At 69.8% G+C, this 57,671-nt stretch carries 47 protein-coding genes (1 of these 47 only partly in view); 28 read left to right on the forward strand and 19 right to left on the reverse strand.

Annotated features, from left to right (window positions below):
- The 5 genes from ASF57_RS18520 to ASF57_RS18540 all read left to right on the forward strand — a co-directional run.
- Positions 1-144, forward strand: the 3' end of a protein-coding gene (locus ASF57_RS18520; protein WP_056485758.1) for a MipA/OmpV family protein. Its footprint begins 711 nt before the window's first position; only the last 144 of its 855 coding nucleotides appear in the window; the start codon falls outside the window, past its left edge; the stop codon is at positions 142-144.
- A 563-nt stretch (positions 145-707) separates the two neighbouring features.
- Positions 708-1,991, forward strand: coding sequence for an efflux RND transporter periplasmic adaptor subunit (locus ASF57_RS18525; RefSeq protein ID WP_056486193.1), 1,284 nt, complete (start codon positions 708-710; stop codon positions 1,989-1,991).
- A gap of 63 nt (positions 1,992-2,054) precedes the next feature.
- Complete coding sequence (locus tag ASF57_RS18530) at positions 2,055-5,216, forward strand: CusA/CzcA family heavy metal efflux RND transporter (protein WP_056485761.1); 3,162 nt, start codon at positions 2,055-2,057, stop codon at positions 5,214-5,216.
- Between the two features lie 101 nt (positions 5,217-5,317).
- A complete protein-coding gene (locus ASF57_RS18535; protein ID WP_244476998.1) occupies positions 5,318-6,886 on the forward strand; it encodes an efflux transporter outer membrane subunit in 1,569 nt (522 codons plus the stop codon).
- 145 nt (positions 6,887-7,031) lie between these two features.
- Positions 7,032-7,904 (forward strand): type 1 glutamine amidotransferase, encoded by an 873-nt coding sequence (locus ASF57_RS18540; protein ID WP_200935888.1) that lies wholly within the window; start codon positions 7,032-7,034, stop codon positions 7,902-7,904.
- A 24-nt stretch (positions 7,905-7,928) separates the two neighbouring features.
- Here ASF57_RS18540 and ASF57_RS25955 read toward each other — a convergent pair whose 3' ends face one another.
- Entirely contained in the window at positions 7,929-8,177 is a 249-nt protein-coding gene (locus ASF57_RS25955; RefSeq protein ID WP_156376219.1) for a hypothetical protein, read from the reverse strand.
- 641 nt (positions 8,178-8,818) lie between these two features.
- Positions 8,819-12,232, reverse strand: coding sequence for an acyl-[ACP]--phospholipid O-acyltransferase (locus ASF57_RS18550; RefSeq protein ID WP_056485770.1), 3,414 nt, complete (start codon positions 12,230-12,232; stop codon positions 8,819-8,821).
- Between the two features lie 269 nt (positions 12,233-12,501).
- On the opposite strand from ASF57_RS18550, the gene ASF57_RS18555 reads away from it, so the two are divergent.
- Positions 12,502-13,137 (forward strand): TetR-like C-terminal domain-containing protein, encoded by a 636-nt coding sequence (locus ASF57_RS18555; RefSeq protein WP_056187771.1) that lies wholly within the window; start codon positions 12,502-12,504, stop codon positions 13,135-13,137.
- Positions 13,138-13,152: 15 nt separating this feature from the next.
- On the opposite strand, the gene ASF57_RS18560 is transcribed toward ASF57_RS18555, so the two are convergent.
- Positions 13,153-13,518 carry a hypothetical protein gene (locus ASF57_RS18560; RefSeq protein ID WP_056485773.1) on the reverse strand — a complete coding sequence of 122 codons (366 nt, stop codon included), beginning with the start codon at positions 13,516-13,518 and terminating at the stop codon, positions 13,153-13,155.
- Positions 13,519-13,881: 363 nt separating this feature from the next.
- On the opposite strand from ASF57_RS18560, the gene ASF57_RS18565 reads away from it, so the two are divergent.
- Positions 13,882-15,570: an MCP four helix bundle domain-containing protein gene (locus ASF57_RS18565; RefSeq protein ID WP_056486200.1), complete on the forward strand. Its 1,689-nt coding sequence runs from the start codon at positions 13,882-13,884 to the stop codon at positions 15,568-15,570.
- A gap of 98 nt (positions 15,571-15,668) precedes the next feature.
- Here ASF57_RS18565 and ASF57_RS18570 read toward each other — a convergent pair whose 3' ends face one another.
- Both ASF57_RS18570 and ASF57_RS18575 read right to left on the reverse strand, forming a co-directional pair.
- On the reverse strand, positions 15,669-15,941 hold the full coding sequence (locus ASF57_RS18570; RefSeq protein ID WP_082504165.1) for a hypothetical protein: 273 nt from the start codon (positions 15,939-15,941) through the stop codon (positions 15,669-15,671).
- A gap of 282 nt (positions 15,942-16,223) precedes the next feature.
- Complete coding sequence (locus ASF57_RS18575) at positions 16,224-17,243, reverse strand: gamma carbonic anhydrase family protein (protein ID WP_056486202.1); 1,020 nt, start codon at positions 17,241-17,243, stop codon at positions 16,224-16,226.
- Between the two features lie 212 nt (positions 17,244-17,455).
- Between ASF57_RS18575 and ASF57_RS18580 the strand changes: the two genes are divergently transcribed.
- A complete protein-coding gene (locus tag ASF57_RS18580; RefSeq protein ID WP_056485779.1) occupies positions 17,456-17,911 on the forward strand; it encodes a molybdenum cofactor biosynthesis protein MoaE in 456 nt (151 codons plus the stop codon).
- Between the two features lie 218 nt (positions 17,912-18,129).
- Positions 18,130-19,356, forward strand: coding sequence for an AI-2E family transporter (locus ASF57_RS18585; RefSeq protein ID WP_056187783.1), 1,227 nt, complete (start codon positions 18,130-18,132; stop codon positions 19,354-19,356).
- Between the two features lie 10 nt (positions 19,357-19,366).
- Here ASF57_RS18585 and ASF57_RS18590 read toward each other — a convergent pair whose 3' ends face one another.
- On the reverse strand, positions 19,367-20,242 hold the full coding sequence (locus tag ASF57_RS18590) for a site-specific tyrosine recombinase XerD (protein WP_274533565.1): 876 nt from the start codon (positions 20,240-20,242) through the stop codon (positions 19,367-19,369).
- Between the two features lie 77 nt (positions 20,243-20,319).
- Positions 20,320-20,472 (reverse strand): hypothetical protein, encoded by a 153-nt coding sequence (locus ASF57_RS18595; RefSeq protein ID WP_056187786.1) that lies wholly within the window; start codon positions 20,470-20,472, stop codon positions 20,320-20,322.
- A 268-nt stretch (positions 20,473-20,740) separates the two neighbouring features.
- Here ASF57_RS18595 and ASF57_RS18600 point away from each other — a divergent pair, with 268 nt between their 5' ends.
- The 5 genes from ASF57_RS18600 to ASF57_RS18620 all read left to right on the forward strand — a co-directional run bounded on the left by ASF57_RS18600 (position 20,741) and on the right by ASF57_RS18620 (position 28,301).
- Positions 20,741-21,397: a shikimate kinase gene (locus ASF57_RS18600; protein ID WP_244476999.1), complete on the forward strand. Its 657-nt coding sequence runs from the start codon at positions 20,741-20,743 to the stop codon at positions 21,395-21,397.
- Positions 21,394-22,512, forward strand: coding sequence for a 3-dehydroquinate synthase (aroB, locus tag ASF57_RS18605; RefSeq protein ID WP_056187789.1), 1,119 nt, complete (start codon positions 21,394-21,396; stop codon positions 22,510-22,512). The genes ASF57_RS18600 and aroB overlap by 4 nt, the downstream gene beginning before the upstream one ends.
- Entirely contained in the window at positions 22,509-25,457 is a 2,949-nt protein-coding gene (locus tag ASF57_RS18610; protein ID WP_056485782.1) for a PAS domain S-box protein, read from the forward strand. The genes aroB and ASF57_RS18610 overlap by 4 nt, the downstream gene beginning before the upstream one ends.
- 154 nt (positions 25,458-25,611) lie before the next feature.
- A complete protein-coding gene (locus tag ASF57_RS18615) occupies positions 25,612-26,907 on the forward strand; it encodes an HlyC/CorC family transporter (protein WP_056188090.1) in 1,296 nt (431 codons plus the stop codon).
- A 215-nt stretch (positions 26,908-27,122) separates the two neighbouring features.
- Positions 27,123-28,301: a GGDEF domain-containing protein gene (locus ASF57_RS18620; protein WP_056485785.1), complete on the forward strand. Its 1,179-nt coding sequence runs from the start codon at positions 27,123-27,125 to the stop codon at positions 28,299-28,301.
- 22 nt (positions 28,302-28,323) lie between these two features.
- On the opposite strand, the gene ASF57_RS18625 is transcribed toward ASF57_RS18620, so the two are convergent.
- Positions 28,324-29,256, reverse strand: coding sequence for a peptidylprolyl isomerase (locus ASF57_RS18625; RefSeq protein ID WP_082504125.1), 933 nt, complete (start codon positions 29,254-29,256; stop codon positions 28,324-28,326).
- A gap of 513 nt (positions 29,257-29,769) precedes the next feature.
- Between ASF57_RS18625 and secA the strand changes: the two genes are divergently transcribed.
- From secA to ASF57_RS18645, 4 genes are all read left to right on the forward strand, one after another.
- Positions 29,770-32,664, forward strand: coding sequence for a preprotein translocase subunit SecA (secA, locus tag ASF57_RS18630; RefSeq protein WP_056485788.1), 2,895 nt, complete (start codon positions 29,770-29,772; stop codon positions 32,662-32,664).
- A gap of 3 nt (positions 32,665-32,667) precedes the next feature.
- Positions 32,668-33,120 (forward strand): GNAT family N-acetyltransferase, encoded by a 453-nt coding sequence (locus tag ASF57_RS18635; protein ID WP_056485791.1) that lies wholly within the window; start codon positions 32,668-32,670, stop codon positions 33,118-33,120.
- Positions 33,121-33,211: 91 nt separating this feature from the next.
- Positions 33,212-34,234: a cell wall hydrolase gene (locus ASF57_RS18640; protein WP_056485794.1), complete on the forward strand. Its 1,023-nt coding sequence runs from the start codon at positions 33,212-33,214 to the stop codon at positions 34,232-34,234.
- Between the two features lie 166 nt (positions 34,235-34,400).
- Positions 34,401-34,688: a hypothetical protein gene (locus ASF57_RS18645; RefSeq protein WP_056485797.1), complete on the forward strand. Its 288-nt coding sequence runs from the start codon at positions 34,401-34,403 to the stop codon at positions 34,686-34,688.
- A gap of 136 nt (positions 34,689-34,824) precedes the next feature.
- Here the strand turns inward: ASF57_RS18645 and ASF57_RS18650 are convergent, their stop codons facing one another.
- Complete coding sequence (locus ASF57_RS18650) at positions 34,825-36,810, reverse strand: potassium transporter Kup (protein ID WP_056485800.1); 1,986 nt, start codon at positions 36,808-36,810, stop codon at positions 34,825-34,827.
- Positions 36,811-37,027: 217 nt separating this feature from the next.
- A complete protein-coding gene (gene ispG, locus ASF57_RS18655; RefSeq protein WP_056485803.1) occupies positions 37,028-38,335 on the reverse strand; it encodes a flavodoxin-dependent (E)-4-hydroxy-3-methylbut-2-enyl-diphosphate synthase in 1,308 nt (435 codons plus the stop codon).
- 346 nt (positions 38,336-38,681) lie between these two features.
- Here ispG and ASF57_RS18660 point away from each other — a divergent pair, with 346 nt between their 5' ends.
- The 4 genes from ASF57_RS18660 to ASF57_RS18675 all read left to right on the forward strand — a co-directional run bounded on the left by ASF57_RS18660 (position 38,682) and on the right by ASF57_RS18675 (position 42,726).
- On the forward strand, positions 38,682-39,794 hold the full coding sequence (locus ASF57_RS18660) for a patatin-like phospholipase family protein (RefSeq protein ID WP_056485806.1): 1,113 nt from the start codon (positions 38,682-38,684) through the stop codon (positions 39,792-39,794).
- A gap of 101 nt (positions 39,795-39,895) precedes the next feature.
- Positions 39,896-40,522, forward strand: a complete 627-nt coding sequence (locus tag ASF57_RS18665) for a sigma-70 family RNA polymerase sigma factor (RefSeq protein WP_056485809.1) — start codon at positions 39,896-39,898, stop codon at positions 40,520-40,522.
- 110 nt (positions 40,523-40,632) lie between these two features.
- The gene (locus ASF57_RS18670; protein WP_244477000.1) at positions 40,633-41,427 is read left to right on the forward strand and encodes an anti-sigma factor; all 795 of its coding nucleotides are present in this window, start codon (positions 40,633-40,635) and stop codon (positions 41,425-41,427) included.
- Between the two features lie 342 nt (positions 41,428-41,769).
- A complete protein-coding gene (locus ASF57_RS18675; protein WP_244477001.1) occupies positions 41,770-42,726 on the forward strand; it encodes a phosphatase PAP2 family protein in 957 nt (318 codons plus the stop codon).
- 197 nt (positions 42,727-42,923) lie between these two features.
- Here the strand turns inward: ASF57_RS18675 and ASF57_RS18680 are convergent, their stop codons facing one another.
- Positions 42,924-43,721 carry a TerC family protein gene (locus tag ASF57_RS18680; protein ID WP_056188099.1) on the reverse strand — a complete coding sequence of 266 codons (798 nt, stop codon included), beginning with the start codon at positions 43,719-43,721 and terminating at the stop codon, positions 42,924-42,926.
- A gap of 145 nt (positions 43,722-43,866) precedes the next feature.
- Entirely contained in the window at positions 43,867-44,790 is a 924-nt protein-coding gene (locus ASF57_RS18685; RefSeq protein WP_056485814.1) for a lipid kinase, read from the reverse strand.
- A 699-nt stretch (positions 44,791-45,489) separates the two neighbouring features.
- Between ASF57_RS18685 and ASF57_RS18695 the strand changes: the two genes are divergently transcribed.
- The 5 genes from ASF57_RS18695 (at position 45,490) to panD (ending at position 49,892) form a co-directional block, all read left to right on the forward strand.
- On the forward strand, positions 45,490-46,380 hold the full coding sequence (locus tag ASF57_RS18695; RefSeq protein ID WP_244477002.1) for a hypothetical protein: 891 nt from the start codon (positions 45,490-45,492) through the stop codon (positions 46,378-46,380).
- A 74-nt stretch (positions 46,381-46,454) separates the two neighbouring features.
- Positions 46,455-47,720: a hypothetical protein gene (locus ASF57_RS18700; RefSeq protein ID WP_056485822.1), complete on the forward strand. Its 1,266-nt coding sequence runs from the start codon at positions 46,455-46,457 to the stop codon at positions 47,718-47,720.
- A 118-nt stretch (positions 47,721-47,838) separates the two neighbouring features.
- Entirely contained in the window at positions 47,839-48,819 is a 981-nt protein-coding gene (locus ASF57_RS18705) for an SPFH domain-containing protein (RefSeq protein WP_056187830.1), read from the forward strand.
- Positions 48,816-49,262, forward strand: a complete 447-nt coding sequence (locus ASF57_RS18710; protein ID WP_056485824.1) for an NfeD family protein — start codon at positions 48,816-48,818, stop codon at positions 49,260-49,262. Before ASF57_RS18705 ends, ASF57_RS18710 begins: the two co-directional genes overlap by 4 nt.
- Before the next feature lie 168 nt (positions 49,263-49,430).
- Positions 49,431-49,892, forward strand: coding sequence for an aspartate 1-decarboxylase (gene panD / locus ASF57_RS18715; RefSeq protein WP_056485828.1), 462 nt, complete (start codon positions 49,431-49,433; stop codon positions 49,890-49,892).
- 33 nt (positions 49,893-49,925) lie between these two features.
- Here the strand turns inward: panD and rpoN are convergent, their stop codons facing one another.
- From rpoN to ASF57_RS18745, 6 genes are all read right to left on the reverse strand, one after another.
- The gene (rpoN, locus tag ASF57_RS18720) at positions 49,926-51,488 is read right to left on the reverse strand and encodes an RNA polymerase factor sigma-54 (protein ID WP_082504127.1); all 1,563 of its coding nucleotides are present in this window, start codon (positions 51,486-51,488) and stop codon (positions 49,926-49,928) included.
- Between the two features lie 381 nt (positions 51,489-51,869).
- Complete coding sequence (gene lptB / locus ASF57_RS18725; protein WP_244477003.1) at positions 51,870-52,670, reverse strand: LPS export ABC transporter ATP-binding protein; 801 nt, start codon at positions 52,668-52,670, stop codon at positions 51,870-51,872.
- 71 nt (positions 52,671-52,741) lie between these two features.
- On the reverse strand, positions 52,742-53,458 hold the full coding sequence (locus ASF57_RS18730) for an LptA/OstA family protein (protein WP_056486215.1): 717 nt from the start codon (positions 53,456-53,458) through the stop codon (positions 52,742-52,744).
- A gap of 71 nt (positions 53,459-53,529) precedes the next feature.
- Positions 53,530-54,303, reverse strand: a complete 774-nt coding sequence (locus ASF57_RS18735) for a hypothetical protein (RefSeq protein WP_056485834.1) — start codon at positions 54,301-54,303, stop codon at positions 53,530-53,532.
- A gap of 219 nt (positions 54,304-54,522) precedes the next feature.
- Positions 54,523-55,149, reverse strand: a complete 627-nt coding sequence (locus ASF57_RS18740) for a ribonuclease H-like domain-containing protein (RefSeq protein ID WP_056187846.1) — start codon at positions 55,147-55,149, stop codon at positions 54,523-54,525.
- A 189-nt stretch (positions 55,150-55,338) separates the two neighbouring features.
- Positions 55,339-55,710, reverse strand: a complete 372-nt coding sequence (locus tag ASF57_RS18745; protein WP_056485840.1) for a helix-hairpin-helix domain-containing protein — start codon at positions 55,708-55,710, stop codon at positions 55,339-55,341.
- A gap of 405 nt (positions 55,711-56,115) precedes the next feature.
- Between ASF57_RS18745 and rpmF the strand changes: the two genes are divergently transcribed.
- Positions 56,116-56,304: a 50S ribosomal protein L32 gene (gene rpmF / locus ASF57_RS18750; protein ID WP_056187853.1), complete on the forward strand. Its 189-nt coding sequence runs from the start codon at positions 56,116-56,118 to the stop codon at positions 56,302-56,304.
- Between the two features lie 555 nt (positions 56,305-56,859).
- Here rpmF and phaR read toward each other — a convergent pair.
- Positions 56,860-57,507 carry a polyhydroxyalkanoate synthesis repressor PhaR gene (gene phaR, locus ASF57_RS18760; RefSeq protein ID WP_056485845.1) on the reverse strand — a complete coding sequence of 216 codons (648 nt, stop codon included), beginning with the start codon at positions 57,505-57,507 and terminating at the stop codon, positions 56,860-56,862.
- Positions 57,508-57,671: the final 164 nt, after the last annotated feature.

A 57,671-nucleotide genomic window follows, 5' to 3' on the forward strand; every position in this document is an offset into this window, starting at 1 on the left:
GAGGCTTGGCAGACCCTGGTCTATGCCCGTTACGACCGGCTGCTGTTCGATGCCGCCCGCAGTCCGATCGTCCAGCGCTTCGGGTCGGTCGATCACGTCTCGGTCGGAGTCGGCGCGACCTATTCCTTCCGGGCAACGCCCTGAATCATGCGTGCCCCGCACCAACGGATTTCGAGCACGATTTCGAGAGTCGTGATGCAAAGATGCATCAGCGCATGTTAATCGCCCGAGAGGCGGTTTTTGCCGGGATTATTCCTGAACTTGTCTGGCAGATACCCTCCCGTCTGGGAGGCGTCACGTGAAACGCGCATGATTCGCCGGTGCGACCGGTCCGATCGACGGAGCCGGACTCCATCATGTCTCCGATCCCGGCTTCGACGACACGCGCCCCCTGGCAGCCATCCCGCTCGCGCACCGGCGACGGTCCTGCGGATGCCCGGATCGGTGGTGGGCGCCTCGAACCATGTCACGCAAATGGAGTGCGGACCCGCTATGGCGTCGCCCGGTGCGGCCGTGTCTCCGATTCCCGGTCCCATCTCGGACCTGGGGCTGGCCGGATTGCGGCTCCGCGCCGATCCGGGACGACGATCCGGGACGGTGACGCGCCCCCGACCTTCGCCTGACGCCTTCGTCCGGGGTGGCGTTCGCCTGATCCGCGATCGCTCCGGATGCCGCTCCACGACCAACCCGAAACGAAATTGCGCCTGATGACCAGGACACCGCGTGCGATCGCCAGGATCGTCATTCCCCTCGGGCTGCTGACCGGCGCCGTCGTGGCCGCCGGAATCTGGCCCGGCCCGACCCTGGGCTTCATCACTTGGGCCGGGGCCTCGATCCGGGCGCCCTTCGCCGCGCCGGATGCCCCGGCCGCGGATGTCGTCCGCACGCGGGCCGCGCCGGTGGCCCGCGTCTTCCGTCCCAGCCCGGCGCAGCGCGCCGCTCTCGGCATCGTGCCCGTGACGGTGCGGAGCTTCCGGCCCGAGGGCATGGCGGAGGGCCGCATCGCCCTCAACGACGACGAGAACGTGCCCGTCACCTCGCCGTATGCCGGACGGGTGACGAAGGTTCTGGTGCGGGCGGGCGACGAGGTGAAAGCGGGTGACGTCCTCCTCACCCTCGAGGCGACCGACATGCTCCAGGCCCAGAGCGACTACCAGGCCGCACTCAACACGATCGCCAAGGCGACTGCCCTGCTGAAGCTGGACCAGACCATCGCGGCCCGGCAGCAGGAACTGTTTCAGGCCAGGGCGGTGGCCCTGAAGGACTATCAGGCGGCCCAGAACGACGTGATCGGGGCCCAGAGCGACCTGCGGACCGCCGAGGCCAGCCTGGATGCGGTGAAGAACCGCCTGCGCCTGCTCGGCAAGACCGATGCGGAGATCGCCGCCTACGAAAAGAAAGGCACCCTGAGTTCCGAGACCCAGATCCGGGCGCCGATCGCCGGCACCATCGTCCAGCGCAAGGTCGGGCTCGGGCAGTACCTGTCGAGTTCCAGCGACCCGGTCTTCGTCATCGGCGACCTCTCGACGGTGTGGCTGGTGGCCAACGTGCGCGAGAGCGAGATCCCCCGGGTCCGGATCGGCCAGGAGGTCGCGGCGACGGTGGCGGGCTTCGGAGACCGGGTCTTCAAGGCGCGGGTCGACTACCTGGCGGCCAGCCTCGATCCGGCGACCCGCCGCCTCGCCGTGCGCAGCCAAGTCGAGAATCCGGACCAGGTCCTGAAGCCCGAGATGTTCGCCAGCTTCACCCTCTTCACCGGGCCGGAGCAGTCGGCACCGGCCGTGCCGACGGGCGCCATCGTCTACGAGGGCGCGCGCGCGCATGTCTGGGTCGCCCGGCCCGACGGCGCCATCGAGGCCCGCGACATCACCCTCGGCCTCACCGCCGGCGGCATGGCGCAGGTGACGGACGGGATCTCCGCCGGCGAGTCGATCGTCACCCGGGGTGCCGTGTTCATGGATCGGGCGACGAGCGGCGACAAGGCCTCCTGAGGGGCCGCACGCCCCTCCCACATGAACAGCCAGCCATGAACGGCCAGCCATGAACAATCCGCCATGAACAGCCTCATCGTCTTCGCCCTGCGCCAGCGCGTGCTGGTGTTCCTGCTGTTCGTGGCGATGCTGGCGCTCGGCTATGCCAGCTACACCCAGCTCAACATCGAGGCCTATCCCGATCCGGTGCCGCCGCTGGTCGACGTCATCACGCAGAATCCCGGGCAATCCGCCGACGAGATCGAGCGCTACATCACCATCCCGCTGGAGGTGCAGCTCGCCGGCATTCCCAACGCCACCGTGGTGCGCACCATCTCGCTGTTCGGCCTCTCCGACGTGAAGGTGCAGTTCACCTACGCCTTCACCTACCAGGAGGCCCTGCAGCGGGTGCTCAACCGGCTGGCGCAGCTGCCGCCCCTGCCCAACGGCGCTCAGCCGCAGATCTCGCCGACGAGCCCCGTGGGCGAGATCATGCGCTACAAGGTGACGGGTCCGAAGGGATACTCCTCCACCGACCTGAAGACCCTGCAGGACTGGGTGCTGCAGCGCCGGTTCAAGGCGATCCCCGGCGTGGTCGACGTGACGGCCTTCGGCGGCCGGACCAAGGAATACGAGATCGCGGTCGACCTCAACCGGCTCCAGGCCCAGGGCCTGACCCTGGTCCAGCTCGTCACGGCGCTGAACAATTCAAGCATCAATGTCGGCGGCCAGACCCTCAACGTGGGCGAGCAATCGGCCGTGGTCCGGGGCATCGGCCTCATCCGCGACATGGACGACATCCGCGACACGATGCTGACGCAGGTCAACGGCGTGCCGGTGCTGGTCCGCGACGTCGCCGAGGTCCGGGTCTCGCACGCGCCGCGCCTCGGCATCGTCGGCCATGACGGCGACAACGACATTGTCGAAGGTATCGTCCTGATGAGCCGGGACGGGCAGAGCCTGCCGACGCTGCGTCTGGTCAATGCCGAGATCGACAAGATCAACGCCAGCGGCATCCTGCCTCCCGACGTGCGAGTCGAGCGCATCTACGACCGCAGCGGCCTGATCCACACCACCACCCATACGGTGATGCACAACCTCGTCTCCGGCGTGGTGCTGGTCTTCGTCGTGCAGTGGCTGTTCCTGGGGAGCCTGCGCAGCGCGGTCATCGTGGCGGCGACCATCCCGTTCGCCCTCGGCTTCGCCATCCTGATCCTGGTCCTGCGCGGGGACTCGGCCAACCTCCTCTCCCTCGGCGCCATCGATTTCGGCCTCATCGTCGATGCCACCGTGATCATGGTCGAGAACGTGTTTCGGCATCTGGCCGAACCCGAGCATTCCGAGGATCAGCCTCCGCCGGGTGGCCTGACCGGGCGCCTCGGCACCATCGCGATCGCGGGGGCGGAGGTGAACCGGGCGATCTTCTTCTCGGCCACCATCATCATCGTCGGCTTCCTGCCGCTCTTCACCCTGACGGGCGTCGAGGGCCACATCTTCGGGCCGATGGCCAAGACCTACGCCTACGCCCTGATCGGCGGACTCCTGGCCACCTTCACGGTGTCGCCCGCGCTCTCGGCGCTGATCCTGCCGAAGCGCGTGGAGGAGCGCGACACACTGATCGTGCGCCTGCTACGCTTCGGCCACGTGCGGATCCTGCGCCTGGGCCTGCGCAACAAGGTGCTGTCGCTCCTCCTGCTGGCCGCCCTGCTCGGCGCCTCCGGCATCGCCGCCCGGACCCTCGGCCTCGAGTTCCTGCCGAAACTCGAGGAGGGCAATCTCTACATCCGCGGCACCATGCCGGCCTCGATCTCCCTCGAGGCGGGCAACGCCTCCGTCGAGCGCCTGCGCAAGATCATCGCCGAGGTGCCCGAGGTGGTGACGGTGCTGTCGCACCAGGGCCGCCCGGATGACGGCACCGACGCCACCGGCTTTTTCAACGTCGAAATCCTGGCGCCCCTGAAACCGTTCGACACCTGGCGCAAGGGCCTCGACAAGGAAGGGCTGGTCCGCGACCTCGCGGCCAAGCTGGACGAGGCCTTTCCCGGCATCGAGTTCAATTTTTCCCAGTACATCGAGGACAACGTCCAGGAGGCCGCTTCGGGCGTGAAGGGCGAGAACTCGGTCAAGATCTACGGCAACGACCTCAACGACCTGACGAAGACGGCGGAGGCGATCAAGGCCAGCCTGGCGAAGGTCCCCGGCATCACCGACCTCGCGGTGTTCGCCTCCCTGGGGCAGCCCACGGTGCGGATCGACATCGACCGGCGCAAGGCCGCGCGCTACGGCCTCTCGCCGGGAGACGTCAACACCACCGTGCAGGCGGCGATCGGCGGGCAGACGGCGGGCGACCTCTACGAATACGGCTCGGACCGTCACTTCCCGATGCGTATTCGCCTCGCCCCGCAATACCGGCGCAGCCTGGAGACCATCCGCAACATCACCGTCGGGGCGGCGAACCCGGCGGGCGGCGTGATCCAGGTGCCGCTGTCCGAGATCGCCACGGTCGAGCTCGTCTCGGGCGCCGCCTTCATCTACCGCGAGAACCAGGAGCGCTACATTCCGGTGAAGTTCTCCGTGCGCGGCCGCGATCTCGGCGGCGCGGTGCTGGAGGCCCAGGCCCGGATCGCCCAGGACGTGACCCTGCCGGCCGGGTTCCACCTCGAATGGGTCGGCCAGTTCACCAACCTGCAGGACGCCGTGCAGCGCCTGACCCTCGTGGTTCCGGTGACGATCGGGCTGATCGCCCTGCTGCTCTACGTCAACTTCAGCTCCGTCACCGACATGGCGCTGACGCTCAGCGTGATCCCGATGGCAATGATCGGCGGCATCTTCGCGCTGGTCCTCACGCTGACGCCGTTCTCGATCTCGGCGGCGATCGGCTTCATCGCGCTCTTCGGCATCTCGACCATGGAGGGCGTCATCCTGCTGTCCTATTACAACCAGCTCCTCGAGGACGGCTGGGGGCGGGCCGAGGCGGTGTGGCAGGCCGCCAACGTGCGCATGCGGCCGGTCATGATGACCTGCGTGGCCGCCTGCGTCGGCCTGCTGCCGGCGGCGATCTCCACCGGCATCGGTTCGCAGGTGCAGAAGCCTCTAGCCCTGGTGGTGGTCGGCGGCATCCTGCTCGCCCCGATCCTCATCCTGGTGGTGGTGCCGATCCTGATCGCGCTGTTCTCGCGCCGGGTCCCGGCCGCGACCCTGTCGCCGACGGCCGCCCGCGCGGCCGCCCGGGTCGAGCCCGCATGAGGACGCGATCACGCTTCTCCGGGCCGGCGAAGGCCCGCGTTGACTTCGGTGCCGGCCCGGCGCCTCTACCGCCGCGGACGGCGACAGGAATCTCCGACACCATGGCGGCATCCCCCGAGATCAAGCTCCGGCCAGGCCGGGCGCCGAGCCTGCGCCCGATGGTCCGCACCGGCCTCGCCGCCCTGGTCCTGAGTGCGGTCGGCGGCTGCGTCGTCGGGCCGGATTACCGGCCGCCCGCCGATCCGCCCGCCATCCGCTACACCCGCGAGCCGCTCGGCAACCCCACCGCCGCCGACGCCGTCCGCACCGTCCACGGCGGCTCGGCCGACCAGACCTTCGTGTCCGGCGCCGACGTGCCCGGGCAGTGGTGGACCCTGTTCCGTTCGCCCGCCCTCGACCGCCTCGTGGCCGAAGCCCTGGCCAACAACCCGAACCTCGACGCCGCGCAGGCGTCGCTCCGGATCGCCCAGGAGAACGTGGAGGCGCAGCGCGGCACGCTGTTCCCGGTGGTCGGTGCCAACGGCCTCGGCTCGCGCCAGAAGGCGCCCGGCGGCGCCCTGCAGGGGCCGCTCAACGACACGCGGCAGCTCTTCTACAGTCTCTACACGCCGCAGGTGACGGTCTCGTTCACCCCCGACGTGTTCGGCGGCAACCAGCGCCAGATCGAGTCGCTGGAGGCCCAGGCCGAGAACCAGCGCTTCCAGCTCGAGGCGACCTACCTCACCCTGACCACGAACGTGGTGCTGGCGGCGATCCAGGAGGCGTCGCTGCGGGCGCAGATCGACGCCACCCGCAAGGTGATCCAGGCCCAGACCGAAGTCCTCACCCTCTACAACAAGCAGCTCTCCCTCGGGCAGATCGCCGGGGCCGACGTGGTGGTGCAGCAGGCCGCCCTCTCGGTCTCGATGCAGCTGCTGCCGCCGCTGGAGAAGCAGCTCGCCCAGCAGCGCAACCTGCTCACCGCGCTGGTCGGGCGCCTGCCGAGCGAGGAGATCGCCGCCACCTTCACCCTGGCCTCCCTGCGCCTGCCGACCCGCCTGCCCGTCAGTCTGCCCTCGCGCCTCGTTCAGCAGCGTCCGGACGTGAAGGCGGCGGAGGCCAACGTCCAGCAGGCCAGCGCCGCAATCGGCGTCGCGGTGGCCAACCGCCTGCCGCAATTCAACATCACCGCCAATGGCGGGGCCAGCGCGGTGCGGATCGCCCAGCTCGCGGCCTCGACGGCCTCGTTCTACGGCATCGTCGGCACCGTGGCCCAGCCGATCTTCGATGCCGGAACCCTGTTCCGGCGCCAGCGCGCGGCGGAGGAAACGCTGGCTCAGGCCCAGGCCCAGTACCGCGCCGTGGTGATCGGCGCCTTCCAGAACGTCGCCGACACCCTGCGCGCGCTCCAGTCCGATGCCCAGGCGGTGGCTGCCGCCTCGGCCGCCGAGCGGGCGACGGGCCAGAGCCTGGGGCTGATCCGCAAGCAATACGCCGCCGGCGCCCTCAACAGCACGCAGGTGCTGATCGCGCAGCAATCCTACCTCTCGGCCCTGGTGACGTCGGCCGGCGCCCGGGCCAACCAGTATGCCGACACCGCCGCCCTGTTCCAGGCCCTCGGCGGCGGCTGGTGGAACCGGTCGGACGTGAAGCCGGCCCCGCCGAACCCCGATCCCGCCAAGTTCCTCTGAGACCGCGGAGGGGCGTCCGGTCCGGCCCGTCGGGGACCCGGGATTCTCCGGCCCTTCGCCCTGCGGCAGGTCCGCCCGCCCGGGAACACCGGTGGCGGTCACCGGTTCGGGTTTCCGGGGAATGTCTCCCCGGAGCATCCGTCCCTTGCCAGCATCGCCATCAGGGCTTCGCTTCCTCGTCGCCGAGAGCGAGCCGCCGGAGGCCCGCGAAGAGCGTCGCGACAGCGTCGGGCGCTCCTCCGGCGAGACCTATGTGGCGATGCTGAACCAGCTCGCCCCGGGGGCGACCTGCCACAGGATCAAGCCGGCCGATGCCGACGGCGCCCTGCCGTTCGGCGAGAGCCTGGCCGGCTACGATGCGGTCTTCCTGTCCGGCTCGCCGCTGCATCTCTACGAGGAGACGCCCGAGGTCCGACGGTCCCTGGCCTTCATGAGCGCGACCTTCGCGGCGGGAACACCCGCCTTCGGCTCCTGTGCCGGGCTGCAACTGGCGACGGTGGCGGCGGGGGGCACGGTCCGGCAGAACCGCAACGGCCCCGAGGCGGGGTTCGCGCGCCGCATCACGCCGACCGAGGCGGGACGGTCCCATCCGCTCCTCAAGGGGCGGCCCGCCGCCTACGATGCGCCCAGCATCCATACCGACGAGGTCGAGACGCTTCCGGACGGCGCCGTCCTGCTCGCGGTCAACCGCAGCACCGTGGTTCAGGCGGCCGAAATCCGGCACGATGGCGGGACGTTCTGGGGCGTGCAGTACCACCCCGAGATCGGTCTCGACGAGGTCGGCGGGGCCCTGCGCCGGCAGGCCGACGGGCTGGTCGAGGCCGGGCTGGCGCGCGACCGAAGCGCGATCGAGGCCCAGGCCGACCTGGTGGAGGCGCTGCATCGCGAACCCGACAGGCGGGATCTGGCCTGGAGGCTCGGCCTCGACGATCAGGTCACCGACGCCGCGCAGCGCCAAACCGAGCTGCGCAACGTCATCGAAGCATTGGTCCTTCCCACCCGCAGCCGGCGCCGCTGAGGGCCGGGGCGCGGGCTGCGGGTTTCAGGAGCCGGACCGTGCCGCGCCGGTGTCGTGATGCTGCAGGCGATTCGTCCGCTCCCGAGCCCGCCGGCGCTGGGCCGAGAAGCCGATCCAGCGGGTGACGAGCGGTCCGCGGCGACGGAGCGCCTGGGGTGCGTCCTCCCGCCCGGTGAACGTCGCGGACGCGTCGTCCCGGCCCGGGGCATCCGAGCGCGCATCGTCGGCGCTCGTCATGTCCATGTCGGGCTCGTCGATATCGGACTGGTCCATGTCGGACTGGTCCCTATCCGCACCATACGGACTCGACTCGTCGGAGGACATCTCAAGAGACCGGGTGTTCTGGGATAGGGAGTGGCGGGCGAATGCCTCGGGATGAGTCTGTTCCGTCACGATCGTAAGCCTTCTCCGAGCCTGCTGAAGGGTGCGAGACATGGCCGTGCCTGTGGGGGGCGTCGCGGGACGCAGTTGGGCGACGGCCCGATCCGACGCATGCGCCGCCGCTGGGGCCGCATCGGTGCCCGTCTTGCCGCCGCGCATCGGGATCGTGTGGATGTCCGCGCTCATGACGCCTTTTGCCATCTGCTTGAGACCCAGCGTGATGCGCCGCGCGCATCCATGATCTCGTCTTGCCGCGGTGACCCCGTTGCGGGACCGCCAGCCTCTGCAGCAACATAGACGATTGCGCGGCCAGGTTGAGTCGGCCGGCTGGTCTGGGAGTCCAAATCTGTTGTCTCGGCGTCCCAAACCGGTACCCGGACGTGCCGCGCGGAGGCCGGAGCGGAACCGGACCCGGCCGGGCGGGTCCGCCTCGGACGTCCCGCACGCTGGGAATCCGAGGCGGTGAATCCGAGACGGTGCATCGGGGTTCGGCGCCCGGCCGAATCCTCGCCCGGGCCGGACATCCCGCCGTCTCAGGCCGCGGCGGGCGCCTCGCCGGAGGCCCGCTCGTGGGCGAGCTTGACCACGCTGACCTGATCGACCTTGCCGGTGCCCAGCATGGGCACGCGATCGAGCACCACCACTTCGGCGGGGATCGCGATCTCAGGCGCGCCCTTGCCCTTGGCGAAAGTCTGATAGGCGGCGCGGGTGGCGTCCTTGCGCTCGGTGAACAGCACCAGCCGCTCGCCCTTGCGGGCATCCGGCACGGCGGCGACGGCGCTCGGAGTGTCGGGCCAGAGTTCGGCCGCGATGGCCTCGACGCCGGCCAGGGACACCATCTCGCCGGCGATCTTGGCGAAGCGCTTGGCGCGGCCCTTGATCGTCACGAAGCCCTGGGCGTCGATGGCGACGATGTCGCCGGTGTCGTGCCAGCCTCCGGGCGGTGCCTCGATGGTGCCGGGGCGCTCGGGCCGGAGATAGCCCAGCATGATGTTGGGGCCGCGCAGCGACAGGCGCCCGCCCTCCTCGATGCCCGGCACCGGCTCCAGGCGCCAGTCCTGGCCGGGCAGCAGGCGCCCGACCGTGCCGAAGCGGTTGAACATCGGGGTGTTGAGGGCGACCACCGGGCCGCACTCGGTGACGCCGTAGCCCTCCAGGATGCGCAGGCCGAACTTCTCGCCCCAGGTCTTGCGGGTGGAATCCTTCACGGCCTCGGCCCCGGCCACGACGTAGCGCAGCGAGCGCAGATCGTAGGAATGGGCGGTCTTGGCGTAGCCGGCCAGGAAGGTGTCGGTGCCGAACAGGACGGTGGCGTTCGAGCCGTAGATGAGTTCGGGCACGATCCGGTAATGCAGCGGCGAGGGGTAGAGGTAGACCGGAACCCCGGAGACCAGCGGCAGCACCAGTCCTGCCGTCAGCCCGAAGGCGTGGAAGACCGGGAGCACGTTGAACACCTTGTCGCTCGGTCCGAAATCGATCCGGGCCGCCACCTGCGCGGTGTTGGCCAGCATGTTGCGGTTGGCCAGCGCCACGCCCTTGGGCGCCCCCTCCGAGCCGGAGGTGAACAGGATCGCGGCCGGGTCGTCGCCGGCCCTCGCCACCAGGGGGGCGCGCTTGGCGAGGAAGCCCCGGAGCTTGTCGCCCGTGCTGATCCCGGCCCGGATCTCCTCCAGGTAGACGAGGGTGACGGCGCCCTTGATCGCCTCGACGAGGGGGCCGAGGCGGCCCTTCTCGATGAAGGCGCGCGAGGTCAGGATGGTGTCGACCTCCGCGGTCCGGCAGGCCGACAGGATGTTGGCGGCCCCCGCCGAGAAGTTGATCATGGCCGGCACCCGCCCGGCCGAGGCCAGGGCGAACAGCGTCACCGCCGCGCCGTTGGCGTTCGGCAGCATCACGCCCAGCGGCTTGCCCGGGGCGCCGAGGCCCTGGAGCTTTCGCCCCAGGATGTTGGCGCCCATCACCAGGCGCGAATAGCTCAGGCGCCCCATGGGGTCCTCCACGGCGATGCGGCGCCAGCCGTGGCGGTCGCCCGCGTCGATGAGGGCCTGCATCAGGCCGCGATCGATGTCGGCGGTGCGGAAGACGAGGTCGGACATGATTCCGTACAAGGCGGCGCCCGCCGCCTGCCGGCGGGCCTTGCCCTTGAGGGCCGGGTCCACACTCAGGGCCACCGGCGATAGGATCGTGACGGTGACCTTCGGCCACCAGCGCCGCTTCACCTGGTTCTTCGACAGGCGCGAGAAGATCGTCTTCTCCAGGCCTTCGATCTTCACCGGCACCACCATGGCGCCGGACTTGTCGGCGATCAGCCCGGCGCCGTCATAGACCTTCATCAGGCTCCCGGTGACGGTGAGGCGCCCCTCGGGGAAGATGATCAGCGTCTCGCCGTTCTTGACCGCGTTGATCAGCGTGCGGGTGGCGAGCGGCCGGGTCGGATCCAGCGGCATCGCCTTCGTCATCGCCAGGAACGGCTTCACCCACCAGCGCTGCGCGATGCCGTGATCGACGGCGAAGACGGGTTCCTGGTCAAGGAGCGAGAGCGCCAGCGGCGCGTCGAGGAAGGAGACGTGGTTGAGGGCGACGATGGCGTTGGGGCCGGCCTTCTCGACATTCTCCAGGCCGCGCACCTCCAGGCGGTAGAAGGCCCGGAACAGGATCGACAGGAAATCGCGGAAGGGGCTCGTCGGCAGCACGGCCAGGATGACCGCGCCCGCCACGAGGTTGAGCACTCCGAGCAGGGCCAGCAGCGTGGCCATCGACCAGCCGGCGCCCTGCAGGGCGGCGAGACCCAGCGCCCCCGCCACCATGAAGGCGGCGGTGAGCACGTTGACGGCGCCGATGACGCGGGCGCGCTTGTCCTTGTCGGTCCAGGCCTGCACGGCGGCGAAGGACGGCACGATGTAGAGCCCGCCCGCCACGGCCAGCCCGAACAGGTCGAGGGTGACGCGCAGGCCCGTGCCCGTGGTGAGGAAGTCCAAGGCCCCCAGGGGAGCGCCGGAGACCGGGGGCAGGTGCGCCACCGTCCAGGCGAGGTCGAGGCCGAACAGGCCCATGAACAGGGCGCCGATCGGGGTCGGCAGCAGCACGATGCGGCCGCTGGCGAGCCAGGAGGCGAGGCCCGACCCCACCGCGATGCCGATGGAGAAGACCGCCAGCAGGGTGGTCACCACGGTCTCCGAGCCGTTGAGGCTCTGGCGCACCAGGACGGGGAGCAGCGACAGGATCACGGCGCCCACGAGCCAGAACCAGCTCACGATCAGCGAGCCGCGCCACAGCCGCGTGTCGCCCCACAGGTCGCGCAGGAGACCGCCGGTGGAACGCGCGACATTGGGATCGATGCGCAGCGTCGGGGCGGCCTCGCCGGTGGAGGGGATCGCCCGGGCCGAGAGCCAGCACAGGATCGCGAACACCATGATCATGGTGCTGAAGGCCAGGGCTCCGCCGCCCATGGCGGTGGCGAGGCCCGCCACGATGGTGCCGAGCAGGATGGCCAGGAAGGTCGCGGCTTCCACCAGGGCGTTGCCGGCGGTGAGTTCGTCCCGGCGCAGATGGTCCGGCAGGATGCCATACTTGATCGGCCCGAACAGGGCCGCGATCGTCCCGAACAGGCCGAGGGCCACGAACAGCACCGGCACCGAGTGCATCCAGAAGCCGAGGGCGGCGGCGGCGGCGGCGAAGATCTCGGCGAACTTCAGCCGCTTGGCGATCAGCGCCTTGTCGTAGCGGTCGGCCATCTGGCCACCGAGACCCGACAGGATGAAGAACGGGCCGATGAACACGGCGCCCGCCAGGGTCACCAGCATCGGCGAACCGCCGCCGGCGCCGCCCACCTGGAACAGGATGAGGAACACGAGCGCGTTCTTGAGGAAGTTGTCGTTGAAGGCCGAGAAGAACTGGCACCAGAACAGCGGTGCGAACCGGCGCGTCGTCATCAAGGTACGAAACATGGAGGTCTCCTCGGACGACGCAACGTTGAGACGAGGCGCGAGCGACGCGGCGCTGATCGAAACGAGGCATGACTGCCTGCCCGGCGCCATACCGTCAAATGCTGAACCGGACATTCTTTGTACGGTGTTCAAAACATATCTCGGTCACGGCCGGCGTTCAATCTGCGGATTGCACACCGTGCAATGCTGCGCGATGGTCCGGTGCGGCGACGCACGTAGTCCGGGATCGGCAGGGATCGGCGCAGATTGGAAGAGGAGGGCGAGCCGCGATGGCACGCGCAGAGAAGCGGGGGACCGGCCCGCGCGGTGAGCACAACCGGGAGGAATTCCTGGGGCTCGTGACGAAGGCGGCGGAATCCCTCGTGCGGCACGAGGGCCTGCGCGGGCTCGGCATGCGGCGGCTCGCCGGCGCCATCGGCTACGCGCCGAATTCGATCTACAACGCGGTGGGCGACCTCGACACGGTGGTGATGCGGGTCAATGCCCGCACCCTGGCGCGTCTGCATGCGACCCTGGAGGCGGCCGTCGCGCCCGAGGCGCCGCCGCTCGACGCGGCCCTGGGCCTGGCCGACGCCTACCTGGCCTTCGTGGCCGCCGATCCGCAGGTCTGGAGCCTCGTCTTCGAGCACCAGCTGGCCCCCGACAGCCGCTTCCCGGACTGGTACGCCGAGGCCCTGGGGCAGACCACCGACCTCGTCGACCGCGTGCTCGCTCCGCTGATCACCGACCCCGTGGAACGGCGCCAGGCCGTGGCCACCTTGTGGGCTGCCTTGCACGGCCTCGCCTCGCTCTCGACCTCGCGCAAGCTCGCGGTGCTGACGCCCGAAGCCCCGCGCGACCTCGCCCGCCTCCTGGTCCGGCGCTTCCTGGCGGATTCGGCGGGCCCGAGCCCGCACGACGTCTGAACGAGACCCGCAGGATCAGCGGGAAGACCCGCTGCGTCGCACGTGCAGGCCCTTGAACAGGGCCGGATGGGGATCGTTCAGGCCGCGCGGCGGCGGAAGTCTCAGCAGGGCATCGTCCGGGGCGATGCGCGCGAAGGTCTCCCGCTCCGCGTGCACCACGACGCTGCGCCGCCCCTTGCGCGGACGGATCAGCGTCCGGCGCGGCTCGGCCTGATCCGGGCCGAGGGCGGAAAGCAGCGACAGTCCCCCGAAGGCCAGCAGGCAGGCGAGGCCGATGCCCACCGAATGCCAGCTCGGCTCGGGGGCGGCCATCATGGTGATCACCCCCCCGAGGGCGACGGCCGAGGCGAGGACGCGCGGCGTGAGGATGTCGATGGCCATGGCGCCGATCCTCGTCCGCAGGCCATCACGAAGGCGTGAAGGGGACCGTTCCAATTGTCGGGATCGGCGGCGCCCCTGCGATCCGGGACGTCTCGTTGCATCACCGCCGGATACAGGCCTCGACAACATTCATCAGACCCTTCGGCGCGGATGCGCCTCGCGGGCAGCGACATCGGTCGTCACCGGCCACGCTCCGAGCCGATGTAACCTGAGCGATGACTTGGTTTGATTTGTATTCTCCCAAAATGCAACCGATAGTAGAAAGTATCCATCTGCAAAAGCAATGTTTTAAGCTTTGCATGTCAGTTGTTCTCCGCCGCGCATGCAGATTCGAGCTGATCTGCCGTTGGGATGAGGTGGGTCGTGTCCTTCAAGAATATGTCCATTCGGGTCCGCCTGATCGCGGCGTTCTCCCTGCTGACGGTTTTCGTCGTCGGCGTGGGCGTCCTCGGACTTCTGGGAACCGAGCGCATGCGCGCGCGCGGCGTGGAGATCGAGACCAACTGGCTTCCGAGCATCCGGACGCTCGGCGAGATCGACACGCTGACGGCCCGGATCAGCGCCGTCATCCTGCGGCACGCGCAGGCCACCGAACCGCAGCTGGTCGCCTCGATCGAGGCGGATCTCGAGCGCTTCGACAAGAAGGTCGCCGAGAAGCGGGCCGCCTACGAGCCGATGATCAGCTCTCCGGAGGAGCGGGCGCTCTACGATGCGTATGTCCGCGCGTCGGCGAACTTCCTGGTGGTGCGTCAGGCCATCCTGGATCTCTCCCGCAAGGGGCAGAAGACCGAGGCCGTCACGTTATACGAGACCCAGGGCCTGCAGATCCGCCGGGCCGCCTCGAGCGCACTGGAGAAACTCACCACCCTGAACAATGACGGCGCCGATCAGGCCCAGGCCCGCAGCAAGGATGTCTTCGAGCAGACGCGGACGCTGGGCCTCGCCGCCGTCCTGCTCGCCGTCCTTCTGTCGGCTGTGTCCGCCTTCCTCATCATCCGCGGCGTGACGGGAGGCATCGGCTCCGTCGTCCAGCCGATGCAGGCGCTGGCGGCGGGCGACCTCGCCGTGACCATCCCGCATCAGGGGGCCCCGACCGAGATCGGCCGCATCGCCGACGCCGTGCAGGTGTTCAAGGACGGGCTGATCCGCATGCGGGTGTTAGAGGAGGAGACCGTCCTGGCCCGCGCCGGCGCCGAGGCCCAGCGCAAGGCCGCCATGCGGTCGATGGCCGACGGCTTCGAGGGCGCTGTCGGCGGCATCATCACCATGGTCACCAGCGCGGCCACCGAGCTGCAGGCGACGGCCCAGAGCATGGCCGGCACCGCGACCCAGACCGCCAACCAATCCACCAGCGTCGCGGCGGCTGCAGAGGAGGCGGCCTCCAACGTCAACACCGTGGCGGCGGCGGCCGAGGAACTCGGGTCGTCCGTGGAGGAGATCGGGCGTCAGGTCGGCAGTTCGGCGGCGATGGCCCAGACGGCCGTGGCGGAGGCGGCCCAGACGGCGGCCTTCGTGCAGAACCTGAATGCGGCCGTGGGCCGGATCGGCGACGTGGTCACGATGATCACCTCGATCGCCGGTCAGACCAACCTGCTGGCGCTCAACGCCACCATCGAGGCGGCGCGGGCGGGCGAGGCGGGCCGCGGCTTCGCCGTGGTGGCGGCGGAAGTGAAGGAGCTCGCCAACCAGACCGCCCGGGCCACCGAGGAGATCGGCGGCCACATCAGCCAGATCCAGGGCTCCACCGCCCAGGCGGTTCAGGCGATCAGCGGCATCGCGGCCCGCATCCAGGAAATCAGCGGCGTCGCGACCTCGATCTCGGCCTCGGTCGAACAGCAGGGGGCGGCCACCCAGGAGATCGTCCGCAACGTGGCCCAGGCGGCCATGGGCACCGGAGCCGTGACCTCTAATATCGCGGGTGTCGCCGGAGCCGCCGAGGAGACCGGAGCAGCCGCGAGCCAGGTCCTCGGGGCAGCCTCGGAGCTGTCGCGCCAGTCCGAACACCTCAACACCGAGGTGCACCGCTTCCTCGCCACCGTGCGGGCCGCCTAACAGGCGCCATCGTGCGAGCCGCCTGAAGGAAACTCCACGGGTGGCGGCAACAGCGATGCGAAGGCCCGGAGCGATCCGGGCCTTCGCATCGTATCGGCTCAGCGGTTGCCGCTGCCGGACTTCGTGCTGGCGGCGCCCGACGCCGAGGTCGCCCCCGTCTCGGACATGCCGGAGCGGCCTGTCGAACCGGTGGTCGTGCCCTTCTCCTGGCCCGGCGCGTAGCCGGAGGCTCCGGGGGAGCCGTACTGCGACCTGTTCTGCTGCATCTCCTGGCCGGGTGCATTGTTGGCGGAACCCGGACCGCTGCCGGCGGCGAGGGCGGCCGTGCTGAGGGCGATCGTGCTGGCGAGGGCGAGCGTGACGGCTTTCATGAAGAACTCCTTGCACCACTGCATGCAACGCCAGGATATCTGGTACCCAAAACCTCTCGTATCCGAGGTCTCTGGTATCCGAGACATCTGGCATCTCTGCTTTCAGGGCCGGAAAACGTCCGCCTGACCGGAAGCGTTCCCGAAAGAAGCGGGTTGCCGCGCCGCGTTCGTTGCTGTGCTGCAAACAGAAAAGGCGGTCTCCGGTCTTGCGGAGACGCCGCGTACAGCGTGGCAATACCTTCGGCGCAGGGGGGCGCGATCGCAGGACGTTATCGCAGGACGTTACGGCAGCGCGTCTTCCGCCTGGCGGTAGGCGACCCCGTGGGCGACATAGCCCTCGACCACGCGGGCCATCATCGTGCGCTTCTCGGCGTCGAGGGCACCGAGGATGCGGGCCGGCCGCCCGCCCCAGAGATGGCCGCCCTCGAGCAGCTGGCCCGGGTCGGTGGTGGCGCCGGCCGCCAGCAGCACGTCGTCCGCCACCACCGTGCCGGGGGCGACGACGCAGCCGATGCCGATGAGGCTGCGGGCGCCGATCCGGCAATCGGAGAGCCGGACGTTGTGCCCGATGGTGGTGTCGCGCCCGAGGACGACGCCCTCGCCCCGTGTCCGGATGACGGTGTTGTCCTGGATGTTGGTGTTGGCGCCGACCACGATGGGGCCGACCTCGGCATGGAGGTCGCAGGAGAACAGCACGCTGGACCCGGTCCCGAGGGCGATGCGGCCGCGCAGGCGTGCGGTGCGGGCGACGTAGACGCTGGGCTCCAGCTCGGCCGCGTCGGCGGGGAGCAGCACGGGCAGGTCGCCGGAGGCCTCGCGCAGGCGCTCGGCCTGCTCGGCGATCTCCGGCAGGGTGATCGGACGCACCGGCTTGGCGGGGCTGCCCGCATAGGCGAAGCCGGCGGCGAGATGCGCCCGGGGAAACACGGTGGCGCCCGCCTCGATCAGCACGCCGCTCTCAACGCTCGCCCCGTCGAGCACGATGACGTCGTCCTCGATCACCACGTCCGAGCCGACCGTGCAGGCATGCACCACCGCGTTGCGGCCCACCGTCACCCGGTCGCCGACAACGGTGGGGTAGGTGTTGGTGGCGATGTGCACGGTGGAGCGGTGGCCGAGCCAGAAGCGCTCGCCGATGGTGATGCGGTCGCCGTCCGCCCGGATGACGCTGTTGTCGCCGAGCCAGGCCTGGGCCCCAAGGGTGGCGTCGCCGATCACCGTGCTGGCCCGGCCGCACCAGACCGGACGGGCCGAGAAGGCCGGCAGGAGGCCGTCATGAGGCAGGATCAGCTCTGGCGTCACGGCGAAAATGTCCTTCGCATCCCGGTGGTGTCGCCGGGCATTCGGGGGCATAGAGCGCCCCTGCCCGTGAGGGCAGGTTCGTCGCCGTCCGTCAAGGGTTCCGTTTTCGCGCGCGGGTCCACCCGAACGACGGCCCGACGGGTCCGACGCCTGCGCGGAGGCGGGCGAACCGGTTTCGTCCCGCGGTCACGCGCGTTCAACGGGGAGGGTCCATGCCCGACGTCAGCATCCAGAGCGCGCCCTTCGATGCGAGCGCCGAGATCGCCCGCCTCACCCGCGACCTCGGGGGCCGGGCGGGCGCCATCGTCACCTTCACGGGCCTGTGCCGCGACGAGGGCGGACGCCTGACCGGGCTCGAACTCGAGCATTACCCCGGCATGGCCGAGGCCGAGATCGCCCGCGTGGTCGAGACGGCCCGGGCGCGCTGGCCGCTCCAGGGCGTGTGCGTGATCCACCGGCACGGCCTCGTCGCCCCCGGGGAGGGGATCGTCCTGGTGGTCACCGCATCGAGCCATCGGGTCGCGGCCTTCGAGGCGGCGAGCTTCCTGATGGATTACCTCAAGACGCGCGCCCCGTTCTGGAAGCGCGAGCACCTGGCCGACGGCACCACGGGCGGCTGGGTCGAGGCGACCGAGGCCGACGACGCGGCCGCCGCACGCTGGGTGTAGAAACGCCAGTCCGGCGATCGGCCGATGCGGCCGCCGGGCGAGACTCCCGCTGGGCGAGACTCCCTCTGGGCAAGACTCGGGCGATCGTCGAAAGCCGGCGCTCGCCCGATCCGGGAGCGGAACTCAAGCGTGGCTGGCGACATCCCCCCGCCTGGGGATCCTCCACGGGTCCTCCACGAACACGCGTGCCCCAGGCACCCCAGGAGCCCGACCCGCCCATGGCCATCCCCTTCCTGCGACCGGATTCCGCCGGTCCGCGTCCGCAATCCTGGTCGCCCGCCGTGTCCGGCATCGCCGTCGTGGCATTCGTCGCCGTGCTGGCCCTGGCCTGGATGGCGGCCTCGACCCTGCTCCTGGTCTTCGCCGGCATCCTCCTCGGGGTCTTTCTCGACGGCCTGACCCGTCTCCTCGGGCAGGTGCTGCCGGCCAGCCGGGGCTTGCGCCTCAGCCTCGTCAGCCTCGTGCTGGCGGGCCTGACCCTCGCCCTCATCGCCTTCGGCGGCGCCACGATCGTGCAGCAGGGCCGGGATCTCGGGCAGACGGTGGCGGCCCAGGCCGGCACGGTGCGGGATCGCCTCAAGGAATACGGCATCGACGTGCCCCAGATCGCACCCGGCAAGGGTAGTGGCGATGCCAAAGCCAGCGACGTCAAGGCTGGCGACCTGAAGGCCGATGGCGGCGACAAGGCGGCCGGCGACTCGGAGGCCCCGGAGGAGGCCGATGCCGGCGCGCCGGACCGGAAGCCCGGCGGCCTCGCCGGCCTTGCCTCGGGAGCGATGAAGAGCCCCGGTTCCCTGCTGTCGGATGCCGGCAGCGTGCTCGGACCGGCGGCCACCGTGGTGATCGGCCTGTTCAACGCGCTGGGCAACGCCCTGGTCATCGTCTTCCTGGGGCTCTCGGTGGCGGCCGATCCGGGCGCCTATCGCGACGGTCTCGTGCGCTTCGTGCCGCCGGCCCACCGGGAGCGGGCCACCGCTCTCCTCGACGGCATGGGCGAGACCCTGCGGCACTGGTTGTTCGGCCAGCTCATCACCATGGCGGTGATCTTCGTCTGCACCTGGGCCGGCCTCGCTTTTCTCGGCATCGGCGGTGCCCTCATCCTCGGCCTCCAGGCCGGTCTCCTGGCCTTCATCCCCACCATCGGCCCGCTGATCGCCGGCGTGGTGATCCTGCTCGCCTCGCTCGCTTCCGGCACCACGGCGCTCTTCGGAGCGCTCGGCGTCTATCTCGCGGTGCAGACCCTGGAGAGCTACGGCCTCACGCCCTTCATCCAGAAGCAGGCCCTCGACATCCCGCCGGCCACGATCTTCGCCGGCCAGCTCGTGCTCGGCGTGATCTTCGGCCTCTGGGGCATCGCGCTGGCCCTGCCGCTGATGGCGGTGGCGAAGGTGCTGCTGGCCCAGCTCTACATCGAGGATACCCTGCACGAGGAGGCGGAGGCCTGAGCGCCCGGCCTCACTCGTCCATCAGGGGGTGCAGGTCGCGGACCATGCTCTTCAGCCGCTCGTCGAGGACGTGGGTGTAGATCTGCGTCGTCGAGATGTCGGCGTGGCCGAGGAGTTCCTGGACGATGCGGAGATCCGCGCCGTTCTGGAGGAGGTGGCTGGCGAAGGCGTGGCGCAGCACGTGCGGGCTGATCCGGTCGGCCCGGAGGCCGGCGGCGCTCGCCACGGCCTTCAGGTCCCGGGCGAAGGATTGCCGCGTCAGGTGCCCGCTCTCGCTGTCGGCGGGAAACAGCCAGGGGCCGTCGCCGGCGAGGTGGGCGAGGTGGTCGCGCATGGCGCCGCGGGCGATCTCGGTGAGCGGCACCAGCCGCTCGCGGCCTCCCTTGCCCTTGACCACCAGGTAGCGCTCCTTCGTGGAAGCGGCCGCGCGGGGTAGGGCGATCAGCTCGGAGACGCGCAGGCCGGTCGCGTAGAGCAATTCGATCAGGCACAGCATGCGGGTGCCGCGCGCATCCCCGGCCGCGGCCTCGCGCGCCACGGAGAGCAGCCGGTCGACCTCCGCCACCGACAGCACCTTCGGCAGGGCCCGCACCCGGCGCGGCCCACCGATCGGTGTGCTCGGGTCGTCCTCGGCGAGGCCCTCGGCATAAAGGAAGCGGTGGAAGCCCCGGATGCAGGACAGGCGCCGCGCCGCGGAGGCCGCCGACAGGCCGCGCGTCTCCAGGTCGGCGAGATAGGCGCGGAGGGGGGCGGCCTCCATCGCGACGGGGTCGTGGCCGCCGCGCGCCAGGGCGGCGAGATAGTCCGAGAGGTCGCGCCGGTAGGCCGCGAGGGTGTTGGCGGCCGCCCCGCGCTCGGCGGCGAGCATGTCGAGGTAGTCGCGGATGAGGCGTTCGCCGGGATCGGGCGTCGTGTCGGGCGTCGTGTCGGGACTGGCCCCGGATTCGGACGGGATGGCCCGGGTCACCGGTTCGGCGGCTGAAGCTTCGAGGCGGGAATGGTCACGCTCATCTCGCGCGGGGTCGGCACCACGAAGGTCGCCAGCGCGAACATCGCCGCGAAGGCGAGCCCGCCCAGGATGGCGAGGATGGCGAGGAAGCGGAACAGGGTCGGCACTCGGACGAACCTCGATCGTGCGGCGCTGAAGACGAAGGGCGCGCCTCGGGGGGCAGGTGGCTTCTACTGGCTTCAGCGGCCGCATGCCCGTGCAGGCCATGGGCGGCTGACGACGTGCGGCGGACGGCCAGCTTGGGGTTGCATCACGCGCGGGCGCCGATGGCAATGACTTCGCGGCCACAGGCGGCGCGGCATTCCCGTGCGCGACCGGCGCCAGACGCTTCGCCCCCACCGGAAAACGCGCTAAGACCCGCCCAACGATGTGCAGATGTCCGTGATGACCGAAGTCCCTTCTCAGGGCGGCGACCCGCCCCCGGGCGACCCGCCGGATGCCGCAACCGGCGGCGAGCCGATCGAACTGCGCCTGCGCCGGGCCCTCGGTCACCGGTCGATCGTGCTCGTCGGTCTGATGGGCGCGGGCAAGAGCACCGTCGGCCGGCGCCTCGCCACGCGCCTCGGCCTGATGTTCAAGGATGCCGACAACGAGATCGAGACGGCGGCCAAGCTGACGATCCCCGATATCTTCGCGATCTACGGCGAGCCGAGCTTTCGCGATGGCGAGGAACGGGTCATCGCCCGGCTGATGCGCGAGGGACCGCTGGTGCTCGCCACCGGCGGGGGCGCCTTCATGCGCGAGACCACCCGCGCCCGCATCGCCGAGGGCGGCGTCTCGATCTGGCTCAAGGCCGAGCTCGACGTGCTGATGCGCCGGGTGCGCAAGCGCGGCGGGCGCCCGCTGCTCCAGACCGAGGACCCGGAGGAGACCCTGCGCCAGCTCATGGCCCAGCGCCATCCGGTCTACGCCACCGCCGACGTGGAGGTGATCTCCCGCGACGTCGCCCACGACCGGGTGGTTCAGGACGTCATGGAAGCCCTCGACGCCTATCTGACCCAACCCTCCCAGCCAGGAATCGCCGCCCAGTGACCGACCGCCTCACCGTCGGCGTGCCCCTCGACCAGGGGCGCGCCTACGACATTCTGATCGGGCGCGGCCTCCTCGACGAAGCTGGCCGCCACGTCGCGGCCCTCGGGGCCAGGGCGGCCGTGATCGTGTCCGACACCAATGTGGCCGCCCTCTACGGCGATAGGCTGCGGGGAAGTCTGGAGGCGGCGGGCCTGCGCTCCGGGCTCGTCACCGTGGCGCCGGGCGAGGCCTCGAAATGTTACGCCACCTACGCGGCGGTGTGCGACGGGCTCCTCGCCCATCGGGTCGAGCGCAACGATCTCGTGGTGGCGCTCGGCGGCGGGGTCGTGGGCGATCTCGCGGGGTTCGCGGCCGCCACGCTCCGGCGCGGCGTGCGCTTCGTCCAGGCGCCCACCTCCCTGCTCGCCCAGGTCGATTCCTCCGTGGGCGGCAAGACCGGCATCAATTCGCCCCACGGCAAGAACCTCATCGGCGCCTTCCACCAGCCCCGCCTGGTGCTGGCCGATACCGCCACCCTCGACACTCTGTCGGAGCGCGAGATGCGGGCCGGCTACGCCGAGGTGGCGAAGTACGGCCTCATCAACGACGCCGCCTTCTTCGATTGGTGCGAGGCGCACTGGGCCGGCATCTTCGCGGGCGGGCCGGAGCGCGACGAGGCGGTGGCGATCTGCTGCCGCTCCAAGGCCGGCGTGGTGGTGCGCGACGAGCGCGAGGACGGCGAGCGTGCCCTGCTCAATCTCGGCCACACCTTCGCGCACGCCCTGGAGCGCCTGACGCATTACGAATCCGCCCGCCTCGTCCACGGCGAGGCGGTGGCGATCGGGCTGGCGCTCGCCTTCCGCTTCTCCGCCCGCCTCGGCCTGTGCCCGGGCCAGGATGCCGGCCGCGTCGCCAACCACTTGGCGCTGGCCGGCCTGCCGACCCGGCTCCAGGCGGTACCGGGCGGCTGCGGCGATGCCGACGCTCTCGTCGAGGCCATGGCGCAGGACAAGAAGGTCCGCGATGGGGCGCTCACCTTCATTCTGGCCCGCGGCATCGGCCGGAGCTTCATCGCCCCCGGCATCGACGGCGCGGCGGTCCGCGCCTTCCTCGACGACGAATTGAGCGCCGCTTGAGCGCCGCCGACGTCGAGACCCTGCGCCGCCGCGTCGCGACGCTGGAGGCCGAGATCGGCCGGCTGCGCGAGCCGCCGCAGGCTCAAGGCAAGCCGCCGCAGGCACACGGCAAGCCGCCTCAGGCTCAAGGCAAGCCGCTGCAGGGACAGGGCGATCCCCCGCAGGGCCCCAGCGAACCAGAACTGCGCCTCATCACCGACGCGCTGCCGGTGCTCGTGGCCTCGATCGACCGTGCGTACGTCTACCGCTTCAACAATCGCCACTACGAGGCCTGGTTCGGGCGCGACCGCGCGGACCTGACCGGCCGCCACGTGCGCGACGTGCTCGGGCCGGAAGCCTTCGCGGAGCGGCGCCCGTTCATGGACCGGGCGCTCGCCGGCGAGGCGATCATCGTCGACGGATTCCTTCCGACCCGCGACGGCCGGCGCCGCGCCTGCACCATCCAGTACATTCCGCGCCGGACCGAGACCGGGATCGTGGAGGGGTTCTTCGTCCTCGCCATCGACATGGACGAGCGCCGGGCGGCGGAAGCCCGGCGGATCGCCGTGGCTGAACTCGGCGCTCGCCTGCGCGACCTCGACGACACCGCCGAGATCGCCTTCGCGGCCTCGGAGATCCTCGGCACCACCCTGGGGGTCAGCCGGGCCGGCTACGGCACCATCGATCCGGTGGCCGAGACCATCGTGATCGAGCGCGACTGGAACGCCCCCGGCATCCGGAGTCTGGCCGGAACCCTGCAGTTTCGCGATTACGGCTCGTATATCGAGGACCTTAAGCGCGGCGAGACCGTGATCTGCGTCGATGCCGATCACGACCCGCGTACCGCCGCCGGCGCCGAGGCCCTGAAGGCGATCAGCGCGCAGTCCTTCGTCAACATGCCGCTGACCGAGCACGGCGGCTTCGTGGCGCTCCTCTACCTCAATCACGCCACCGCCCGGTCGTGGTCGCCGGACGAACTCGCCTTCATACGCAACGTGGCCGAGCGCACCCGGGCCGCCACCGAGCGCAGCCGCGCCACCGCCGCGCGCCGGGCCAGCGACGCCCAGTTCCGCGCCTTCGCGCAGGCGGTGCCGATCCACGTCTGGGCCGCCTCGGCGGCGGGCGACCTCGACTGGTTCAACGCTCAAGTCTACGCCTATAGCGGCGTGGCGGAGGGGGGCCTCGACGGCGCCGCCTGGGCCGGGCTCGTCCATCCCGAGGACCGCGCGGCGGTGATCGCCACCTGGGGCGCGGCCCTGGCCGAAAGCCGGTCCTACGAGACCGAGTTCCGCATCCGGCGCAGCGACGGCGCCTATCGCTGGTTCCTGGTCCGGGCCGAGCCGATCCGGGCGCCGGATGGGACCATCCAGCGCTGGGTCGGCACCAACACCGACATCGAGGACCGCAAGGCCGCCGCGGCCGAACTCGCGCGCCTCAACACCAGCCTGGAGCGCCAAATCGAGCGCCGCACCCGCGAGCGCGACCGTATCTGGGACACCACCACCGACCTGATGGGGACCGCCGGGCTCGACGGCTACCTCAAGACCGTGAACCCGGCCTGGGAGCTCACCCTCGGCTGGAGCGAGGCGGAGCTGCTCAGCCGGCCCTTCGCCGTGTTGATCGATCCCGCCGACCATGCCGAGACGGCCGAGGTGGTCGGGCGCCTCGCCCGCGGCGAGACCGTGACGGGCTTCGTCGACCGCGTCTTCACCAAGGCGGGCGAGCGCCGCATCGTGATGTGGACGGCGGCCCCCGACGGCGAGATCTTCACCCTCATCGGGCGCGACATCACCGACCAGCGCCGCACCGAGGATGCCCTGCGCCAGGCGCAGAAGATGGAGGCCGTGGGCCAGCTCACCGGCGGCCTCGCCCATGATTTCAACAACCTGCTCACCGGCATCTCGGGCAGCCTGGAGCTGCTCCAGACCCGGATGGCGCAGGGGCGGGTCACCGACCTCGACCGCTACATCAACGCCGCGCAGGGCGCGGCCAAGCGGGCCGCCGCCCTGACCCATCGCCTGCTCGCCTTCTCGCGGCGCCAGACCCTCGATCCGAAGCCCACCAACGTGAACGGCCTCATCGCGGGCATGGAGGATCTGGTGCGCCGCACGGTCGGCCCCCAGGTGACCATCGAGGTGGTGGGAGCGGCCGGGCTGTGGACCGCCCTGGTCGATCCGAACCAGCTCGAGAACGCCCTGCTCAACCTCTGCATCAACGCCCGCGACGCGATGCCGGAGGGTGGGCGCATCACCATCGAGACGGCCAATAAGTGGCTCGATGCCCGGGCGGCCCGCGAGCGCGAGTTGGAGCCCGGCCAGTTCCTGTCCCTGTGCGTGACCGATACCGGCACCGGCATGACCCGCGAGGTGATCGGCCGGGCCTTCGATCCGTTCTTCACGACGAAGCCCCTCGGCGAGGGCACCGGCCTCGGCCTGTCGATGATCTACGGATTCGCCCGCCAGTCGGGCGGCCAAGTGCGGATCTACTCGGAAATCGGCCAGGGCACGACGGTCTGCCTCTACCTGCCCCGCCATTACGGGGTGGCCGAGACCCGGGACGGGGAGGCCGATCTCGCCCATGCACCCCGGGCCGAGCAGGGCCAGACCGTGCTCATCGTCGATGACGAGCCCACCGTGCGCATGCTGGTCACCGAGGTGCTGGAGGATCTCGGCTACACCGCCATCGAGGCGGCGGACGGGGCGGCCGGGCTCAAGGTGCTCGAATCCGACGTGCGCCTCGATCTCCTCGTCACCGATGTCGGCCTGCCGGGCGGCATGAACGGGCGCCAGATGGCCGATGCCGGCCGCGTCGTGCGCCCCGGCCTGAAGGTGCTGTTCATCACCGGCTACGCCGAGAACGCGGTGCTGGGCAACGGCTACCTCGATCCCGGCATGCAGGTGCTGACGAAGCCTTTCGTGATGGAGGCGCTGGCCGGGCGCATCCGGGAGCTGATCGCCGAGGGGTGAGGGCGCCGAACCGCCGGCCCGCGCCGTCGTCGCGGGCGGCTCCGGCGCCGGCGGTCATCGCCCCTCGTTGTCCCTGTTGTGGTCGTCGACGGTTCCGGTCATCGATTCTGGTCATCGGTTCTTCTGGCTCAAACATCCTCCGGCATCGGCGCGCATGGAACCCCATACCGACCTTTGGCTGGCCGCGAGCATCGTGGTCATCTCGCTCCTGCTCTCGGCCTTCTTCGCGGGCGCCGAGACCGCCTTCACGGCCGCGTCCCGGGCGCGGATGCTGGCCCTGGAGAATGCCGGCGACGTCCGCGCCCGCCTCGTCAACACCATCCTGGCGAGCCGCGAGCGCTTCATCGGCGCCATGCTGATCGGCTACAACATCGTGGCGATCGGCGCTTCCGCCTTCACCACCAGCGTGCTCACCACCCTGTTCGGCAAGAGCGGCGTGCTCTACGCCACCGGCGTGATGTCGGTCCTGGTCATCATCTTCGCCGAGGTGCTGCCCAAGACCCTCGCCATCAACAAGCCGGACAACGCCGCGCTGGTCATGGCCCGGCCGGTGGCCTTCGCGGTGGCGGTGCTGGGGCCGGCGGCCCTGGCCATCGAGGCGCTGGTGCGCGCCATGCTGCGGCCCTTTGGCATCCGGATCGGCGAGCGCCAGACCATCCTGTCGGCCACCGACGAGATCCGGGGCCAATTGGCCCTGCTCCACCGCGAGGGCGGCGTCGCCAAAGCCGAGCGCGACATGCTCGGCGGCCTGCTCGACCTGTCCGACCTCACGGTCTCGGAGGTGATGGTCCACCGCACCAAGATGCGGACCATCGATGCCGATCTGCCCTCGCAGGAGATCGTGCGCGCGGTCCTGGCCTCGCCCTACACGCGCATGCCCCTCTGGCGCGGCACGACGGAGAACATCGTCGGCGTGCTGCACGCCAAGGATCTGCTGCGTGCCCTGGATGCCGCCGGCGGCGACGCCTCCGGCCTGCAGGTCGAGGCCCTGGCGCTGGAGACCTGGTTCGTGCCGGACACCACCTCCCTGCGCGACCAGCTCAAGGCCTTCCTCACCAAGAAGACGCACTTCGCCCTGGTGGTCGACGAGTACGGCGAGGTGATGGGCCTCGTCACCCTCGAGGACATCCTCGAGGAGATCGTCGGCGACATCGCCGACGAGCACGACGTGACGGTGTCCGGCGTCCGGCCGCAGGGCGACGGCTCGGTCCATGCCGACGGCAGCGTGCCGATCCGCGACCTCAACCGGGCCATGGACTGGGACCTGCCCGACGACGAGGCCACCACCATCGCGGGCCTCGTCATCCATGAGGCGAGGGCGATTCCCGACACCGGGACCGCCTTCAACTTTCACGGATTCCGCTTCCAGGTGCTGCGCAAGGCCCGCAACCGGATCACCGCCCTGCGCATCACGCCGCTGGGACCCGCCCCGCGCAAGCCGGAGCCGTAAAGCCCGAATCCTGACGCCGGAAATTTGCAACATCCGAAAGGTTTCACGGTCGGGGACCAGGATATGGGCCGCCCGAAATCCAACGGACCGGGGCCGGCGTCTGGTCCTGCGGACCCTCCCGGATGTAAGGTGGAGCGCAACGGCCGGATTGTCGGCCCTATCGACGGCGCGATCGGCGCTCGTATCAGGAAACGGGCTGGGAACGAGACCGATCGATGCTGCTCGATGCCTCGACCCTGCTGCTGGTGACCGTGATCCTGACCTTCATGGTCGGGAGCCTGTTCCTGCTGTCGTGGAGCCAGGCACGCCACGTCCACGCCCTGGCGATCTGGGGCGTCGCCCACATCACCGGCGCGGTGGCGTCGGCCCTGCTCGCCCTGCGGGGAATCATTCCGGACGGGATCTCGATCGGCGTCGCCAACGGGGTGATGATCGGCGCCTACGGGCTGATCTGGAGCGGCACCCGCGCCTTCGAGGGACGGCGGGCGCGGCCGGTGCCGGTGGCGGTCGCGGTGGCGCTCTGGAGCGGCGCCTGCCTGATCCCGGCCTTCTACGCCTCGCTGCCCGCCCGGGTCATCCTGGCCTCCAGCCTCGCCGCCGGGTTCTGCTTCCTGGCGGCGCGGGAGCTGTGGCGGGCGAGGGCCGAACCGCTGGTGTCGCGCTATCCCGGCATCGGCCTGCTGCTGCTCTACGCCATCGCCTACGGGATCCGGGTGCCGCTCGCCCTGGTCGCCCCGCCGCAGGTGGGGCCGAATTCGCTGCAATCGCCCTGGCTGACGATCCTGTGCCTGATCGGCATGCTGTTCACCCTGGCGATCGCCTTCGTGTTCATGTCGCTGACCAAGGAGCGGGCGGAGCACCTCCAGCGGCAGGCGGCGGATACCGACGCCCTCACGGGCGTCCTGAGCCGGCGCGCCTTCGTGGCCCGGGCCGAGGCCGCCCTCATCGAGAGGGGGCCCGCCGTCACCCTGCTGCTGTTCGACCTCGATCACTTCAAGCGCATCAACGACCGGCACGGCCACGCGGTCGGGGACGGCGTCCTCGTCGGGTTCTGCCACGCAGTGACGGCCCTGCTGCCGGATTCCGCCCTGTTCGGCCGGATGGGCGGCGAGGAATTCGCCTGCCTCCTGCGCAACCTCACGCCGGAGGAGGCCCTGGCCAAGGCCGAGTTCCTGCGCCGCGCCACGGCCCGCATCGCCGTGCCGGAACTGCCGCAGCTCGCCATCAGCGTCAGCATCGGGCTGGCGACGGCGGAGGGGCCGTCCCCCCGCCGAAGCGCCGGGCGTCGGCTCGACGCCCTGCTCAGCCGGGCCGATGCGGCCCTCTACCGGGCCAAGCGAAACGGGCGGGGACGGACTGAGCCCGCCCCGCCCACCTTACGCCGGGTTGCCTGAGGCCCGGGGCCCGCGAGGACCCTTACGGAGCCTTCGGGGCGGGGGCCGGCGGCGCGGGCGCGACGGCTGGGGCGGCGGCGGTGCGCTCGATCTTGGCGCCCTCGCGCAGCTTCAGGATCAGGTCCTGCTGGGCCTTGCGGGTGAGATACTGGTCCACCTGCTCCTTCATCTCGTCGAAGGTCGGGACCGGCTTGGTGCGCTTCTCCTCGAGCTTGATCACGTGCCAGCCGAACTGGGTCTTGACCGGCTCGGACACCTGTCCGGGGCTCATCTTGAAGGCGGCCTCGGCGAAGGGCGCGACCATGCGCTCCTTGGTGAACCAGCCGAGATCGCCGCCCTCGGTCTTCGAGCCGGGGTCCTTCGACACCTCGGCCGCGACCTTGGCGAAGTCCTCGCCGCCCTTGATGCGCGCGGCGATCTTCTTGGCGTCGTCCTCGTTCTCCACGAGGATATGGCGGGCATGCACCTCCTCCTCGGGCTTCATCGCCTTCACGGTCTGGTCGTAGAGGGCCTTGGCCGCCTCCGGCGTCGCCGCCTTCTTGGCCTCGCGCTCCAGGTACTCGTCGAGCAGGAGCTTGTCCTTGAAGTAGGCGAGCTTGCGCTGGAAGTCCGGCGAATCGCCCACCTTGGCGGCGCTCGCCGCCTGGGCGCCGACCTTGAGGTCGATCATGTAGTCGACCAGGAGGTTCTTCTTCTGGGCGTCGTCCACGCCCGGCAGCGACAGGGCCGGGTCCTCGGACGCGATGGCGAGATCGCCCGCCGTGATCGGCGCCCCGTTGACCTTCGCCACCACCGTCTCGGGGGCCACGGGAGCGGCCGGCGCCGCTGACGGCGTCGCTGCGGGCGTCTGTGCTTGTGCCTGGGCCTGGGCGGAGGCCAGGGGCAGGCCGAGGGCGAGGGCCACGGCCCCCGTGCGCAGGAGGCCGGAACGCGAGAGGAACTTGGTCATCGTCATGGAGGCGTCCTTGGGAGCGCCGCCCGCGTCCCGGCAGGCCGGAGGTCGTCGCAGAGGCGGTCGGAGAAAGTCGGTCGCGAAGGTGTCGCGATGGTGAAGTGCGGCGGCAGGCCGCCGCGGTTCTGCCGCGACATCAGGTGGCGCGCGATCCCCGCGATGGCAAGCGCGGTCGTCGCGATGGGAAATCGCGGGCCCGGGGCCGGCCTGACGAATCCGGACGCTCCGGCCCGTCGATCGTCAGGGCACCACGTGGCCCAAGATTCTTGCCATCAGGGCGGCCCGGACCGGCCATCACGATGCCGGGAGATCGCCGCACCGGTGACCCGCGCGGATCGAACGGGCCGGTTGCGGCGTTGGGGGCCTCTGCCGGTGGCCGAGCGGCGCCGTGGGTGACGGACGGCGCGGGCGGGTCTGCACACGGCCTGGCTCTTTCGGATGCGCCGGTCCGTATTTACCTCTATAAGCCCGGCCAACATTCGCCTTCAGACTTATTCGATCGACCGTAGGTTCACGATGCTCGGTGCCCTCGCCAAGAAGATTTTCGGCTCGTCCAACGACCGGCGCGTGAAGGGCTATCGTCCCCGTGTGGCCGAGATCAACGCCCTGGAGCCGCAGGTCGCGGCGCTCTCGGACGACCAGCTCCGCGCCCGCACCGACATGCTGAAGGCCGAACTCGCCGCCGGCAAGAGCCTCGACGACATCCTCGTGCCCGCCTTCGCCACCGTGCGCGAGGCGGCCAAGCGCGTGCTCGGCCAGCGCCACTTCGACGTGCAGCTCATCGGCGGCATGGTGCTGCACGAGAGCGGCATCGCCGAGATGCGGACCGGCGAGGGCAAGACCCTGGTGGCGACCCTGCCGGTCTACCTCAACGCCCTGTCGGGGCTCGGCGTCCACGTGGTCACGGTGAACGACTATCTCGCCGCCCGCGACGCGGAGTGGATGGGCCGGGTCTACCGCTTCCTCGGTCTCACCGTCGGCACCATCGTGCACGGGCTCGACGACGGCCAGCGGAAGGAGGCCTACGCGGCCGATATCACCTACGGCACCAACAACGAGTTCGGGTTCGACTACCTGCGCGACAACATGAAGTACGAGCTCAGCCAGCTCTCGCAGCGCGGGCACAGCTTCGCGATCGTCGACGAGGTCGATTCGATCCTGATCGACGAGGCCCGCACCCCGCTCATCATCTCCGGCCCGGTCGACGACCGCTCCGAACTCTACGTCTCGGTCGACGCGCTGATGCCCCACCTGGAGCGCGAGCATTACGACCTCGACGAGAAGCAGCGCACCGTCTCGCTGACCGAGAGCGGCAACGAATTCGTCGAGGACCTCCTGCGCGGGGCCGACCTGCTCAAGGAGGGCGACCTCTACGACGCGCACAACGTCAGCCTCGTCCACCACGTGAACCTGGCGCTTCGCGCCCACACCCTGTTCACCCTGGACAAGGACTACATCGTCAAGAACGACGAGGTGGTGATCATCGACGAGTTCACCGGCCGCATGATGCAGGGCCGGCGCTACTCGGAAGGCCTGCACCAGGCCCTCGAGGCCAAGGAGCGGGTGACGATCCAGCCCGAGAACCAGACGCTGGCCTCGATCACGTTCCAGAACTACTTCCGGCTCTATTCGAAGCTTGCCGGCATGACCGGTACGGCCTCGACCGAGGCCGACGAGTTCGCCGAGATCTACAAGCTCGAAGTGGTCGACATCCCGACCAACAAGGAGGTCGAGCGCGTCGACGAGGACGACGAGGTCTACCGGACCGTCGATGAGAAGTACCAGGGCATCATCGCCGAGATCGGCAAGGCGCATGAGCGCCATCAGCCGATCCTGGTCGGCACCGGGTCGATCGAGAAATCGCAGCACCTCGCCGAGATGCTGGTCAAGGCCGGTTTCCGCCAGCTCGACTACTCGGACCCCAACGCCCTGACGGACGTCTACGCCGCCGCCCGCGAAGGCCGGGTGACCAAGCGCTTCGCCGTGCTCAACGCCCGCTTCCACGAGCAGGAGGCCTATATCGTCGCCGAGGCCGGCGTGCCCGGCGCCATCACCATCGCCACCAACATGGCCGGGCGCGGCACCGACATCAAGCTCGGCGGCAACGTCGAGATGCGGGTCGAGAAGGAGCTGGCGGGCCTGCCCGAGGGTCCTGAGCGCGACGCGAAGATCGAGGCGATCAACGCCGAGATCGCCGAGAACCGCGCCAAGGTGCTGGCCTCCGGCGAGGCGGCCGACCCGGCCGCCAACCGTAAGACCGCCCTGCCGGGCGGCCTCTACATCATCGGCACCGAGCGCCACGAATCCCGCCGCATCGACAACCAGCTGCGCGGCCGCTCCGGCCGCCAGGGCGATCCGGGCCGCTCGAAGTTCTACCTGTCGCTCCAGGACGACCTGATGCGGATCTTCGGGTCCGACCGCATGGACGGCATGCTGACCCGCCTGGGGCTCGAGCAGGGCGAGGCGATCATTCACCCCTGGATCAACAAGGCGATCGAGAAGGCGCAGCAAAAGGTCGAGGCGCGCAACTTCGACATGCGCAAGAACGTGCTCAAGTACGACAACGTCATGAACGACCAGCGCAAGGTCGTGTTCGAGCAGCGCCGCGACTTCATGGGCCAGGACAGCGTGCGCGACACCGTGGACGAGATGCGCCACGGCGTCGTCGACGACCTCGTGGCCGTGCACGTGCCCGAGAACGCCTATGCCGAGCAGTGGGACATCGAGGGCCTGCGCGAGCGGGTGCAGTCCCTGCTCAACCTCGACGTGCCGGTCGAGGACTGGGCCAAGGAGGAGGGCATCGCCGACGAGGAGATGCGCGACCGCCTGCGCCAAGCCGCCGACGAGGCCTATGCCCTGCGCACCGAGAAGAACACGCCCGAGGTGATGACCTATGTCGAGAAGCAGGTGCTCCTGCAGACCCTCGACCATCTCTGGCGCGAGCACCTCGTCACCCTCGACCACCTGCGCCAGGTGGTGGGCTGGCGCGGCGTCGCCCAGCGCGATCCCCTCAACGAGTACAAGTCCGAGGCCTTCGAGCTGTTCAACGGCCTGGTCGCCGCCCTGCGCGAGCAGGTCACCCAGCAGCTCTCGCGCATCGAGATCATGTACGAGGGCGCGGAGGGTGGCGCGGCGGAGGATCCCTTCGCCCAGCCCGCCCTGCCGCCGATGTTCGGCCAGCATCTCGATCCGGTCACCGGCGAGAACGAGATGGCCTCGTACGGCACCGGCAGCGACGGCGGTGCGGGACCGGCCTACGGCTACGCCGCCCGCGAGCTGTCCGCCGAGGGCGCCGTGCTGGAGCGGGACCCGCAGGATGCCTCCACCTGGGGGCGCGTCGGCCGCAACGAGCCGTGCCCCTGCGGCTCGGGCAAGAAGTACAAGCACTGCCACGGCACGCTGTCGGCCTGAACCATGTCTGACGCCGACACGTCTCAGGGCGACCCGTCCCAGCGCGACCCCGCCGGCGTCGTCTACGGCATCGAACCGAACCTCGACGCGGCGGAATTCCGCCGCGTCCTCGTCGAGTCGGGCCTCGCGCCCCGGCGCCCGTCCGACGACCTGCCGCGCCTCGCCCTGATGCTGGAGCGGGCCGATCTCGTGGTCACCGCCCGGCGCGACGGCGCACTGGTGGGGATCGCGCGCACGCTCACGGATTTCGAGTTCTGCGCCTACCTGTCGGACCTAGCGGTGAGCCGCTCGGTGCAGGGGCTCAAGATCGGCCAGGGCCTCATCGCTGCCACCCGTGCGGCCGTCGGCCCGCGGGCGTCGCTGCTGCTGACGGCGGCCCCGGACGCCATCACCTTCTACGATCACATCGGCATGCCGCGCGTGGCCGACGCCTTCCGCTACGACCGCGAGGCCTGAACCCCCGCCGCTCCGTTCTCCGCTTGCCCGAAAACGAACCCATTTGGCAGCCAAGCCACATGGACAAGCTTGAGGGAGCGAACGGACCGGCATGCAGGGATTCCAATCGGCGAAGACGTTGCCTGTTCTTGGGCTCATCCTGGCGGTCCCGGGTCTCGGCGGGTGTAATACCTACGGGCCGACTTCCGGAGGGACGGGTACGACCCTCGCCGCCAAGCCGGTTGCCGTCACCGACGAGGAGCGCGACTGCCTCGGCCGCGCCATGTACTTCGAGTCGAACCGCAGCGATTCCGAGGGCCTGCTCGCGGTCGGAACGGTGGTGATGAACCGGCTCGAGGCGGCGGCCTTCCCGAATGGCGGCATCTGCTCGGTGGTCGGCCAGCCCCGGCAGTTCGCTCCCGGCGTGCTGACGAAGAAGATGGACGAGCGGAGCCTGCAGAAGGTCGCCGAGGTGACCGACGCGGTGCTGGACGGCAAGCGCCACCCCAAGGTCGGCCGGGCGATGTACTTCCACACCGCCGGTCTGCGCTTCCCCTACAACAACATGCACTACGTGGCGGTGGCCGGCGGCAACGCCTTCTACGAGAAGCGCAAGCCCGGCGCCGTGGCGCAGGCCGCCCCTCCGACCGCCCTGGCCTTCGCCGCCGCCGAGCCGCCCGCCACGCCGGTGGCGACCTCCCCGACCCTGGTCGTACCACCGGCCGTCGCCCCCTCGGCCGCCGCCAGCCCTGCGCTGTCCGCGAGCCCTGCTAAAGCAACCCATCCTGCCGAGGCCATGAGTTCTGCTGGAGCCATGCGTTCTGCTGGAGCCATGAGTTCTGCCGAAGCCATGAGTTCTGCCGAAGCCATGAGTTCTGCCGAAGCCATGAATTCTGCCGCCGTTGCCGGTCCTGCGTCGGCGAGCCCAGAGGCCGGCGCTAAGACCGGGCACAAGACCGCCAACTCCAAGACCGCCAACTCCAAAACGGCCGCCTCCAAGGACACCCCGTCCAGGACGCCCGAGCCCAAGGCCGTCGCGAAGGCACATGGCGCGCGAAACCGACTCGCCCTGACCCCGGCCGCCCTGGCGCCCGAGCCACCTCCGCCGACGGTTCTCAACCTGCCCCGGCCGTGATCGGGGTCTCGCCCGCCCGAGGACGCATGGTGGAGTCGACCGGAGCCTGACCCCGCGCCGGTTCCGGCGCGACCGTGCCGCTTTCGGTCGCGGGGATCGGAGGGGCCGTGCACCCTATCTGAGATCGGGCCTCTCCCTCTCCGCAGGCCCATCCCAGCAGGTCCCGATGAACATGCTTCAGCCGGTCGCCAACCTCGCAACGGCGTGCACGCGCGTGGTTGTCCGTGCCCTCACTCGGGGCTTCGATGCACTGACAGGCTTGGTTGGCCGCCTGAACGATCGCGTCGAGGCGCATCTGCGCGATCGGACACCGCTGCTCAGGGCCTATTACGCGCGTCCGGCCCATCGGCTGGCCGCGCCGCTGCCCGACCTCGGCGGGCCGATCGACTTGGCGCTGCGGGGTGGCATTCGCGAGACCGGTCCGGGCCGAACGACGCAAGCCTCGGCGCCATAATCCTCTGCCGTGACTTCGGCCCGGTGCCGCGACCGGGGCCAACGCTTTCACGCAGCCCGGTCGACGCTTCGTCCGGATGCCCGGGAACCCGCCCGGCGCGGCCCCCCGGACCGGGAAGCCCCGGTCGGCGCGTTCCCTAGACCGTCACCTGCGTTCCCACCTCGACCACGCGGCCGGTGGGGATCTGGAAGAAGTCCGTGGCGTCGTTGGCGTTCTTGGCCAGCGTGATGAAGATCCGGTCCTGCCACAGGGGCATACCCGAATGGGCGGCCGGCCGGATCGAGCGGCGGGACAGGAAGAACGACGTCGCCATGATGTCGAACTTGAAGCCCTGCTTGCGCAGCAGAGTCAGGGTCCGGGGGATGTTCGGCGTCTCCATGTAGCCGAACTTCATCACCACCTTGTGGAAGTGCGGGCCGATCGGCTCGATGTGGATGCGGTCGGACTCGGCGGCGCGGGGCGTGTCCACGGTCTCCACGGTGAGCACCACGTTCTTCTCGTGCAGCACCTTGTTGTGCTTCAGGTTGTGCAGCAGCGCGGCCGGGGCGATGTAGGGGTCGCTGGTGAGGAACACCGCGGTGCCGCGCACGTGATGCGGCGGGCTCTTCTCCAGCATGCTGACGAGTTCGGTCAGCGGCACGTCGGTCTTGCGCGTCTTGTTGATCAGGATGCCGACGCCGCGCACCCAGGTCCACATCATGACCATCAGGGCGCCGGCGAACAGCAGGGGCACGTAGCCGCCCTCGAACACCTTCAGCATGTTCGACAGCAGGAACAGGAACTCCACCGCCGCGAAGGGCAGGATCGCGAGGCCGGCGGCCCAGGGCGACCATTTCCAGGTCTTCCACAGCACCAGGAAGGCGAGGCTCGCGGTGATCAGCATCGTGCCCGTCACGGCGATGCCGTAGGCGGAGGCCAGGGCCGCCGAGGAGCGGAACAGGATCGCCAGGATCACCACGCCGACCATCAGCAGCGCGTTGATCTGCGGCAGATAGATCTGGCCCGAATGCGATTCGGAGGTGTGGCGGATCTCCAGGCGCGGCAGCAGGCCGAGCTGGATCGCCTGGCGCGACAGCGAGAAGGCGCCGGTGATCACGGCCTGGCTCGCCGTGACGGTGGCGGCGGTGGCGAGCAGCACCATCGGCAGCAGGCCCCATTCGGGCACCAGCTGGAAGAACGGATCGGTGGTGTCGGGCTTCGACAGCACCAGGGCGGCCTGACCGAAATAATTCAGCACGAGGCAGGGGCCGACGAGGCCGAGCCAGGCGATCTGGATCGGGCGGCGCCCGAAATGGCCGAGATCGGCGAACAGGGCCTCGGCTCCCGTCACGGCCAGGAACACCGCGCCGAGCGCCACCAGGGCGCCGGTGCCGTGCCCAAGGAGATAATGCACCGCGTAATACGGGTTGAGGGCCCAGAACACGTCGGTGTTCGCCAGGATGTGGGGCACGGCGGCGAGCGCCATCGCGGCGAACCACACCACCATCACGGGGCCGAAGAACGAGGCCACCTTGCTGGTGCCGCGCACCTGGATGAGGAACAGCGGCACGATGATCGCGATCGTGATCGGCAGCACGTAGGAATCGAAGGCCGGGGTGACGAGCTTCAGGCCCTCCACCGCCGAAAGCACCGAGATCGCCGGCGTGATGATGGCGTCGCCGTAGAACAGCGAGGCGCCGAGCAGGCCGAACATGAACACCACGCGGGAGCCGCCGAGCGCGCTGCGGGCCAAAGCCATCAGCGAGAGGATGCCGCCCTCGCCGTTGTTGTCCATCCGCAGCAGGATGACGACGTACTTGATGGTGACGATGAGGACGAGCGCCCACAGGATCAGCGAGGCGACGCCCAGCACCTCCTCGCGCAGGAGGATGCCGTCGGCCCGCGCCGAGACCAGGGCCTCGCGGAAAGCGTAGAGCGGGCTGGTCCCGATGTCGCCGTAGACCACCCCGACGGACCCGAGGACCAGCGTCCACAGGCCCGCCGGGCCGTGGGCCCGTGCGGTCTCGGGCGAGGCCTCACCGGCAGGCGAAGCCTCGCCGGCGGGAGAAGGCCCGGCGGCCGGAGGTGCTCCGGCGCCATCGGGTTTGGCGGCGGGCGCGCTCGAAGGGGCGGTTTGCGTCATTCGGCTCGATCGAGGCTCATGGCGAGCCCAACGTCCCGCGGCGCGGGTTGGGTCGCGCGCGGGAACGCCGGGGCCGGCCCGACGGGGTCGGGCGGCGGGGGACGGTCGCGTTCACGCTATCATGCGGCGCAGTACGCGAGAACGGCAACCTGGGACCGGTTGCCGTTCGTCGGAGTTCGGTCCGGACAGTGTCCGGGGATCTTTGCGCGTCCGGCCGCTACTCGGCGGCGGTGCGGGCCCCGTTGCCGAAGCGCCGCTCGATGTAATCGGTCACCACGGTCTCGAAATCCTTGGCCAGGGTCGGCCCGCGCAGGGTCATGGCCTTCTTGCCGTCGATGAAGACCGGCGCCGTCGGGGTCTCGCCGGTGCCCGGCAGGGAGATGCCGATATCGGCGTGCTTCGATTCGCCGGGGCCGTTGACGATGCAGCCCATCACCGCGACGTTGAGACCCTCGACGCCCGGATAGGCCTTCTTCCATTCCGGCATCGAGGTGACGATCCAGTTCTGGATGTCGCGGGCGAGCTCCTGGAACGTGGTCGAGGTGGTGCGGCCGCAGCCCGGGCAGGCGGCGACGAGGGGCACGAAGGTGCGGAAGCCCATGGTCTGCAGCAATTCCTGCGCGGCCTTGACCTCCACCGTGCGGTCACCGCCCGGCTCGGGGGTGAGCGAGTAACGGATGGTGTCGCCGATGCCTTCCTGCAGCAGCACGCCGATGGCGGCGGACGCCGCCACCAGGCCCTTCGAGCCCATGCCGGCCTCGGTCAGGCCGAGATGGATGGCGAAGTCCGAGCGGCGCGCCACCTCGCGGTAGACCGCGATCAGGTCCTGCACCGCCGAGACCTTGGCCGACAGGATGATCTTGTCCTGCGGCAGGCCCAGTTCCACCGCACGCTCGGCCGAGCCGAGGGCCGACTGCACCATGGCCTCGCGCATCACCGCGCGGGCGTCGATCGGCCGGGCCGAGCGGGCATTCTCGTCCATCAGATGGGTGAGCAGCGCCTCGTCGAGGGAGCCCCAATTGGCGCCGATGCGCACGGTCTTGTTGTAGCGGATCGCCTGCTCGATGATGGTCGAGAACTGCGTGTCCTTCTTCTCCTTGAAGCCGACATTGCCGGGGTTGATCCGGTACTTGGCCAGCGCCTCGGCGCAGGCCGGATGGTCGGACAGGAGCTTGTGGCCGATATAGTGGAAGTCGCCCACCAGCGGCACGTGCACGCCGATGCGGTCGAGGCGCTCGCGGATCTTCGGCACGGCGGCGGCGGCCTCGTCGCGATCGACGGTGATGCGCACGAGTTCCGAGCCGGCCCGGGCGAGCTGGGCCACCTGGGCCACGGTGCCGTCGATGTCGGCGGTGTCGGTGTTGGTCATCGACTGGACGACGATCGGCGCGCCGCCGCCCACCGTCACGGCGCCCTCGCCGGCCCCGATGGTGACGCCGACCGTGCGGTGCCGGGGGCTCGGTCCTGCGATCTCGGGGCCGGTGCCGCTGATCGGGTTGGCGGGGGTGGCGTCCATGATGTCCATCGTTGACTGTGCGCTCCGAGGAACGTCCGCCGGCGACCGGAGGCCGTCGACCGGGCCGGGCCGGGCGGCGGCCCGATGCCGCTGACAATACGCCCTCGATCGTTTAGCTGAGATGACGGCGGGCGGGCGTCAAGTCCGCTGCGTCACCCGAAGACCGGACGGCGCAGCGAACGCGCTGATCGTATTCGGCTTCTCCCATGTCCCATCCCGGCGGCGATGTCGAGGTTCGGGGCCGGTGTCGGGCAGCAGGCCTGCGCGCCGGACAGGGAACCGCCGCGTGTTCCAACGTGTTTGTGGCCTTGCGGCATCATATATTGCGGTGCAACATTCACGTCTGGAGTTCGCCATGCTCGATCCGCACCAGGAGCCGTCGATCGATTCGCTTCCCGATGTTCCGGTCGCGTGCGATCTGCCGATGCAGCCGGCCGTCGCCACCCGGGTGATGGCGGGGCCGCGCGCGGAGAAGACGGTGGCGCTGGCGCTGCAGGGCGGCGGGGCGCATGGGGCCTTCACCTGGGGCGTGCTCGACGCGCTGATCGAGGATGGGCGGCTCGGCTTCGAGGCGATCACGGGGGCCAGCGCCGGGGCCATGAACGCAGTCGTGATGGTCGACGGCTGGCTCGAGGACGGGCCGGACGGCGCCCGCCGCGCCCTGGAGCGGTTCTGGCGCGAGGTCAGCCTCGACGGCGACCTGTGGCCGGCCCAGCGCCGCGCCTTCAGCGGCCTGTTCGAGTTCTGGTCGAACAGCCCCGTCGCCGAATTCTGGACCCGGGTGCTGAAGACCAGCCCCTACACGTCGAACCCGCTCAACTACAATCCGCTGCGCAAGGTCCTGGCCGCCCAGGTCGATTTCGAGCGTCTGCGCGCGGCCGAGACCGCGGCCGTGTTCGTGTCGGCCACCAACGTGTGGACCGGCAAACTCGCGGTGTTCGAGCGCGCATCGCTCAACGTCGACCATCTCATGGCCTCCGCCTGCCTGCCCACGGTGTTCCAGGCGGTGGAGATCGACGGCGTCCCGTACTGGGATGGCGGCTACCTCGGCAATCCGCCGCTCTATCCCCTCTATCGCGGCGCCGAGACCCGCGACATCGTCCTGGTGCAGATCAACCCGGTGGAGCGCCGCGAGACCCCGCGCACCCCGCAGGAGATCCAGGACCGCCTCAACGAGATCACCTTCAACGCCAACCTGATGCGCGAATTGCGGGCCATCGACTTCGTCGACCACCTGATCGCCGAGGGCGTGCTCGGGCGGGGCGAGTACCAGTCGCAATACGTCCACCGCATCGACGGCACCGGCGCCCTCGACGAGTACCAGGCCTCCTCGCGCCTCGATGCCCGCTGGCGGGTGTTCGAGCGCCTGCGCGACAAGGGTCGGGGCGCGGCCCAGGCCTGGATCGCCGAGAACTACGAGCAGATCGGCCGGACCTGCACCCTCGACCTCGAGGCGACCTATCGCTGAGGCCCTGGGGCTGAGGCGCCTTGCGCCGCGGGCGTGAGGATTTCGTCCCGCCCTGGCACGCCGGGCGGGATTAAAACGGCCTTCGCGCGCGTTATCCCTTCATGACGACCGAACCGAACCGGCCCGGCCCGACCGCCATCGTCGATCTGCTCGTTCCGCTCAGGCGCTACGCCCGCGCCCTGACGCGCGACACCCTGCGGGCCGACGACCTCGTGCACGATGCCCTGGTGCGCGCCCTCGAATCGGGGCAGGCGGCCCGGCCGAACACCAATCTGCGGACCTGGATGATGACGGTCCTGCACAACGTCTTCATCGACGACCAGCGCCGGAAGCGGGTCGAGGCCCGCCACGCCGACACGCTGGTCCAGATGAGCGAGGACATGGCGCCCCCGGCGCAGGAGGCGCAGGTCCGCCTCGCCCAGATCCGCCGCGCCTTCCTCACCCTGCCGGAAGAGCAGCGCGCCGCGCTCCACCTGGTCACCCTGGAAGGCATGGCCTACGCCGACGCGGCGGCCGTCCTCGGGATTCCGATCGGAACGCTGATGTCGCGCCTCGGCCGGGGCCGCGCCGCCCTGCGGGCCTTCGAGGAGGGCGAGCGCCAGACCAGCGGGGTCGCCGAGCGGCGCCAGCGCCTGGCCACCGAGCGTCCGCGCCTCCGCCTCGTTGCGCAGGACGACGCGGACGAGACCGATTTTCGCCGGACCGGCCGGGCCGTTGGCGACACCTGACCTTCGAAGCGAATCGGGAGGAGCGGCCAGACGGTGCCGTGTCCGCCCCCAGCGTGGCCGGGACGTCTTGTCCAGGGACGCGCCCCCTGTATCTGACCGGAGTCGACGCCATGAACCAGACCGCGATGATCGATCCGATTACCGACGACGACCTCACCGCCTTCGTCGACGGACAGCTCGACGGATTGCGCCGCCTCGACGTGGAGGCGCATCTGGCGCGCCATCCCGAGACCGCGGCGCAAATCATGGCCGAGCTGCATGACCGCGACGCCCTGCGGCAGGCCTTCTCCGTCCAGCCCGGCCCGGGCCCCGAGCGGAACCGGGCAGCCGCGCGCCGCCTCGACCGGTCCCTGGCGTGGCGCCGGTTCGGCGACCGCCTGCGCCGGGCGGCCGTGATCGCGCTCCTGGTCGGCACCGGCTGGCTCGCCCATTCCGATGGCCCCTTCCTCGGCGTGCCGGATACCTTTGCCTCCCCGGTCGATCCGGCCCTGATGGCCGATGCGCGCCACGCCCGCGAGGCGGCGCAGGTGCGGGCCCAGATCGCCGCGCAGCGGGTCGATCAGGCCCCCGCCTACGATCGCGCCGGCATCGCGGCCGCCACCGGCATCGCCCTGCCGGACCTGCCCGCCGGCTGGACCGTGCGCGACGTGCAGATCGTGCCTGCCCGCAACGGAACCGGCGTCGAGGTGATGATCGACGCGGGCGCCCTCGGCGAGGTTTCCCTGTTCGCCACCCGCGGTTCCGACCGCGGCGTCGCCCCGAGCGAGATCACCAGCCCGGGTGACGGCGAGACCGCCTACTGGACCGCCGGCCACTCGGCCTATGCGCTCAGCGGCGGCCACGATCATGCCGGCCTGGAGAGCGCAGCCCGCAGCCTCGCGGATCGCACCGCCACCAAGCTCTGAACCCGGGGCGGTCACCCAAGACGATCCGTCACCCAAGTCTGTCCGTCAGCCAAGACGATCCGTCAGCCAAGACGATCCGGAGGCGGCACCGGAGGCCGGCCGATCGCCCCCGGGGTTTCGTCGCGGGCGCGGGACCCCACTAGCCTTCGAGACAGCCCGCCGACACGGTTCCGGGGATCGGCCTTGGCCGCCGCCGCGCCGATGTCGCCGCACGGCGAGATTGTTCAGGAAACAGGGCGCGGTTCGGTCGACGTTCAGGTCAGGAATGCCACATGCCTGTTGTCTGGGAACCCTATAGGCCCGTGGCACTTGCTGTGTTCTGACCTCCGACCCGAGATGCCGATGGCCCGCCTGTCTCTTCTCCTGACATTTGCCGCGGCCATGCCTGCGGCCATGCTCGCCACGCTGCCGGCGGGCGTTCTGGCCCAGACCGCACCGGGTCAGCCTGCTCCTCCTCAGACCTCTCCTGTCCCCACTTTTCCCGCCACCACTGCTCCTGCGCCGAACAAGCCGGCCGAGGCTGCCCAGAAGCCCACCTCGGCCCCGGCCGTTTCCGCCGCTCCCCTGACGCCGGGCAAGCCCGCGCGGGCGCCCTACCTGTCGGATGCGCAGGCCCCCGACACCGTGGCGATCCTCGGCGCCCCGCCCCGGGGACAGTCGGCGGCCGAGGCGGCCGACAAGGCCGCCTTCGTCGCCACCCGCGCCCTCAAGGGCACCCCACGCTGGGCCCTCGCCACCACGGATGTGGCCGATGGGGCCTCCGCGATCCTTGACGATTTCGCCTGCGTGATCGGCCAGCGCATCGAGCAGTCGCGCGCCCCGGCCCTCATGACCCTGATGGAGCGTGCGCGCCTCGACATCGCCCACGCCACCCGGGCGCCGAAGCTGCATTACCGCCGGCTGCGCCCCTTCGTCGGCAACGATGCCGAGATCTGCGTGGTCCGCACCTCCGAGCTGGGCAACGCCTTCAGCTTCCCGTCCAGCCACGCGACGCAATCCTGGACCTATGCGGCGATCATGGCGGCGCTGATGCCAGAGAAGGCGACTCAGTTCTTCGTCCGCGCCCGCTCGTACGGCGAGAGCCGCATCGTCTGCGGCCTGCACTGGGCCAGCGACATCGAGGCCGGCCGCACCGCCGGCAGCGCGGTCTTCGCTGCGCTCCAGGGCGATGCGACGTTCCGGGCCGATCTCGAGAAGGCGCGGGTGGAACTCGGCAAGCTCCTGGCCTCCGGCGGTGCCGCTCCGGATCAGGCGGTCTGTGCCCGCGAAGATGCCGCGGCGCGCGAGCCCATCCTGTAGTCCGCGATTCCATCCTGTAGGGCAAAAACCCAGGTCCGGACCTTTCCGACTGGGTTGCGGCGGGCGTGCGATCTCGGCGACCCACCGTGTCGGGCGTCGACTCACCCTCGATAGGCTCTGTCGTAAACGCCGAAGGGCCCGGCCGGTTTTCCGGTCGGGCCCTTCGAGTTTTCCCGTGAAACGTTAACCACGTTCGATCAGGCTTGGCCCCCGTCCCGCTTGAGGGGGCGGCCTGCCGGCGAGCTGGAGGTCGTGGTCGAAGACGGGCCGCGTCGCCGCCGCCGGGCCAGCATGTTCAATCCCTCCACGCCGGCCGAGAACGCCATGGCGGTGTAGATGTAGCCCTTGGGCACATGGGCGCCGAAGCCTTCCGCGATCAGCGTCATGCCGATCATGATGAGGAAGCCCAGGGCCAGCATCACCACGGTCGGGTTGGCGGCGATGAAGCGCGACAGCGGATCGGCGGCCAGCAGCATCACCGTCACGGCGGCGAGCACGGCCACCACCATGATGGGAACATGCTCGGTCATGCCCACCGCGGTGATGATGCTGTCGATGGAGAACACCAGGTCGAGGACCAGGATCTGTCCGATGGCTGCCGTGAAGCCGATGGCGGCCTTGCCCCCGAGGGTGTCATGCCCCTCCGGCTCCGGATCGACGGTGTGGTGGATCTCCTTGGTGGCCTTCCACAGCAGGAACAGGCCGCCCGCGATGAGGATGAGATCCCGCCAGGAGAAGCCCTTGCCGAAGACCTCGAAGACCGGCTGCGTCAGGGCGACGATGTACGCGATGGTGGCGAGCAGGCCGAGGCGCAGGATGAGGGCGAGGCCGATGCCGATGCGCCGCGCCTTCTGCTGATGCTCGGGCGGCAGCTTGTTGGTGAGGATCGAGATGAAGATGAGGTTGTCGATGCCGAGCACGATCTCCATCACCACCAGGGTGGCGAGGGCCGCCCAGGCGGTGGGATCGTTGGCGAGTTGAAGCAGGCTGTCCACGTTGGCCTCGTCGAGTCGGTCGGGCATGGCCGCGGATCGGTTCGCGTCGCGGAATGCCCCGGGAGAGGGGAGGGGCCGGCTCGGCCCCCGGAAGATTTCGAGAAGGGGCCATCGGCCCCGGGACGCCCTCCGCAGGTCTGCGCGATCAGGCCGGGAGGTCGGCGTGGTCCGCCGGCACGCCGGGTCGCTCGGCCGGCGCCGGGCTGAAGATCCGCACCGCCCTCGGCACGACCTTGAAATGGGCCGGCGTGTAGGTCGACAATTCGCCGTCGGTGTTCACCGGGCGCGGCTTCTTGGTCTTGACCACGATCTCGGTGGTGCTGAAGGCCCGCACGTCGGCCGCCTTGCCCTGTGTGCCCTTGCGCAGGGCCGGCAGCAGCATCAGCAGCCGCCACCAATGGGCGACCTCGAGGCTGTAGAAGTCGAGCTTGCCGTCATCGACGGTGGCCGTCTCCTCCACGGTCATGCCGCCGCCGTAGTGCCGGCCGTTGCCGACCGAGACCTGGATGGTGCGTACCGTCTCGGTCTGGCCGTCATGCTCGATATAGACCGTGAAGGGCCGCATCCGCCGCAGCACGCGGATCGCCGCGATGCCGTAGCCGAGGGTGCCCCAGGTCTTCTTCGATTCGGCCGTGAGGTCGCCGGCGAGATCCGCCGAGAAGCCGATGCTGGCGACGTTGAAGTAGTAATGCCCGTTGACGCAGCCGAGATCGGCGGGCCGCGCCTCCGCCTCCGTGATCAGGCGAGCCGCCTCGACGGGATCGACCGGCAGTCCGAGCGAGCGGGCGAGATCGTTGGCGGTGCCGAGGGGCAGGATGCCGAGGGGCAGGCCCGTCTCCACCAGGGCGGGAGCGGCCGCGTTGAGGGTGCCGTCGCCGCCGCCCAGGATGACGAGGTCGCAGCCGGCGGCGTGGCGCTTGATCACCGCGGAGCAATCGGCGTCGCCCGGCGGCTCGTAGGGCTCGATTCCCCCGGCACGCAGCACGTCGCGCACCGCGTCCAGGGAGAAGCCGCCGTTGCGGGCCTTCGGGTTGACGAGAAGAAGCGCCTTGCGGGACGACGCGCTCATCGGAGCGCTCCCATCCGGCGCGACTGGGCTCGGCCCGGCAAGATTCGGCCCGGCAAGGTTCGGCCCGGCTCGGGATCGTGGGGAAGACCGGGACCTTGAAGACAACGATGAACCATGAGGTCTGAAACCCTCCGGTGCGTTCGCGCCGCGTCAGCGCAAAAGCATGGAAGGGTCCGACATCACGGTCAACGCCTCGACCGCCAGAGGGGCCCGGACCCGCACCACAAGTTGGGCGCAGGCTTGGCAATGACAAGAGCCCCGGGCGATCACAAGAGTCCCTGCCGTCACAAGAGCCCCCGCCATCACAAGCCCCCCATCACAAGAGCCCCGGCGATCGCCAGAGCCCGCCGATGCCGCGTGCCCCCAGGCCGATCGGACGCCGGTGCGGGCCGGTCCGGTGGAAGCGGGACCGGATCGCCGGCCGATCGATGCCCGCAATCCCCGCACCCTTCCACAGGGACTGATGGAAACGGGGGCCAACCGGCGGGATGCTGCGCCGGGTTCAGGGAAACTTAGCGGGCACACCCGACGTTTCATTTCGGTCGACCGGTCCGACACCCGCCTTTCCGAAATCCAGGCCGCGACCCCGGTGATGATGCCATGCGCCACGGTCCACGCTTCCACGGAATCGGCTTCGGCCGACGCGACGTTCCCGGACTCGATTCGGGCCGGCATGATCTTTTCGGTCGGCATGATCTTGTGAGCCGACTCAGCCTGCTGTCGTCGGCCGTGCTGATGAGCGCTGCCTTTTCCCTCGGACCTGCCCAGGCCCAGAGCCGTCCGGGCTGGGTCGATCCGCCGGCACGCCAGCCGGCACAGGCCGAGACGCCGGTCGCCGACAAGCCTGCATCCGGGAAAGCGGGAGTCGGAACCTCCTCGGCTGGGACCTCCTCGGCCAAGACACCGACCCTCGCCGACACTCCGCCCTCGGCGCGGGCGCAGGCGGCGGCACCCGCCCGGGACGGCACCCGGTCCGAGCGGACGCCGATGGCCTCGCCGCGCCGCCGCCTCGCCGAGCCCGCGCCTGAGGGCCGGCGTGCGCCCCGGATGCACGAGAGCCGATCCGCCTCCGATCGCCTGCACATTCGCCCGCGCCTCGCCGAGACGCCGATGGCGTCTCCGGCCATCGATTCCGAGGCCCGCTTCCCCGAATGGGCGATCGCGGCGACCCGCCTGACCGAGCGCTACCTCGACACCGTCTCGGCACCGGGTGACGCGATGGTGTCCGCCGCGCCCCGCTTCTACGCGGAGCGCGTCCGCTTCCATGGCCGCACCGTCTCGCTGGCGGCCCTGATGGCGGAGAAGCGGCGCTTCGTCCGGCGCTGGCCGGAGCGGCATTACGCGACGCAGGGCGGCACCACCCGGACCGCCTGCCACGCGGCCAGCGCCACCTGCGTCGTCCGCACCACCTTCGATTTCCGCGCCGACAATCCGGCGCGCGGCGTGCGCTCGCAGGGCGTGTCCGAACTGACCCTCACCATCAGCTTCGCCGGCGAGCGCCCGCTCATCGTCGCCGAATCGAGCCGGGTCGTGCGCCGCTATGGTGCCGGGCCGCAGAGCGCTATAGCGGGGGCTCCGCGCGGTGCCTGAAGCCGGCTCGCCGCGGGCGCTGCGTCATGTCCGGAGTTGTTCGCGTCTTGGATGAACGAAATCCACCCTCGCCGGTGTCGAGCGACGCCCGACGGGATGCGACGAATCCGGACCGCGCGGCCCTGCGCGCCGGGATCGCGGACGAGATCGCGCGCCAGGGCGTCCATCCGGTGGCCGAACGGACGCTGGCCCTGCTGGCGGAAGCGGCGCTCGTCGCGACCCCGGCGCCCCCGGGCTACCGGGTGATCGACCGGACCGGTGCCCCGCGCCACATCACCGACCCCGACGGCAATCCGGTGCCGATGGATGTCGCGGCCCTGTTCGCGGAATTCCGGGAGCGTCATCCCGCCCTGTTCCGACCCGTTCCCGAACCGGAGCCGGAGCCGGAGCCGGAGCCCGTCGCCGTTCCACCCCCGGATGTCCGGGCCGCGACCGCGCGATTCGTGGCGGCGCAATCGGTGCGCGTCCGCGCCCTGGCGGATGGGGCGACCCGGCGCGGTCGCACCCTCGGCGCCGCGTTCGGCGGTCGGCTGGCGACGCTGCGGCGTGATCGGGCGGCGCGTTTCGCGTCGGGTGACGCGACCTCGGCGTATACCAGCGCGTCGGATTCCGAGGTCCGTGCCCCGGTCTCTGCCCCTACACCTGCCCCTGCGCCGGGCCGGGCCGGCCTCGTCGCGGACCGGGTCCGGGACGGCGCGCGCCGCGCCGGCGGCTATGCCCGCGGCCGGATCGTCGACAACGCGTCCCGCCTGCGCGAGGTCACCCGCGACCGCAACGTCCTGCGGGACGCCCTGTCCCGCCCCGCCCTGCTGCTCGGCATCGGCGCCATCGCCCTGGTGAGCCTGGCCGCCCTGCTCGGTGGACGAATCACGGCCCCCGATACCGCGCCCTCCGACGCCCCGCCCGTCGAGGCTGGAAGCTCCGCGCAGCCTCCCTCCCAGACCTCCGCCGCGACGCCGTCGCCCAGTGCGCCGGACATGAGCCCGGCCCCGGCCGAGGAGGCCCCTCCGAAGCGGACCGCCACCAACGAGATCAGCGGTCCGGTGGAGGTCATCGACACCGCCACCCTTCGGGTCGGCGGCAAGCTGGTGCGGCTGTTCGGGGTCGAGTGGGTGCGCGGCGGACAGGCCGACGAACTCATCCGATACCTCGCCGGGCGCACCGTGACCTGCCAGCCGGTGGCCGGCAGCGAGGCCCGGCTCTGCGCGGTGGACGGGCGCGACCTTTCGGAGGTTGTGCTGTTCAACGGCGGCGGCCGCGCCTCCCCCGAGGCGACCCCCGACCTCGTCGCGGCCGAGGATCACGCCCGGGCCGAACGTCTGGGCGTCTGGGCGCGCTGACCTCGATCCCGGACGGCGTGCGACGAACCAGCTGGTTCGTTCGCCACCAGCGTTTGCTTCCGCTTGCGTCCACCGATCCCGGCGGTCTCAATGTCGGCGGGAATCGGGGGCTTGAAGAATGGATCTGTCTGTGGGGGTGAGCATCGCGGCGGTGGTGCTGGTGGCGCTTGTCGTCGTCACGCTCGCCATCGGCATCAACATCGTGCCGCAGGGCCACGTCTACACCGTGGAGCGGTTCGGCAAATATCATCGCAGCCTGGAATCCGGGCTCGGGTTGATCGCGCCCTACGTCGAGCGCATCGGTCGGCGGGTCAACGTGATGGAGCAGGTCATCGACGTGCCGAGCCAGGAGGCCTTCACCCGCGACAATGCGGGGGTACGGATCGACGCGGTGGTCTTCTATCAGGTGCTCGATGCGGCGCGGGCCTCCTACGAGGTCTCGAATCTCGAAGTCGCCATGATGACCCTGACCATGACCAACATCCGGACGGTGGTCGGTTCGATGGACCTCGACCAGTTGCTCTCCCACCGCGACGAGATCAACGAGCGCCTGTTGCGGGTGATGGATGCGGCGGCCTCGCCGTGGGGGGTGAAGATGACCCGCATCGAGATCAAGGACATCGTGCCCCCCGCCGACCTGGCCGGCGCCATGGCCCGCCAGATGAAGGCCGAGCGCGAGAAGCGCGCCTCGGTTCTGGAAGCGGAAGGCCACCGGCAGGCGGATATCCTGCGCGCCGAGGGACGCAAGCAATCGGCGATCCTGGAGGCGGAGGGCCGCAAGGAGGCGGCGTTCCGCGATGCGGAGGCGCGCGAGCGCGGCGCCGAGGCCGAGGCGCGGGCGACGCAGCTGGTCAGCGAGGCCATCGCCAAGGGCGACATCGCGGCGGCGAACTTCCTGGTGGCCGAGAAGTACGTGGAGGCGGTGAAGGCGATCGCCACGGCCCCGAACCAGCGCGTCGTGGTGGTCCCGATCGAGGCGGCAGCCCTGGCCGGCACCCTCGGCGGCATCGCAGAAATCACCCGCAGCGTCTTCGGCGAGGGCGCCCAGGCCCGAAAGAGCACCGGCTTGCCTCCGAATGTCGGAGGAGCCGGCCGATGATCGCCGCGTTCGTGGCAGCGATCGGGCCAGCCTGGACCTGGATCCTCATCGGCCTCGTGCTGATGGGAACCGAGCTCATCGCATCCGGCGTGTTCCTGCTCTGGCTCGGCCTCGCGGCCCTCGTCACGGGCCTGCAGATCCTCCTCGTGCCGTTGCCCTGGCAGGGCCAGCTCCTGCTGTTCGCCGCATTGTCGGTGGCTTTCGCAGTGGTTGCGAGCCGCCGCACCCAGGCCGGCGCGAATGCCTTGAATCAGGGCGCTCAGGGCCTCCTCGGGCGCGACTACCCGCTCGCCGCCGCCATCGTCGATGGCGAGGGACATATCCGCGTCAACGACACGCTCTGGCGCGTCGCGGGGCCCGACGCGCCCCTCGGCACGCGGGTCCGGGTGACGGGGGTCGAAGGCACCCTGCTCACGGTGGTGGCTCTCCCGGCTCCCGTGTGACGCGGCTGCGCTTTGCGCCGGCTGACGGGGGTGTTCCGGCGTGTTCCGGTTTGCCTCGGGGTTGCCTTTCGTCGGCCAGCCCACTCATGAAGCCGAAGCTGGCGTCGGTCGGGCGCAAGAGCCGCGATGGCTGCCCGGCGCAGCCCGATACCTAAAGGAACCCGAGCAATGCAGAGTTTTGTCCGCGCCAAGCTGCACGGCATCAGGGTCACGGGGGCCGACCTCAACTATCACGGCTCGATCACGCTGGACGCGGATCTCTGCCGGGAGGTCGGGCTCGATCCCCTCGAGTTCGTCGAAATCTGGAACAAGATGTCGGGCGCGCGGATCAGCACCTACGTCATCTACGGACCGGCCGGTTCGGGCTGCTGCATCCTCAACGGCGCGGCCGCCCGGACCTGCCAAGTCGGCGACGAAATCATCATCGCCTCCTCGACCTATGGCACCGTCGACGACGTGATGGCGCGCAAGCCGCAGGTCCTGATCTTCGGAGACGGCAACGCTGTCACCGATCGCGTGGTCTACGACGTCTTCCGCGACGCGGAGGGCCGCATCGACATGCGGATCATCGAACCGGCACAGGACGCCTCAGCGAAGCCGCAGATCGCGCATCGTATCCGTTTCACCTGAGGGTCGCGGAGCTCGCAGCTCAGAGCCCGCGCCTCAGCGCCCCGCATAGGCAAAGTGCTCGCGCCGGCGCTCGATCGAGGAGGGAATCCGCAGGGATTCCCGGTACTTCGCCACGGTACGGCGAGCGATGTCGATGCCTTCGTCGCGGAGCTTCTGGACCAGGGCATCGTCCGACAGCACGTCGCTTGGGGCCTCGCCGTCGACGAGCTGCTTGATGCGATGGCGCACCGCCTCCGAGGAATGAGACGCGGTGCCGGCCGCGCCCGGAATCGCCGCGGTGAAGAAGTACTTCATCTCCAGCGTGCCCCGGCTGGTGCCGATCGACTTGTTGGAGGTCACCCGCGAGACGGTGGATTCGTGCATGCCGATGGCCTCGGCCACGGTCTTCAGGTTGAGCGGGCGCAGGTGCGCGACGCCGTGCAGGAAGAAGGCATCCTGCTGGCGCACGATCTCGGAGGCGACCTTGAGGATGGTGCGGGCCCGCTGCTCCAGGCTACGGGTCAGCCAGTTGGCGGTCTGAAGGCATTCCGACAGGAAGGCCTTGTCGCCCTCGGCGGCCGCTCCGCGTGAGACGCGGGCATAGTAGCTCTGGTTGACCAGGACCCGCGGCAGCGCCTCGGCATTGAGTTCCACGAGCCAGGAGCCGTCCGGCGCGGCGCGCACGAACACGTCCGGGATCAGCACCTCGACGGCGCGGGCCCCGAAGGCGCGGCCGGGCTTGGGATCGAGCCGGCGCAGCTCCGCCAGCATGTCGACGAGATCCTCGTCATCGACGCCACAGAGCCGACGAAGCGCCGCGAAATCGCGCTTGGCCACGAGGTCGAGGCGCGAGACCAGCGCCTGCATGGCGGGATCGAAACGGTCGCGGTCGCGCAACTGGAGTGCGAGGCATTCGGCGAGATCGCGCGCAGCGATCCCCGCCGGCTCGAAGCTCTGGACGAGCTTCAGCACGCGGGCGACCCGGTCAAGCGAGGCGCCGAGGCGCTCGGCCACCGCGTCGATCGATTCGCGCAGGTATCCGGCATCGTCGACGGCGTCGATGAGAAATCCGCCGATCAGGCGGTCCATCGGATCGCGGGTGGCGAGGTCGAGCTGGGCGCCGAGATGTTCGCGCAGAGAGACCTCGGCGGTCAGCGTCGCCTCGAAGTCGGGGGCCTCCCCCTCGAAGCTTCCGCCGGTGTTGCCGTAGGGAGCCGGTGTCAGCGAGAGCATGTCACCGGAGGCCGCTTCGCGCGCATGGCTCGGATTTTCGTCCGAGAAGACATTGTCGAGGCGGGTGTCGAGGGCACTTTCCATGTCGGCGCCGCTCGCCGTCAGCGTCGTGGCGATCCACGGCTCGTCGCCACCGTCGTAATCGCCATCCTCGCCATCTCCGGCCCGATCGACAGAGGATTCGGAAGGTGTCTCACCGGGGGGACGTTCGATCTCGGCTTCGCCCTCGGCGCGTTCGAGGAGAGGATTGCGCTCCAGTTCGGCATCCACATAGGCGGCGAGATCGAGCTGGGACAGTTGGAGGAGCTTGATCGCCTGGAGAAGCTGAGGCGTCATCACCAGGGCTTGGCCCTGGCGCATTTCCAGCCGTTGCAGCAGACTCATGGTTGTGGCCCCGGAGTGAGTCGCGCCTTAGGCCAGCCGCGCACGTCGCCGTGAGCCCCGCCTCGGCACAGATCTTGCTTCCTTTTCGCAGTTCCCAGGTGTAGCGCCAACCCGAGCACACGTCAAAGCGTGCCGGGGAACATTTGCTCGCAAATTAGGCACGTCACCGAAACACCACAGGCGTCCGACGCTCAGGCGAGGGCTGAACCTCGCATTGTGCACGCTAACAAAAGCTTGTTGCGATAGGGAAAGTCGGCGTCGCGCCAGACCTGGGCCGAATTGGTCCCGCCACGCGATCGGGTGAAAAAATCTGCGGGAGATGCCGGCGGCGTCTTGTTCTGCCGGCCAATTGCGAAGGGCCCACCCGGAGCGAGGGCGTGCCTAGAGGCGAAAGTCTTCGCCGAGATAGAGGCGGCGCGCTTCGGGGTTAGCCACGATCTCTTCCGGCGTCCCCTCGGTCAGAATACGGCCGGAATGGGCAATGTAGGCCCGGTCGATCAACCCGAGGGTTTCGCGCACGTTATGGTCGGTGATCAGCACACCGATGCCGCGCTGCTTCAGGTGTTTTACCAGATCCTGGATATCGCCCACCGCAATGGGATCGATGCCCGCGAAAGGCTCGTCGAGAAGCATGAAGCTCGGTGAGGAGGCCAGCGCCCGCGCAATCTCGCAGCGCCGCCGCTCGCCCCCCGAGAGCGCGATTGACGGCGACTTGCGCAGGCGCGCGATGTCGAACTCCTCAAGCAGCGATTCGAGCTTGCGACCGCGCTCCTTGCGGTCGGGCTCGACCACTTCGAGCACGGCGCGGATATTGTCCTCCACCGTCAGGCCGCGGAAGATCGAAGCCTCCTGCGGCAGATAGCCGATGCCGAGGCGGGCGCGCTGATACATCGGCAGCCGGGTGATCGGCAGTCCATCGAGGGTGATCGTGCCGCGATCCGCCGTGACGAGACCGGTGATCATGTAGAAGATCGTGGTCTTGCCGGCGCCGTTGGGGCCAAGCAGGCCCACCGCCTCGCCGTTGCGGACGGTCAGGCCAGCCTCGTGCACGACGGTGCGGGCGCCATAGCTCTTGCGCAGCCCGCGCACGCAGAGGATGCCGGGGCCGCCCCCTTCCTCGGCAATGGCGGCGGCCTCCGCCGCACGGCGGCGTGCGCGTCCACCGAAGAGGCGACCGAACAAGGACGTCGGGCGCCGTGCGTCCGCGCCTTCAGAGGAGCGCTCCGCCAGGGCGGGCGCCGGTGCTGCGGCACTCAATTCGTCTGAGCCCGGGTCTTGCCGGCGGGCTTCTCGGCGGATGCTTCCGTGGGCTTGTCAGCGGAGGCTTTATCGGCAGACGGCCTATCAACCGGCGGCTTCGCGACGCGCCCGGCGATGGGAGCCTGCGAGCACCCTTTGCCTTTGGCGCCGTCCTCCTTCTGCGGAACCAGCAGCGCCGAGACGCGCCCGCCCGCCACAGGGTCCATGTTTGCCCGGCCGGTGGCCATGTCATAGACGAGGCGCGAACCCCGGGTGACGTTCTGGCACTGGCTCAGGATGACGTTTCCGGTGACCACGATGCGCTTGGCCTCCTGATCGAACACGGCGTTGTCGCCGGTGGCGATCTGGTCCTTCTGCACCACCGTGACCGGGCCGGCGCATTCCACGCGCTGGATGCCGTTCTCGTTCAGGCCGGCGGCGCGCTCGGCCTGGCTCGCGGTCTCGGCCGCAGCCTGTGCCGGCTCCTTCTTGTCCTTGCCGCGCTTGTAGCGCACCGTCATGCTGGAACAGCGGATGGTGCTGTCGCCCTGGACCGCCACGACGTTGCCGGCGAAGATCGCCTTGTTCTCGCGGTCGAACACGTCGAGACGGTCCGCGTCGATCTTGATCGGCTCCTTGCCGCCGCCCCCGAGACTGCCCAGGGGAGAGGCGGTCTTCTCCTTGCGGGGAGAAGCGGGCGCCGTTTGCGCCGAGGCGCTGCTCGCGAGCATGACGGTCACGACGGACAGGGCAAGGAGGCTTGCGCGCCGGGGCAGGGCGGCTCGGGTCGCCGCAGACTGCGTCACGGACGACGCCCCCCGTCTTCCGGCTCGGCCGACGTCGTGCGGACGCGCGCCGCCCGATCGTTCAGGCGCGCGACCTGCAACGCATCGCCGGAGGCTTCGGACTTGTCCTGCTGATGCAGGACCGTGTGCACGTTGCCGACGAAGGAGATCACGTGCCCGCTGTCGATCACCTCGAGGGAATCGGCCACGATGGTGCCGCTCGGCATCGAGACCGTGACCGTGTCACTCGACTTGACGCTGCCGGCCTTGAAGTCGACGGCGGCGGTCTTCAGACGAACTTCCTCGCCCTTGTCGGTCCAGAGGCGGATATCGCGATCGAGGTTCAGCGACTCGCGCGACGAATCGAACACGCCGGCGGCGGCTTCGAGGTGGAGGAGGCCCCCCTTGTCGTCGGTGTTGAGCTGGCCCTTCATCGCCTGAAGCTCGATCACGCTGGGCTTGCGCACATCCTGAAAGGCGGCGGTGGCAGTCACCTCGTAGCCCCGGTCACCCTTGCGGAAGCCCGACAGCCGGGGGTTCTCCATCTTCACCTTGCTGCCCGACAGGCTGACCTGACCCATCGACACGTCCGGCAGGCTGGAACCGAACGGATTGAACAGGGTGACGACCGCGAGCGCCAGAACGGCGGTTCCAGCGGCCAGGGGGATGATTCGGCGCAGGGCGAGCACATGGCTGCTGTGGCTGCGCGCACGCGCATGGGCGCGAGTCCGGCGCGCATCCGCGCGACCCTCGTTCGTCCGCCCCGTCTCGATCGCCGCGCCCACCTGCATGACATTCCCAACATCGTGCCCCGGCGGCGTCGGCACTCGCGAGGGGCGCGCCGCGGCTGGGTCGGCCGCCGGATGCCCGGGGGCGGTGGCGAAGTTATGACGGGAAGCTTGCCAAAGCATCAAGCCTCCGGCCGATCGATCGACGGAATGAAGCCGGGTGCCACCGCGAAGATGTGCGGCGACGCACGACCACCGTCACACGGGCACTCAGACAGGCATTCAGGTATGCGCGAAGATGTCGGCCTCGGCCCAGCCGGCCAGATCGAGGCGAGCACGGGTCGGCAGGAAGTCGAAGCAGCTTCTGGCGATCTCAGTGCGCCCCTCCCGCTCCAGCATCGCGTCGAGGCGCGACCGTGCGGCGTGCAGGTAGAGCACGTCGGACGCGGCATAATCCACTTGGGCCTGGCTGAGGGTGTCTGCCCCCCAATCGGAGGATTGCTGCTGCTTGGAGAGATCAACGCCCACGAGTTCCCGGACGACGTCCTTCAGCCCGTGTCGGTCGGTGTAGGTGCGGGCCAGCTTCGAGGCGACCTTGGTGCAGTAGACCGGCGCGGGCATGACCCCGAGACCATGGAACAGCACGGCGAGATCGAAGCGTGCGAAATGGAAGATCTTCAGGGTGGCGGGATCGGCGAGGACGCGCAGGAGCGTCTCGGCCGCCGGGCCTCCGGGAATGATCTGGACCACATCGGCGGTGCCATCGCCGCGCGAGATCTGAACCACGCACAGCCGGTCGCGATGCGGGTTGAGGCCCAGTGTTTCGGTGTCGATGGCGATGGCCGGGCCGGCGACGTAATCGGCTGGCAGGTCGCCGCGATGCAGACGGATGGCGGGATGCGGCGGCATGGCGGACGGGCTTCTGCGCTGGAATCTGTGACGGGCCAAGAACGGCGTTTTCGAGCGGTGTTTTTGCGTGTGATCTCCGGCGCCTACCACTCGCTCCCGCCCCCGACAAGGGAGGCCCACAGGGGTGAGGCAGACAAACAATCCAGGATGGGCACGCGGCGCGCGACACGAGGCGCGCCGCGCCGGCCGCTACTTCTGTTTGGCGATGACCTTGTCCTTGATGCCGTCATAGGCGTTCTGCGGGATGATCTTCTTGGACAGCAACTCATCCTTGCCGCGATAGGGACGGCCCTTGATGATGGCGGCGGAACGGGCCGCACCGATGCCCGGCAAGGCGTCGAGTTCGGCGGCGGTGGCGCTGTTGATGTCGATCAGGGCGGCCTTGTGCGCGGCAGCGGGGCTCTCGACCGTAGGCGCCTTCGGAGGGGTGGGCGCGGTCGGCGCCATCGTTTTTGGCGAGGGCGAGGGCGAGGTCATGGTCGGGCTCGGCGTTTGGGCCAGAGCAGGGCCGGCGGCCAAGCACGTCAGCAGAGCGAGGGTACGTAGCAGGGATGAGGACATGGACGTCTCCCGAAAGCATCGCTCTCCGCGCGATGCGGCAGCGACCCTGCTTCCGGAATAGAAGTCCCAAGTTGAACCGCAGCTTAAAGTCCTCGCGCGCGTTCAGGCTCGGATCGAACTCGGATCGAAGGGGCGACCGGGCAGAAATCCCGACCGGGTCAGGCTGTATAGCGGCTTGTCTTGGCGAACGCTTGAGAGCTTCACCGTGCGGATGTCGGTCAGGAGGTTCGGCACGCGCGGCCGCCGTCGAACCGGGGCCGGTCTCTTGCGCCGGACCGCTCTAGCCAGAAGCGGCGTCTGGCGTTATAGAGCCGCCAGCGAATCTCCGTTTGACCACGGTGCCGAGGCGGCCTTCCCCAGGAAGTCGCGCCAGCGGTGCCTTTTTTGCCGTACAGGACTCTTCCGATGGCCGTTCCGAAGCGAAAGACCTCCCCCTCGCGTCGCGGCATGCGCCGCTCCGCCGATGCCCTCAAGGCCCCGACCTACGTTACCGACAAGGATTCGGGCGAGCTGCGCCGTCCCCATCACATCGATCTGAAGACGGGCATGTACCGGGGCCGTCAGGTCCTCAAAGTGAAGTCCGCAGAGGCCTGAGCTTCGCGGGACGCCTGACGGGCGCCCGACGGACGGCGATCGATTCCGACGCTTAAAAGCCGAGACCCCTATCAGCGGGTCCGGCTTTTTTCGTTGCGCGGGCCACCTTCGGCCGTGTGCCCGATTCGGGAGAACCTGTCAGGCGCGGCGTGCCGCCTCGGCGTAACGGGCTGCGGCCGAGCGCGTGCGCTCGATGCGGGAAGGCCGCAGGGTCGGCTCCGTGCTCACGATCAACTGAGCGAGGAACCCTGCCATGGGGCGGGCAGGGATGGGACCCAGGCTCAAAGGGGCCGAATCGTCACGGCCGGCAATCACGACGAGATCCCGGCGCGTAAGCGTTCCGCCGTCGGGGGGCGACTCTGATTCGGGGCGCTCCATGGCATCCATTCCCCGCGCCCGCGCGGCGCCTGGGAACAGAAATGGTCGACGTTAAGGGTTCGTCAACCTTCCGTCCGGCCGAAGCGGCGCGGAAGACTACGTGCCACTGCCGACACGGGAATCGGGAATTCGCGAAACCAGGCGTGATGGCAGGCGTGGAGGGCGTCTCCGGCGCGCCTACTTCTTGGCCAAATCCTCGAGGCGCGACTGCATCTCCGCCATTTGGCGCTTGAGGTCGTCGAGATCCGTGCCGGCTCCGGCCTGCGAAATCGTGCTCGAGGACGTCGTGCTCGGAACCGGGACGTTCGCGCCGGACTTACCGGCCGAAGAGGGGTGCGTTCCCATGCCCGAGAGCGGGCCGGTGCCGAAGGCGGTGAACATCTTCATGGCATCGCCGAAGAAGCTCATGTTGGCGCGGACCTGCTCTTCCATCGCGCTCTGGAAGGCCGTCGGCGCGAAGCTTTGGGTCATCTTCTCGCGAAGGCCCTCCTGGTCGCGAGCGAAGTTCGCCATCGAGAATTCGAGGAAGCTCGGCACCATGGTGCGCATGCTGTCGCCGTAGAAGCGGATGAGCTGGCGCAGGAAGGCGACCGGCAACAGATTGTCGTCCCCGGCCTTGTTCTCCTGCTCGAAGATGATCTGCGTCAGCACCGAACGCGTGATGTCGTCGCCGGAGCGCGCGTCGTAGACGAGAAAATCCTCGCCGTTCTGGACCATCGTCGCCAGGTCTTCGAGGGTGACGTAGGTGGACGTCCCGGTATGATAGAGGCGCCGGTTGGCGTATTTCTTGATGACGGTGTGATTGGACTTGCCGTTATCCGCCATCTCTGGGCGCCTCTCCCAACACGTTCGTGCCCACACGCGATCTTGACGAAGCGGCTGGGACCAGTGCCCGATCTCGCGGCGCACAAGTTCATCTTAAGGCGTTCGCGTGCCGACGAAAACAGCAATTTATCGCTCATCCCGCGGAATACCACGCATCGACGTGT

It is taken from the genome of Methylobacterium sp. Leaf117 (assembly GCF_001422985.1).
In the GTDB taxonomy this organism is placed as follows: Bacteria; Pseudomonadota; Alphaproteobacteria; order Rhizobiales; family Beijerinckiaceae; genus Methylobacterium.

Excerpts from the sequence above, each read along its gene's own strand:
- ASF57_RS18525 (WP_056486193.1), top strand. The coding sequence starts at position 708 with ATGACCAGGACACCGCGTGCGATCGCCAGGATCGTCATTCCCCTCGGG.
- ASF57_RS18530 (WP_056485761.1), top strand. The coding sequence starts at position 2,055 with ATGAACAGCCTCATCGTCTTCGCCCTGCGCCAGCGCGTGCTGGTGTTC.
- ASF57_RS18535 (WP_244476998.1), top strand. The coding sequence starts at position 5,318 with ATGGCGGCATCCCCCGAGATCAAGCTCCGGCCAGGCCGGGCGCCGAGC.
- ASF57_RS25955 (WP_156376219.1), bottom strand. The coding sequence starts at position 8,177 with ATGGACCAGTCCGATATCGACGAGCCCGACATGGACATGACGAGCGCC.
- ASF57_RS18550 (WP_056485770.1), bottom strand. The coding sequence starts at position 12,232 with ATGTTTCGTACCTTGATGACGACGCGCCGGTTCGCACCGCTGTTCTGG.
- ASF57_RS18555 (WP_056187771.1), top strand. The coding sequence starts at position 12,502 with ATGGCACGCGCAGAGAAGCGGGGGACCGGCCCGCGCGGTGAGCACAAC.
- ASF57_RS18560 (WP_056485773.1), bottom strand. The coding sequence starts at position 13,518 with ATGGCCATCGACATCCTCACGCCGCGCGTCCTCGCCTCGGCCGTCGCC.
- ASF57_RS18570 (WP_082504165.1), bottom strand. The coding sequence starts at position 15,941 with ATGAAAGCCGTCACGCTCGCCCTCGCCAGCACGATCGCCCTCAGCACG.
- ASF57_RS18580 (WP_056485779.1), top strand. The coding sequence starts at position 17,456 with ATGCCCGACGTCAGCATCCAGAGCGCGCCCTTCGATGCGAGCGCCGAG.
- ASF57_RS18585 (WP_056187783.1), top strand. The coding sequence starts at position 18,130 with ATGGCCATCCCCTTCCTGCGACCGGATTCCGCCGGTCCGCGTCCGCAA.
- ASF57_RS18600 (WP_244476999.1), top strand. The coding sequence starts at position 20,741 with ATGTCCGTGATGACCGAAGTCCCTTCTCAGGGCGGCGACCCGCCCCCG.
- ASF57_RS18615 (WP_056188090.1), top strand. The coding sequence starts at position 25,612 with ATGGAACCCCATACCGACCTTTGGCTGGCCGCGAGCATCGTGGTCATC.
- ASF57_RS18620 (WP_056485785.1), top strand. The coding sequence starts at position 27,123 with ATGCTGCTCGATGCCTCGACCCTGCTGCTGGTGACCGTGATCCTGACC.
- ASF57_RS18625 (WP_082504125.1), bottom strand. The coding sequence starts at position 29,256 with ATGACGATGACCAAGTTCCTCTCGCGTTCCGGCCTCCTGCGCACGGGG.
- secA (WP_056485788.1), top strand. The coding sequence starts at position 29,770 with ATGCTCGGTGCCCTCGCCAAGAAGATTTTCGGCTCGTCCAACGACCGG.
- ASF57_RS18635 (WP_056485791.1), top strand. The coding sequence starts at position 32,668 with ATGTCTGACGCCGACACGTCTCAGGGCGACCCGTCCCAGCGCGACCCC.
- ASF57_RS18640 (WP_056485794.1), top strand. The coding sequence starts at position 33,212 with ATGCAGGGATTCCAATCGGCGAAGACGTTGCCTGTTCTTGGGCTCATC.
- ASF57_RS18645 (WP_056485797.1), top strand. The coding sequence starts at position 34,401 with ATGAACATGCTTCAGCCGGTCGCCAACCTCGCAACGGCGTGCACGCGC.
- ASF57_RS18650 (WP_056485800.1), bottom strand. The coding sequence starts at position 36,810 with ATGACGCAAACCGCCCCTTCGAGCGCGCCCGCCGCCAAACCCGATGGC.
- ispG (WP_056485803.1), bottom strand. The coding sequence starts at position 38,335 with ATGGACATCATGGACGCCACCCCCGCCAACCCGATCAGCGGCACCGGC.
- ASF57_RS18660 (WP_056485806.1), top strand. The coding sequence starts at position 38,682 with ATGCTCGATCCGCACCAGGAGCCGTCGATCGATTCGCTTCCCGATGTT.
- ASF57_RS18665 (WP_056485809.1), top strand. The coding sequence starts at position 39,896 with ATGACGACCGAACCGAACCGGCCCGGCCCGACCGCCATCGTCGATCTG.
- ASF57_RS18670 (WP_244477000.1), top strand. The coding sequence starts at position 40,633 with ATGAACCAGACCGCGATGATCGATCCGATTACCGACGACGACCTCACC.
- ASF57_RS18675 (WP_244477001.1), top strand. The coding sequence starts at position 41,770 with ATGGCCCGCCTGTCTCTTCTCCTGACATTTGCCGCGGCCATGCCTGCG.
- ASF57_RS18685 (WP_056485814.1), bottom strand. The coding sequence starts at position 44,790 with ATGAGCGCGTCGTCCCGCAAGGCGCTTCTTCTCGTCAACCCGAAGGCC.
- ASF57_RS18705 (WP_056187830.1), top strand. The coding sequence starts at position 47,839 with ATGGATCTGTCTGTGGGGGTGAGCATCGCGGCGGTGGTGCTGGTGGCG.
- ASF57_RS18710 (WP_056485824.1), top strand. The coding sequence starts at position 48,816 with ATGATCGCCGCGTTCGTGGCAGCGATCGGGCCAGCCTGGACCTGGATC.
- panD (WP_056485828.1), top strand. The coding sequence starts at position 49,431 with ATGCAGAGTTTTGTCCGCGCCAAGCTGCACGGCATCAGGGTCACGGGG.
- rpoN (WP_082504127.1), bottom strand. The coding sequence starts at position 51,488 with ATGAGTCTGCTGCAACGGCTGGAAATGCGCCAGGGCCAAGCCCTGGTG.
- ASF57_RS18730 (WP_056486215.1), bottom strand. The coding sequence starts at position 53,458 with ATGCTCGCGAGCAGCGCCTCGGCGCAAACGGCGCCCGCTTCTCCCCGC.
- ASF57_RS18735 (WP_056485834.1), bottom strand. The coding sequence starts at position 54,303 with ATGCAGGTGGGCGCGGCGATCGAGACGGGGCGGACGAACGAGGGTCGC.
- ASF57_RS18740 (WP_056187846.1), bottom strand. The coding sequence starts at position 55,149 with ATGCCGCCGCATCCCGCCATCCGTCTGCATCGCGGCGACCTGCCAGCC.
- ASF57_RS18745 (WP_056485840.1), bottom strand. The coding sequence starts at position 55,710 with ATGTCCTCATCCCTGCTACGTACCCTCGCTCTGCTGACGTGCTTGGCC.
- rpmF (WP_056187853.1), top strand. The coding sequence starts at position 56,116 with ATGGCCGTTCCGAAGCGAAAGACCTCCCCCTCGCGTCGCGGCATGCGC.
- phaR (WP_056485845.1), bottom strand. The coding sequence starts at position 57,507 with ATGGCGGATAACGGCAAGTCCAATCACACCGTCATCAAGAAATACGCC.